This window comes from Variovorax sp. Soil_C_12, from assembly GCF_057657375.1.
Genome location: NZ_JBDGIO010000017.1, coordinates 56,068 through 113,017, shown reverse-complemented (window position 1 = coordinate 113,017; position 56,950 = coordinate 56,068). Strand labels below are relative to the sequence as shown.

General features: G+C 66.5%; 47 protein-coding genes and 1 pseudogene (2 of these 48 running past the window's edge). 26 read left to right on the top strand and 22 right to left on the bottom strand.

Annotation, left to right across the window (positions count from 1 at the left end; all coding sequences use genetic code 11):
* The 7 genes in view from AC3A6X_RS31110 to AC3A6X_RS31080 are tightly spaced (at most 30 nt apart) and all read left to right on the top strand, a layout consistent with a single transcriptional unit that may run on beyond the window.
* Positions 1-496, top strand: partial view of an ABC transporter permease gene (locus tag AC3A6X_RS31110; RefSeq protein ID WP_487845799.1) — the 3' portion only. 437 nt of this gene lie to the left of the window's left edge; only the last 496 of its 933 coding nucleotides appear in the window; the start codon falls outside the window, past its left edge; its stop codon occupies positions 494-496.
* Positions 493-1,188 (top strand): cysteine hydrolase family protein, encoded by a 696-nt coding sequence (locus tag AC3A6X_RS31105; protein WP_487845798.1) that lies wholly within the window; start codon positions 493-495, stop codon positions 1,186-1,188. The genes AC3A6X_RS31110 and AC3A6X_RS31105 overlap by 4 nt, the downstream gene beginning before the upstream one ends.
* A complete protein-coding gene (locus AC3A6X_RS31100) occupies positions 1,185-2,171 on the top strand; it encodes an isopenicillin N synthase family dioxygenase (RefSeq protein WP_487845797.1) in 987 nt (328 codons plus the stop codon). Before AC3A6X_RS31105 ends, AC3A6X_RS31100 begins: the two co-directional genes overlap by 4 nt.
* A gap of 30 nt (positions 2,172-2,201) precedes the next feature.
* The gene (locus tag AC3A6X_RS31095) at positions 2,202-3,248 is read left to right on the top strand and encodes an ABC transporter substrate-binding protein (RefSeq protein ID WP_487845796.1); all 1,047 of its coding nucleotides are present in this window, start codon (positions 2,202-2,204) and stop codon (positions 3,246-3,248) included.
* Positions 3,245-4,387 carry an ABC transporter ATP-binding protein gene (locus AC3A6X_RS31090; RefSeq protein WP_487845795.1) on the top strand — a complete coding sequence of 381 codons (1,143 nt, stop codon included), beginning with the start codon at positions 3,245-3,247 and terminating at the stop codon, positions 4,385-4,387. The genes AC3A6X_RS31095 and AC3A6X_RS31090 overlap by 4 nt, the downstream gene beginning before the upstream one ends.
* On the top strand, positions 4,384-5,283 hold the full coding sequence (locus AC3A6X_RS31085) for an ABC transporter permease (protein WP_487845794.1): 900 nt from the start codon (positions 4,384-4,386) through the stop codon (positions 5,281-5,283). Before AC3A6X_RS31090 ends, AC3A6X_RS31085 begins: the two co-directional genes overlap by 4 nt.
* Positions 5,280-6,095 (top strand): ABC transporter permease, encoded by an 816-nt coding sequence (locus tag AC3A6X_RS31080; protein WP_487845793.1) that lies wholly within the window; start codon positions 5,280-5,282, stop codon positions 6,093-6,095. The genes AC3A6X_RS31085 and AC3A6X_RS31080 overlap by 4 nt, the downstream gene beginning before the upstream one ends.
* 163 nt (positions 6,096-6,258) lie before the next feature.
* Here the strand turns inward: AC3A6X_RS31080 and AC3A6X_RS31075 are convergent, their stop codons facing one another.
* From AC3A6X_RS31075 to AC3A6X_RS31040, 8 genes are all read right to left on the bottom strand, one after another.
* Positions 6,259-6,564 (bottom strand): hypothetical protein, encoded by a 306-nt coding sequence (locus tag AC3A6X_RS31075; RefSeq protein ID WP_487845792.1) that lies wholly within the window; start codon positions 6,562-6,564, stop codon positions 6,259-6,261.
* 126 nt (positions 6,565-6,690) lie between these two features.
* Positions 6,691-8,187: an amidase gene (locus tag AC3A6X_RS31070; RefSeq protein WP_487845791.1), complete on the bottom strand. Its 1,497-nt coding sequence runs from the start codon at positions 8,185-8,187 to the stop codon at positions 6,691-6,693.
* Positions 8,188-8,224: 37 nt separating this feature from the next.
* Entirely contained in the window at positions 8,225-8,569 is a 345-nt protein-coding gene (locus AC3A6X_RS31065; RefSeq protein WP_487845790.1) for an AzlD domain-containing protein, read from the bottom strand.
* Positions 8,569-9,318, bottom strand: coding sequence for an AzlC family ABC transporter permease (locus tag AC3A6X_RS31060; RefSeq protein WP_487845789.1), 750 nt, complete (start codon positions 9,316-9,318; stop codon positions 8,569-8,571). Before AC3A6X_RS31060 ends, AC3A6X_RS31065 begins: the two co-directional genes overlap by 1 nt.
* Positions 9,306-10,952 (bottom strand): dipeptide ABC transporter ATP-binding protein, encoded by a 1,647-nt coding sequence (locus tag AC3A6X_RS31055; protein ID WP_487845788.1) that lies wholly within the window; start codon positions 10,950-10,952, stop codon positions 9,306-9,308. The genes AC3A6X_RS31060 and AC3A6X_RS31055 overlap by 13 nt, the downstream gene beginning before the upstream one ends.
* A gap of 12 nt (positions 10,953-10,964) precedes the next feature.
* On the bottom strand, positions 10,965-11,837 hold the full coding sequence (locus tag AC3A6X_RS31050; RefSeq protein WP_487845787.1) for an ABC transporter permease: 873 nt from the start codon (positions 11,835-11,837) through the stop codon (positions 10,965-10,967).
* Between the two features lie 2 nt (positions 11,838-11,839).
* Entirely contained in the window at positions 11,840-12,781 is a 942-nt protein-coding gene (locus AC3A6X_RS31045) for an ABC transporter permease (RefSeq protein WP_487845786.1), read from the bottom strand.
* A 13-nt stretch (positions 12,782-12,794) separates the two neighbouring features.
* Positions 12,795-14,417 carry an ABC transporter substrate-binding protein gene (locus AC3A6X_RS31040; RefSeq protein WP_487845785.1) on the bottom strand — a complete coding sequence of 541 codons (1,623 nt, stop codon included), beginning with the start codon at positions 14,415-14,417 and terminating at the stop codon, positions 12,795-12,797.
* A gap of 182 nt (positions 14,418-14,599) precedes the next feature.
* Here AC3A6X_RS31040 and AC3A6X_RS31035 point away from each other — a divergent pair, with 182 nt between their 5' ends.
* On the top strand, positions 14,600-16,018 hold the full coding sequence (locus tag AC3A6X_RS31035; protein WP_487845784.1) for an aminotransferase-like domain-containing protein: 1,419 nt from the start codon (positions 14,600-14,602) through the stop codon (positions 16,016-16,018).
* Between the two features lie 213 nt (positions 16,019-16,231).
* On the opposite strand, the gene AC3A6X_RS31030 is transcribed toward AC3A6X_RS31035, so the two are convergent.
* The 5 genes from AC3A6X_RS31030 to AC3A6X_RS31010 are packed head-to-tail and all read right to left on the bottom strand — an operon-like array spanning position 16,232 to position 21,343.
* Positions 16,232-17,419, bottom strand: a complete 1,188-nt coding sequence (locus tag AC3A6X_RS31030) for a 4-hydroxybenzoate 3-monooxygenase (protein ID WP_487845783.1) — start codon at positions 17,417-17,419, stop codon at positions 16,232-16,234.
* 24 nt (positions 17,420-17,443) lie between these two features.
* Positions 17,444-18,409: a Bug family tripartite tricarboxylate transporter substrate binding protein gene (locus tag AC3A6X_RS31025; protein WP_487845782.1), complete on the bottom strand. Its 966-nt coding sequence runs from the start codon at positions 18,407-18,409 to the stop codon at positions 17,444-17,446.
* A complete protein-coding gene (locus AC3A6X_RS31020) occupies positions 18,406-18,753 on the bottom strand; it encodes an NIPSNAP family protein (protein ID WP_487845781.1) in 348 nt (115 codons plus the stop codon). The genes AC3A6X_RS31025 and AC3A6X_RS31020 overlap by 4 nt, the downstream gene beginning before the upstream one ends.
* A complete protein-coding gene (locus AC3A6X_RS31015; RefSeq protein WP_487845780.1) occupies positions 18,743-20,488 on the bottom strand; it encodes an FAD-dependent oxidoreductase in 1,746 nt (581 codons plus the stop codon). Before AC3A6X_RS31015 ends, AC3A6X_RS31020 begins: the two co-directional genes overlap by 11 nt.
* Before the next feature lie 24 nt (positions 20,489-20,512).
* Positions 20,513-21,343, bottom strand: coding sequence for an SDR family NAD(P)-dependent oxidoreductase (locus AC3A6X_RS31010; RefSeq protein ID WP_487845779.1), 831 nt, complete (start codon positions 21,341-21,343; stop codon positions 20,513-20,515).
* A 101-nt stretch (positions 21,344-21,444) separates the two neighbouring features.
* Here AC3A6X_RS31010 and AC3A6X_RS31005 point away from each other — a divergent pair, with 101 nt between their 5' ends.
* Positions 21,445-22,380, top strand: coding sequence for a helix-turn-helix domain-containing protein (locus tag AC3A6X_RS31005; protein ID WP_487845778.1), 936 nt, complete (start codon positions 21,445-21,447; stop codon positions 22,378-22,380).
* A gap of 358 nt (positions 22,381-22,738) precedes the next feature.
* Positions 22,739-23,854 carry an NAD(P)H-dependent flavin oxidoreductase gene (locus AC3A6X_RS31000; RefSeq protein ID WP_487845777.1) on the top strand — a complete coding sequence of 372 codons (1,116 nt, stop codon included), beginning with the start codon at positions 22,739-22,741 and terminating at the stop codon, positions 23,852-23,854.
* Between the two features lie 1,102 nt (positions 23,855-24,956).
* Here AC3A6X_RS31000 and AC3A6X_RS30995 read toward each other — a convergent pair.
* Entirely contained in the window at positions 24,957-26,345 is a 1,389-nt protein-coding gene (locus AC3A6X_RS30995; protein ID WP_487845776.1) for an aminotransferase-like domain-containing protein, read from the bottom strand.
* Positions 26,346-26,519: 174 nt separating this feature from the next.
* On the opposite strand from AC3A6X_RS30995, the gene AC3A6X_RS30990 reads away from it, so the two are divergent.
* The 4 genes from AC3A6X_RS30990 to AC3A6X_RS30975 all read left to right on the top strand — a co-directional run bounded on the left by AC3A6X_RS30990 (position 26,520) and on the right by AC3A6X_RS30975 (position 32,933).
* The gene (locus AC3A6X_RS30990) at positions 26,520-27,794 is read left to right on the top strand and encodes a hydroxymethylglutaryl-CoA reductase, degradative (protein WP_487845775.1); all 1,275 of its coding nucleotides are present in this window, start codon (positions 26,520-26,522) and stop codon (positions 27,792-27,794) included.
* A 41-nt stretch (positions 27,795-27,835) separates the two neighbouring features.
* Entirely contained in the window at positions 27,836-28,828 is a 993-nt protein-coding gene (locus AC3A6X_RS30985; protein ID WP_487845774.1) for a Bug family tripartite tricarboxylate transporter substrate binding protein, read from the top strand.
* A gap of 292 nt (positions 28,829-29,120) precedes the next feature.
* Positions 29,121-30,923, top strand: a complete 1,803-nt coding sequence (locus AC3A6X_RS30980; protein WP_487845824.1) for an acyclic terpene utilization AtuA family protein — start codon at positions 29,121-29,123, stop codon at positions 30,921-30,923.
* Positions 30,924-31,139: 216 nt separating this feature from the next.
* Positions 31,140-32,933 carry an acyl-CoA dehydrogenase gene (locus AC3A6X_RS30975; protein ID WP_487845773.1) on the top strand — a complete coding sequence of 598 codons (1,794 nt, stop codon included), beginning with the start codon at positions 31,140-31,142 and terminating at the stop codon, positions 32,931-32,933.
* 394 nt (positions 32,934-33,327) lie between these two features.
* Here the strand turns inward: AC3A6X_RS30975 and AC3A6X_RS30970 are convergent.
* The 4 genes and pseudogenes from AC3A6X_RS30970 to AC3A6X_RS30955 form a co-directional block, all read right to left on the bottom strand.
* A pseudogene (locus AC3A6X_RS30970) lies at positions 33,328-33,555 on the bottom strand (acyclic terpene utilization AtuA family protein); the annotation flags it as partial.
* A gap of 34 nt (positions 33,556-33,589) precedes the next feature.
* Entirely contained in the window at positions 33,590-34,564 is a 975-nt protein-coding gene (locus AC3A6X_RS30965) for a Bug family tripartite tricarboxylate transporter substrate binding protein (protein ID WP_487845772.1), read from the bottom strand.
* Between the two features lie 122 nt (positions 34,565-34,686).
* Entirely contained in the window at positions 34,687-36,816 is a 2,130-nt protein-coding gene (locus AC3A6X_RS30960; RefSeq protein ID WP_487845771.1) for an alpha/beta hydrolase domain-containing protein, read from the bottom strand.
* 32 nt (positions 36,817-36,848) lie between these two features.
* The gene (locus tag AC3A6X_RS30955; protein ID WP_487845770.1) at positions 36,849-38,015 is read right to left on the bottom strand and encodes a CaiB/BaiF CoA transferase family protein; all 1,167 of its coding nucleotides are present in this window, start codon (positions 38,013-38,015) and stop codon (positions 36,849-36,851) included.
* Positions 38,016-38,118: 103 nt separating this feature from the next.
* Here AC3A6X_RS30955 and AC3A6X_RS30950 point away from each other — a divergent pair, with 103 nt between their 5' ends.
* From AC3A6X_RS30950 to AC3A6X_RS30940, 3 genes are all read left to right on the top strand, one after another.
* Complete coding sequence (locus AC3A6X_RS30950) at positions 38,119-39,012, top strand: LysR family transcriptional regulator (protein WP_487845769.1); 894 nt, start codon at positions 38,119-38,121, stop codon at positions 39,010-39,012.
* A gap of 367 nt (positions 39,013-39,379) precedes the next feature.
* The gene (locus AC3A6X_RS30945) at positions 39,380-40,375 is read left to right on the top strand and encodes an ABC transporter substrate-binding protein (protein WP_487845768.1); all 996 of its coding nucleotides are present in this window, start codon (positions 39,380-39,382) and stop codon (positions 40,373-40,375) included.
* Between the two features lie 738 nt (positions 40,376-41,113).
* Complete coding sequence (locus AC3A6X_RS30940; RefSeq protein ID WP_487845767.1) at positions 41,114-42,892, top strand: Rieske (2Fe-2S) protein; 1,779 nt, start codon at positions 41,114-41,116, stop codon at positions 42,890-42,892.
* 147 nt (positions 42,893-43,039) lie between these two features.
* Here the strand turns inward: AC3A6X_RS30940 and AC3A6X_RS30935 are convergent, their stop codons facing one another.
* On the bottom strand, positions 43,040-43,339 hold the full coding sequence (locus AC3A6X_RS30935; protein ID WP_487845766.1) for a hypothetical protein: 300 nt from the start codon (positions 43,337-43,339) through the stop codon (positions 43,040-43,042).
* 330 nt (positions 43,340-43,669) lie between these two features.
* On the opposite strand from AC3A6X_RS30935, the gene AC3A6X_RS30930 reads away from it, so the two are divergent.
* Positions 43,670-46,075, top strand: coding sequence for a PHA/PHB synthase family protein (locus AC3A6X_RS30930; protein WP_487845765.1), 2,406 nt, complete (start codon positions 43,670-43,672; stop codon positions 46,073-46,075).
* Between the two features lie 75 nt (positions 46,076-46,150).
* Here AC3A6X_RS30930 and phbB read toward each other — a convergent pair whose 3' ends face one another.
* From phbB to AC3A6X_RS30915, 3 genes are all read right to left on the bottom strand, one after another.
* Positions 46,151-46,897, bottom strand: coding sequence for an acetoacetyl-CoA reductase (gene phbB, locus AC3A6X_RS30925; RefSeq protein WP_487845764.1), 747 nt, complete (start codon positions 46,895-46,897; stop codon positions 46,151-46,153).
* 285 nt (positions 46,898-47,182) lie between these two features.
* A complete protein-coding gene (locus AC3A6X_RS30920; RefSeq protein WP_487845823.1) occupies positions 47,183-47,905 on the bottom strand; it encodes a GntR family transcriptional regulator in 723 nt (240 codons plus the stop codon).
* 80 nt (positions 47,906-47,985) lie between these two features.
* Positions 47,986-48,711 carry a maleate cis-trans isomerase family protein gene (locus AC3A6X_RS30915; RefSeq protein ID WP_487845763.1) on the bottom strand — a complete coding sequence of 242 codons (726 nt, stop codon included), beginning with the start codon at positions 48,709-48,711 and terminating at the stop codon, positions 47,986-47,988.
* A gap of 105 nt (positions 48,712-48,816) precedes the next feature.
* Between AC3A6X_RS30915 and hydA the strand changes: the two genes are divergently transcribed.
* The 8 genes from hydA to AC3A6X_RS30875 form a co-directional block, all read left to right on the top strand.
* Positions 48,817-50,235 carry a dihydropyrimidinase gene (gene hydA / locus AC3A6X_RS30910; protein WP_487845762.1) on the top strand — a complete coding sequence of 473 codons (1,419 nt, stop codon included), beginning with the start codon at positions 48,817-48,819 and terminating at the stop codon, positions 50,233-50,235.
* 21 nt (positions 50,236-50,256) lie between these two features.
* Positions 50,257-51,000: an aspartate/glutamate racemase family protein gene (locus tag AC3A6X_RS30905; protein WP_487845761.1), complete on the top strand. Its 744-nt coding sequence runs from the start codon at positions 50,257-50,259 to the stop codon at positions 50,998-51,000.
* Positions 51,001-51,038: 38 nt separating this feature from the next.
* Positions 51,039-52,019 carry a Bug family tripartite tricarboxylate transporter substrate binding protein gene (locus AC3A6X_RS30900; RefSeq protein ID WP_487845760.1) on the top strand — a complete coding sequence of 327 codons (981 nt, stop codon included), beginning with the start codon at positions 51,039-51,041 and terminating at the stop codon, positions 52,017-52,019.
* Positions 52,020-52,062: 43 nt separating this feature from the next.
* A complete protein-coding gene (locus tag AC3A6X_RS30895; RefSeq protein WP_487845759.1) occupies positions 52,063-52,893 on the top strand; it encodes an IclR family transcriptional regulator in 831 nt (276 codons plus the stop codon).
* Between the two features lie 295 nt (positions 52,894-53,188).
* The gene (locus AC3A6X_RS30890) at positions 53,189-53,833 is read left to right on the top strand and encodes a TRAP transporter small permease subunit (RefSeq protein WP_487845758.1); all 645 of its coding nucleotides are present in this window, start codon (positions 53,189-53,191) and stop codon (positions 53,831-53,833) included.
* On the top strand, positions 53,830-55,137 hold the full coding sequence (locus AC3A6X_RS30885) for a TRAP transporter large permease (RefSeq protein WP_487845757.1): 1,308 nt from the start codon (positions 53,830-53,832) through the stop codon (positions 55,135-55,137). The genes AC3A6X_RS30890 and AC3A6X_RS30885 overlap by 4 nt, the downstream gene beginning before the upstream one ends.
* 23 nt (positions 55,138-55,160) lie before the next feature.
* Positions 55,161-56,195 carry a TRAP transporter substrate-binding protein gene (locus AC3A6X_RS30880; RefSeq protein WP_487845756.1) on the top strand — a complete coding sequence of 345 codons (1,035 nt, stop codon included), beginning with the start codon at positions 55,161-55,163 and terminating at the stop codon, positions 56,193-56,195.
* A 24-nt stretch (positions 56,196-56,219) separates the two neighbouring features.
* Positions 56,220-56,950 carry the 5' portion of a TRAP transporter substrate-binding protein gene (locus tag AC3A6X_RS30875; RefSeq protein ID WP_487845755.1) on the top strand. 310 nt of this gene lie beyond the right edge of the window, so only the first 731 of its 1,041 coding nucleotides appear in the window; the start codon lies at positions 56,220-56,222; its stop codon lies beyond the right edge, outside the window.

Below are 56,950 nucleotides of genomic sequence, written 5' to 3'. Positions count from 1 at the left end.
CTGGCTCACGCTGCCGATCTTCGCGGCGGTCGCCGGGTTCCTGCTGCGTACCGATGCCGGGCTGCGGCTGCGCGCGGTGGGCGAGAACCCGCAGGCCGCCGATGCGGCCGGCATCCCGGTGGCGGCCTGGCGCTTCGCCGCGGTGCTGGCGGGCTCGGCGCTGGTCGGCCTGGCCGGCGCCTACATCTCGGTGGTCAGCACCAAGCTGTGGATCGCGGGCATGACCGGCGGGCGCGGCTGGATCGCCGTCGGCCTGGTGATCTTCGCGCGCTGGTCGCCCTGGAAGGCGCTGGCCGGCGCGCTGCTGTTCGGCTGCATCGAGGCCCTGATCCCGCAGCTGGCCGCGGCCGGCGTGCAGCTGCCGCAGTACTTCGTGCTGATGACGCCCTATGCGGTGACGCTGGGCGTGATGGTCTGGGTCGCGCTGGGGCGGCGCGGCGGGGACGGCGAACCGGGTGCCCTGGGCGTGCCCTATGTGCGGGAGGAACGGCGATGAGGGCCTATGTCTACGGCCAGGCGCGCGAGCTCGACGCGGGCTTCGAGGACTACCTCGACCCGGCCGGCACGGCCGTGATCTCGATCGACATGCACCGCGGCCACCTGGACGAGAGCCCCGACTGCCCCTGCCCGGCGCCGCGCGCCCGCGAGCTGGTCGCGCCCATCGATGCCTTCCACGACCATGCCCGCGCGCTGGGCCTGCCCATCGTGCACGTGAAGTCGGTGCTCAGGCCCGACGGCGCCGACGACCTGCGCGGCATCCCGGCCGCATGGCGGCGCACCTTCCCGCTGCATGTGGGCGAGATCCCCAATGCCGATGCGCACGCCCTCGAAGGCAGCCGCTGGACCGAGTGGGTCACGCGGGTCGAGCCCGGCGACCTGCGGGTGGAGAACAAGCGCCGGCTCTCGGCCTTCTACCCGACCGACCTCGACTTCCTGCTGCGCAACCAGGGCATCCGCACCGTGGTGCTCAACGGCGGCTTCACCGACTGCTGCGTGCTCAACACCGCCTTCGACGCCAACAACCACAACTACCGCGTGATCGTGCTGCGCGACCTGGTGCGCGGCACCGACGCCCACCTCGAAGCCGCGGCGCTCAGCATGGTGTCGCTTCACCTGGGGCTGGTGGTGGATTCGGCGGACCTGCTGTCGCACTGGCAGCAGTCCTATTCCTTCGAGGTTCATCCATGACATCCATCCCCCTCATCGATCTGCAGGGCAGCATCGACCCCCACGCGCCGCTGGCGCGCGAGTCCGCGGCGCGCCTTCACGAAGCGCTCAGCACCATCGGCTTCGCCTACATCGCGGGCCACAACGTGAGCTCCGGCTCGCGCGAGGCGGCCTTCGCGGCCTCGCGCGAGTTCCATGCCTCGCCGCTCGAACGCAAGCAGTCGATCGCGATCAACGGCTTTCACCGCGGCTACATGGGCATGGCCACGTCCACCATCGTCACCTCCTCGGTGGCCAAGGTGACGCGACCGAACATGAGCGAGTCGCTGATGCTCATGCACGAGCTGCCGCCGGACGACCCCGGCCTGCTGGCCGGCCTGCCGCTGCAGGGCCCCAACCAGTGGCCCGGCTGGGTGCCGGACTTCAAGCCGCGCGTCACGCGCTACATCGCCGAGGTGGACGCGCTCTCGCGCTACGTCGTGCAGCTGATCGCGATGAGCCTGGGCCTGCCGGCGCACGCGCTCGACCACCACTTCGAGCAGCCCACCACCTTCCTGCGCCTGCTGCACTACCCGCCCCAGGCGCCGCAGGAGGACGAGCAGATCGGCTCGGCGCCGCACACCGACTACGGCGTCATCACGCTGCTGGCGCAGGACGACGCCGGCGGCCTGCAGGTGCGGCCGCGCGGCGGCGACTGGATCGAGGCCCCGCCGATCCCGGACACCTACGTGCTCAACGTCGGCGACATGCTGGCGCGCTGGACCAACGGGCGCTTCGTCTCCACGCCGCACCGCGTGATCAACCGCTCGGGCGGCGACCGCTATTCGCTGCCCTACTTCTTCGACCCGCGCATGGATGCGCTGATCGAATGCCTGCCGACCTGCAGCGACGCGGCGAATCCGCCGAAGCATGCGCCGGTGCGCTACGGCGACTACCTGCTCGACCGCCTCAACCGCAACTACGACTACCGCCGCGCACCTTCCGGCGACGCCGTCACCGCCTGATTCCTTCATCTCCCGCTCCAAGGATCCGCCATGCACACCCGCCTCCACCGACGCGACCTCCTCCTTCGCAGCCTCGGCACCGCAGCCGGCCTCGCGCTGCCCGCCCTGCCCTCCTTGGCCGCCTCGCCGCTGGTGGTCAACACCTACGGCGGACGCTGGGAGAAGTTCTGGCGCAGCGACCTGCTGCCGATGTTCGACAAGGCCAGCGGCGTGCAGCCCACGCTGGACGTCGGCCTGGGCAAGAACTTCATCGCCAACCTGCGCGCCGCCGGCATCGAGAGGCCGCCCTACAGCGTGCTGATGGTCAACGAGAACATCGCCAGCGTGGTGCGCGGCGAGGGCTACTTCGAGCCCATTCCGGCGGCCAAGGTGCCCAACCTCGCCAAGGTCTATCCGAACCTGCGCAACCCGGGCGACAACGGGGTGCGCGGCATCGTCTCGACCATCGGCATCGGCTACCGCAAGGACCTGGTGAAGACACCGCCGAAGTCCTGGACCGACCTCTGGAGCAACCCCGAGTTCAAGGGCAAGATCGGCCTCTACCAGATCGGCAACACGGCCGCCATGCTGTTCCTGCTGATGACCGCGAAGCTCTATGGCGGCTCGCAGGACGCGATCGACCGCGCCTTCGTCGAAATCAGGAAGCTGCTGCCCTTCACCCAGGCCGACTGGAGCGGCACGCTGTCGACCATGCTCACGCGCGGCGACGTGACGGTGGCGGTGATCGACTTCCCCGAGATCGTCGCGCTCAAGAAGAAGGGCGTGCCGGTGGAGATGGTGGTGCCGAGCGAAGGCGTGGTGGCCTTCGAGCAGTCCTTCAACATCCTGAAGAACGCGCCCAACAAGGAGGACGCCTACAAGTACCTCGACTTCATCCTGCAGCCCCAGGTGCAGGAGATGATGGCCAAGGAGTTCTTCACCTCGCCAACCAACATCCAGGTACAGCTGCCGGCCGCGATGGCGGCCGACGTGCCGGTCAGCGGCAAGGCCATGGCCTCGATCGTCGGCTTCGACTGGAGCAAGGTCAATCCGCAGCTGCCGGCCATCACCGACCGTTGGAACCGGGAGATCAAGTGAGCGCGGTGCTGCGCGCCGATGCGCTGCCGGCGGAGACCGGTGCGGCGGCCGCGAGCCGGCCGCGGCGCATGACGCGGCTCACGCTGCGCGGCCTGCGCAAGAGCTTCCAGGCGATGACAGCGCTGCACGCGCTGGAGCTGGACAGCGAGCCCGGCGAGTTCATCTCCCTGCTGGGCCCGAGCGGCTGCGGCAAGACCACCACGCTGCGCTGCGTGGCCGGCTTCGAGCATCCCGACGCGGGCGCGGTGCTGCTCGACGGCGAGGACATCACCGGCCTGCCGCCGGAGCGCCGCGACATCGGCATGGTGTTCCAGAACTACGCGCTGTTTCCGCACCTCACGGTGCGCCGCAACCTGGCCTTCGGCCTCGAGATGCGCGGCATGCCCAGGGCCGAAATGGCCGGGCGCATCGACGCCGTGCTGGCGATGGTGCAGCTCGCCGACAAGGCCGAGCGCTACCCGCGCCAGCTCTCGGGCGGACAGCAGCAGCGCGTGGCGCTGGCGCGCGCGCTGGTGATCGAGCCGCGCCTGCTGCTGCTCGACGAGCCGCTGGCCAACCTGGACGCGGTGCTGCGCGAGGACATGCGCATCTTCATCCGCGAACTGCAGCAGCGCGTGGGCATCACCACGCTCTACGTCACCCACGACCAGGCCGAGGCGATGGTGATGTCGGACCGCGTGGCGGTGATGCTGGGCGGCCGGCTCCAGCAGTTCGACCGCCCCGAGGCGATCTACCTGCGCCCGCGCAGCGCGGAGGTGGCCCGCTTCATCGGGCGCTCCAACCTGATCGAGGGCCGCGTGCAGGCGATGCAGCCGGCCGCCGGCGCCTTCCTGCGCTACCGGGTCGAGACGCCGCTGGGCCCGGTCGAGGCCGACCACGACCAGCCGCTCGCGCCCGGCGCGCCGGTGCAGGTCGCGATCCGGCCCGAAGCCATCCACTTCGATGCCGCCGGGCCCTACCAGGGCGTGGTGCACACCAGCTATTTCCTCGGCAGCAGCGTGGAGCACAACGTGCAATGCGGCGCGGGCCACGCGCTGCTGGTGCAGACCGCGCCGGGCCGTCGCCTGGCCGCGGGCGCGGCGAGCGGGATGCGCTTCGAGCCGGGGCATGCGTGGATCGTCACGGAGGCTGCCCTGTGAGCAGCCTCGCATCCACCGTCGCCGCGCCGCAGGCCGGGCGGGCCGGGCCGCGCGGGCGCCGCGCCTTCTGGCTGATCGCGCCGGCCCTGCTGCTGATCGGCGTCTTCCTGGTGCTGCCCTACCTCAACATCGTGCTCATGAGCCTGCGCCCGCCGGCCGTGGGCGCGCCCTACGGCGCGGGCTTCACGCTCGCCAACTACGGCCGTGCGCTGACCGATCCCTACCTGCTCGGCGTGCTGGGCGACACCCTGCTGCTGGGCCTGACCGTGACGCCGATCTGCCTGCTGCTGGGCTACCCGGTGGCCTATCACCTGGCGCGCACGCGCTCGCGCTTCGCCGGCGTGCTCTATGTGCTGGTGCTCTCGCCGCTGCTGGTGGGCGTGGTGGTGCGCAGCTTCGGCTGGCTGATCCTGCTCTCGGGCAATGGCGTGATCAACCGCCTGCTGCTGGACCTCGGCCTGGTGGAGACCGGACTCGCGCTGATGAACAACCGCTTCGGCGTGACCCTCGCGCTGGTGCACGTGTTCCTGCCCTTCATGATCCTGCCGCTGGTGGGCGTGATCCAGAGCATCGACCCCTCGCTCGAGCAGGCCGCGCGCTCGCTCGGCGCCTCGCGCCTGAAGGTGTTCCGGCGCGTCGTGCTGCCCCTGTCCTGGCCCGGCATCCAGGCCGGCACCATCCTGGTCTTCGTGCTGGCGCTGAGCGCCTACGTGACGCCGGTGATGCTGGGCGGCGCGCAGGTCAAGACAATGTCGGTGCTGGTGGTGCAGAACCTGGTCGACAACTTCCAGTGGCCGGCCGGCGCGGCGCAGGCGCTGCTGCTCACCGCCTGCGGCGTGGCCGCGGTGGCACTCTACGCGAAGCTGACGGGGCGCTTCATGAAGGGCCTGGCATGAAGCGCGCGGCACCGCTTTCCGAACGCATGGCCAACGGCGCCGGGCTGCTCTATGTAGGCGCCGTCTACGCATTCCTCCTGCTGCCGATCGCGATCATCGTGCTGATGTCGCTCAACGCGGGCGAGTTCATGAGCTTCCCGCCGCAGGGCTTCTCGCTGCGCTGGTTCGGCGCCCTGTTCGCCAACGAGGCCTTCATGCGCGCCATCCGCAGCTCGCTGCTGCTGGCAGCGATCGCGACGGCGATCTCCTCGGCCATCGGCATCGCCGCCGCGCTCTACGTGGTGCGGCATTCCACGCGCCTGCGCGAGCCCCTGCGCATGCTGCTGATGATGCCGCTCATGCTGCCCGAGATCCTGACCGCCATCGCGCTGCTGTTCTTCCTCTATGCCACGGGCATCGGCACGCGCACCCTGTTCGGCCTGGTCGTCGGCCATGTGCTGGTGACCCTGCCCTATGTGTTCACCAACGTGGCCTCGGCGCTCTACAACCAGGACGCCTCGCTGGAGCAGGCGGCGCGCAGCCTCGGCGCCTCGCCCTGGCGCGCCTTCCTGCGCGTGACGCTGCCGCTCGCCAAGCCCGGTGTCGTCACCGGCGCGCTGTTCGCCTTCGTGATCTCCTTCGACCTCTTCAACATGTCGCTGCTGCTGAAGGGCATCGGCATGACCACGTTGCCGCTGCAGCTCTTCGACTACCTGCGCTGGGACTTCGACCCGACCGCGGCTGCGGTCTCGACGGTGAGCATCGTCCTCACGCTGGCGGTGGTGCTGTGGGTGGAACGTACGGTGGGGCTGCGCGCGCTGCGCTTCGGCTGAGCCAGCCTTCCGCCACCGCCAGCTGCTCGCCCCGCCACACCAGCTCGGGCGCCTCCATGTGGCGGCAGTTCGATCGGGGGATTGCGGGAGGGACGGAGGTTGCCCTCCGCCCCCCGCACAGATCCGTACGTGCAGAGCTACCGCACTCGGCTCCTGCCTTGAGTCATGACGTGAAGAAGCGCTGCGCCAGGTAAGGGTGCAGCACGTGAACTGACGGCACATATGGCGCCACCCGCTTGAGGAAACGCGCCCAGGACATACGGCCATACTGCCCCCGTCGTCGAAGGGCGTGCAACCCAGCCTTGCAGACTCCTGATCGGAATCGGCTCAGGCGCAGGTTGTTGCCGGGGACGGCGTGGTAGTTGAAGTAGCCCTGCATCACGCGGCGAAGCCATGTGCCGACCACTGCGATCGGTTCGTGCCGGCGTCGGTACAACGCCTGCCGCAGCGCCTTGTGGGTGGCGCGCATCCGCTTGCTCGACGTGAGCCGCTTGACGGTGAAGCGTCCATTCGACCGCTTGGTTGAGCATATGTGCGTGAACCCAAGAAAGTCGAATGTCGACGATCACAATGACGATGCGCGAGGCCGATCGCCTCAAGACTGTTCAAGCGGTGGTCGACCGGATGCGGCGACGTGCACGCCCGGCCGCCGCCCGGCATTCCACTTGCCACCGATGGCACGCTCGATCTGCGCGGCCAGCTGCAACAGCAGCCCGTCGTTCGCCTGCGCCGCCTGCGCCTGGATGCCCAGCGGCATGCCGTTTTCCTGCGTCGCCATCGGCAGCGAGATGCCCGGCATGCCGCACAAATTGGCCAGCGGCGTGTACGCGAAGTTCTGCCAGAGGTTGGCAAACCAGTCGTAGACGGACGGGTTCGTGCTGGTGGTCAGGTACTCGCTGGTGCCGACCCTGGGTGTGGGCAGCGCGGTGATCGGCGTCAGGATGATGTCCCAGCGCTGGAAGAAGTGGCCGAAGGCGCGCGAGGTGCTGTTGAACACCGCCTGCATCTTCGAGCGTTCGGTGTACGAGGTGTGCAGCCCGGCTTCCCAGATTTTGATGTTGATCGGCTCCAGCAGCTCGGCCGGCGGGCGCTCCAGCCCCAGCCTGTGCAGGTGGCCGTCGATGACCTGTGCGAAGTTGCTGATGTAGCAGGTGGTCTGCGCGGCAAAGGCGGCCCGGAAGTCGACCTCGGGCAGCACCCATTCCACGTGATGCCCCAGCCCTTCGAGGAACTTGCCCACGCGCTCCAGTTCGGCCACGAAATGCGGCGTCGCGCGGAAGTCGCCCCATTCGTGCGACAGCGCGATGCGCAGGCGGGCGGGGTCGCGCCGGATGAGCTCGCTGTACGGCTCGGAAGGCGACCAGAAAGGCATGAACTCGCCCGGCGCGCCGCCGCGGCAATGGTCGACGAAGGCCGCCGTGTCTCGCACGGTGCGGCTGTGGCAGCCCTGGATCGACACCAGCCCCGAGAGGTCCGACAGGCCGGGCGCCAGCGAGAACACGCCGCGCGACACCTTCAGGCCGATGTTGCCGTTCACGCCCGCAGGAATGCGGATGGAGCCGCCGCCGTCGGTGGCGTGCGACAGCGGCAGCACGCCGGCGGCAACGGCGGCGGCCGTGCCGGCCGACGAGCCGCAGGTGGTGTATTCGAGATCCCAGGGATTGCGCGTGACATAGAGCGCGTTCTCCGCCGAGCTGCACACGCCGAACTCCGGCGTCGTGCTGCGCCCCACGATGTTGAGACCCGACTTGCGCAGTTGCTGCGTGAGGAAGCTGTCGGCCGCCGGGCGATAGCCCTGCATCATCATCGAGCCGAACTCCTGCAGCCGGCCCTTCAGCGTGGGGCCGAGGTCCTTCATCAGATAGGGCAGGCCCGCGAACACGCCGTCGGGATTCATGCCGTCCTTCAGCGGATCGGCCACCACGTCGTCGAACACCTCAACGACCGCGTCCAACTGCGGATTGAGCTTCGCGATGCCGGCCGCCGCCTGGGCCGCCAGCTCCGCGGCCGTCACGTCACCCTTGCGGACCCTTTCGGCCAATCCGATGCCGTCGTGATCGGCCCATTCGTTCCAGCTCATTGCCAGCGTCATCCCATGTTCTCCATTTCGCTTCAAGAAAGTATTCGGTTCATGCCCAGCCGAAGCCGAGCCTCAACAGCATCAGCGTACCCGTGCCGGCCAGGATCGTCCCGGTCGCATCGTTTCGCCGAACAAGGCAGTACGCCAATGCGGCGCCCACTGCAAAGAGCCGCGCATCGCGCCAGTCGGCGAGCATGCGGCCGTTGCTGAGGAAGATATCGGGCACCACCATCGCCAGCAGCGCCGCCACCGGCGCATGGCGCAGCCCGCGCCACAGCCAGCCCGGCAGCTTCGGCTCGCTGTCGGGCAGCAGGAAGAAGCAGCGCGTGAGCACCGTCACCACCACCAGCGCGCCCACCGCAAGCCAGACATACACATCGTGCCCCAGGTGCATCAGCGCACACCCCAGCGGCGGTCGGCCCAGGTGCCGGCGACGAAGGCGGTGGCAATGGCCGCGACCACGTTGAGCCCCATCGGCAACGAGGCCGTCGCCAGTGCCACCGTGCCCGCGGCCAATGCGGAGCAGCGCACCGCGCGGTCGGTGAGCATGGGCAGCGCGAGCGCCAGCAAGGCCAGCACGCCGATGAAGCGCAGGCCCCAGGCCGCGGGAATCGCGTCGGCCAGGAAGATGCCCGCGAGCGACGCGATGTGCCATGCCGCCCAGTTGGTCAGCGCCAGCCCGAGGAAGTAGCCCTGCTGCTGCGCGGTCGCACGGCCCGAAGGCGACGGTTGCGGATGTCGAAGGACGAACTGCGCATACACCGGGTCGCCCGCCAGGTAAGACAGCAGCACACGCGGCAGCCGGCGGTGCCCGCCGAAGTAGCGTCGCCAGTTCGCACTGAACACCACGAAGCGCAGGTTGAGCACGCACGCGGTCGCCACGATCACCCACAACGGTGCTCCGGCCGCAATCAGCGGCAGGCAGGCCAGCTGCGATGCGCTGGCGAACACCAGCAGCGACATCGCGAGGATCACGCCCAGGCCGACACCGCTCTTGGCCATCGCCACGCCGGCCACGAGGCCCATGGCCATGGTGCCGAGCGCGGCGCCCGCGATGTCGCGCCGCCCTTTGGCAAACGCGCGGCGCCACGCCGGGTCGTCGATCGATGCGCGCCAGGCGCGCCACACGCTCACTGGACCCACGACGCGCTCGCGAGTTCCGCGCGCGGCGCGGCCGCCAGCAGCCTGCGCGTGTAGTCGTTGGCGGGCGCGCTGAACACCTGCCCCGTGGGCCCTTGCTCGACGATGCGGCCCTGGCTCATCACGATGACGCGGTCGCACAGCTGCGCCGCCACGCGCAGGTCGTGCGTGATGAAGAGAATGCCCAGCCCGAGGTCGCGCTGGATCTCGCGCAGCAGGTCGAGGATCTGCGCCTGCACCGACACGTCGAGCGCGGACACCGCCTCGTCGGCCACCAGCACCTGCGGCTGGCAGGCAATCGCGCGCGCAATGGCCAGCCGCTGGCGCTGGCCGCCCGAGAACTGGTGCGGATAACGGTCGAGCGCGGTGCGCGGCAGCTGGATGCGGTCCATCAGCTCCTCGGCGGTCTGCCGCGCGTGCAGCTTGCTCAGGCCGAAGTTCATCGCCCCCTCGACCATCGACGAGCCCACGGTGCGCCGCGGGTTGAGCGACCGGTTCGGGTCCTGGAACACCACCTGCACGCGTGAGCGCAGCGGCCGCAGGCGGCCTTCGGGCAGGTCGCGTACCTCGGCGTCGCCCCACCGGATGCTGCCCGCGCTGGCCGCGATCAGCCGGATCATGCAGCGCGCAAAGGTCGACTTGCCCGAGCCCGATTCGCCCACCACGCCGACTGTTTCACCGCGGTGCACCGCCACGCTGGCATCCTGCAGCGCGGTGTTGTGCTTGGCGCGGCCGATCCAGTCGCGCCGCGTGTAGATCTTGCCGACACCCGTGCCGGCCAGCAGCGGTTTGCCGTCGGGCAACTCGCGCGCGGGCGGCGGCGTCATGCCGGGCACGGCGTCCAGCAGCATGCGCGTGTAGGCCTCCCGCGGACGCCGCAGCACCTGCTCGCACGGGCCCTGCTCCACCAGCTCGCCGCGGTGCATGACCATCACGTCGTCGGCAATCTCGGCGACCACGCCCATGTCGTGCGTGATGAAGAGCACGGCGCTGCCCTGCTCGGCCCGCAGCTCGGCAATGAGCTTGAGGATCTCGGCCTGAGTGGTCACGTCCAGCGCGGTGGTCGGCTCGTCGCAGATCAGCAGGCGCGGCTTGAGGATGATGGCCATCGCGATCACGATGCGCTGGCGCTGCCCGCCCGAGAGCTGGTGCGGGTAGCTCGCATGGATGCGCGCCGGGTCGGGCAGCCGCACGCGCTCGAAGATGGAAATGATGTGAGCCTTGCGCTCCGCGGCGCTCCACGTGGTGTGCGTGCGCAGCAGCTCGTCGACCTGCTCGCCGCAGGTGAGCACCGGGTTCAGCGCGGTCATGGGCTCTTGGAACACCATGCCCATGCCGGTTCCGCGCAACTGGCGCAGCCGCTTGCCGGAGGTGAAGCGGCCGTTGTCGACCAGCTTTTCGCCCGACAGGATCACGTCGCCGCCCTGGAGCGTGAGTCCCTTGGCCAGCAGCCCCATCACCGTGGTGGCCAGCACCGACTTGCCCGAGCCGGACTCGCCTACGATGCACAGCGTGCGGCCTGCCTCGATGCACAGGTCGAGGTGCGCGATGGCGTGTGGGCGGTCGGCGTCCGGGGGCAGCGCGACCTGCAGGCCGCGCACTTCGAGAATGGCGGCGCTGCGATTTGAATCAGTCATGGAATCAGCGCCTCAGACACGTTTGGAGAACTTGGGGTCGAGCACGTCGCGCAGGCCGTCGCCCAGCATGTTGATGGCGAGCACCGTCGGCACCAGGAACAGCGCGGGGAACAGCACGTTGCCCGGGCTCTGCGAGAACTGCACCCGCCCTTCGGCCATGATGTTTCCCCAGGTCGGCACGTCCGACGGCAGGCCCAGGCCGAGGAAGCTCAGGATGGCTTCGGTCAGCACGGCAGAGGCGGCGATGAAGGTGCCCTGCACGATCAGCGGCGCCAACGCGTTCGGCAAGATGTCGCGCCATAGGATGGTGGCGTCGGCCGTGGCCAGCGCTCGCGCGGCCTCCACGAAGGGTTCGTCGCGCAGGCTCATCACCAGCGCGCGCACCAGCCGCGTCACGCGCGGCACTTCGGGCACCGCGATGGCCAGGATCACTGTCGGCAGGCTCGCGCCGAGCACCGCCACCAGCGTGATGGCGAGCAGCACGGCGGGAATGGCCATCACACCGTCAATCACGCGCATCAGCACCGCGTCGACCGCGCGGAAGTAGCCGGCCAGCATGCCAAGCAGGCAGCCGGAGGCGATGGCGACGAAGGCGGTGAACAGGCCCACGGTCATCGAGATCCGGGTGCCGAAGAGGACGCGGCTCCACACGTCGCGCCCCACGCTGTCGCTGCCCATCCAGAAGGTGTGGGCGAACTGCGCACCGTCGGGCATCGTCACCTGCCCGGAGGTCCCCGCGCCGACCGAGATGAAGCTAGGGTCCATCGCCGAAGGATCGAAGGTGCCGAGCCAGGGCGCGAAAACGCCCAGCAGCGCCAGCACGACCAGCACGACGACGCCGCCGCGCACGGCGGTGTTGCGCCAGAGTCTTTTGAGAGTGCCCATGATCAATAGCGGATGCGCGGATCGATGAAGAGATAGCTCACGTCGACCAGCAGGTTGACGGCGACGTACACCACGGCAAAGAACAGCACCACGCCCTGCAACACGGGGAAGTCGCGGTTCAGCACCGCATCGACCGTGAGCTGGCCCAGGCCCGGGATGGCGAACACCGTCTCGGTGACCACCACGCCGCCCAGCAGCAGCGCTGCGCTCACGCCGATCACCGTGACCACCGGCACCGCCGCGTTGCGCAGCGCGTGGTGCTTGAGCACCTCTAGCTCGGTGATTCCCTTGGCGCGCGCGGTGCGGATGAAGTCCTCGGTCAGCGCCTCGCTCACCGCGGCCCGCGTCACGCGCGACAGCAGCGCTACGTAGGTGATGGCGAGCGTGAGACACGGCAGCACCAGCTGGTTGAGCCAGGGCCCCACGCCTTCGCTGATGCGCCGGTAGCCCTGCACCGGAAACCACTGCAGCTTCATCGCCAGTAGGTAGATCAGCACATAGCCCACCACGAACACCGGCACCGAGAAGCCGGCCACCGAGAAGGCCATGACGGCCTTGTCGAGCCAGCCGCCCATGCGCCACGCGGCCAGCGTGCCCAGCGGCAGCGCGATGACCACCGCCAGCAGCAGCGTGCCGCCGGCCAACGAGAGCGTGGGCTCCATGCGCTGGCCGATGAGCTCTAGCACCGGCTTGTTCAAAAAGAACGAGAAGCCCAGGTCGCCGCGCAGCACGCCGTTGCCCCAGATCGCGAACTGCTCCCACAGCGGCCTGGTCAGGCCGAGCTGCACGCGGATACGGTCCAGGTCTTCGTTGGTGGCGCTGTTGCCGCCGATGACAGCCGCCGGGTCGCCGGGCGTGAGGCGCACGATCATGAAGATCGCCACCGCCACGACCAGCAGAACGGGAATAGTGGCCAGCAGGCGCTTGCCGAGGAAGGTCAGCATGGCAGGAGCGGCCTTATTGCTTCTTGATGTTCCAGTACACCTGCGCGCCGGCCGGCACTAGGCCGCTCACGTTCTTGCGCATCGCGGCGGGCTGGTTGTACTGGCCCACGGGAACGTGCGTGGCCGTCTCGAAGGCGCGCAGCTGGGCGGCTTGCGCGAGCTTCTTCTTTTCGGCGTCGGTCTTGGCCTGCGCGAACTGGACCTTGATTTCTTCCAGCCTGGCGTCGGTCTGCCAGCCGAACCAGCCCTTGTCGCCGGTGGCGTTCATCATGGCCATGGTGATCGGGTTCAGGATGTCCGAGGCGGTCCACGAGGTCATGAACGCGCTCCAGCCGCCGGCCGAGGGCGCGTCCTTCTTGGCGCGGCGCGCCACCAGCGTGGACCAGTCCATCGACTGCATGTCGACCTTGAAGCCGGCCTGCTCCAGCTGCTGCTTGGCCACCAGAGGCAGCTTGCCGATGGTCGGGTTGTCGGTCGGGCGCATCAGCACCACGGGCTCGCCCTTGTAGCCGGCCTCCTCGAGCAGCGCCTTGGCCTTCTGCGGGTTGGCGATGCCGGTGTAGTCGCCCGTCTGCTCCGACTCGAACAGCGTGCCGCAGGGGAACATGCTCTTGCAGTAGCGCGTGAGCCCGGGCGTGCCGACCTGCGTGCGCAGGAAGGCTTCCTGGCCCAGCGCCATCAGCGCGGCGCGGCGCAGTTTCTCGTTGTTGAACGGCGGCTGCAGGAAGTTGAAGCGCAGGATGAACTGGTTGCCCGCGGGCTGCGCGTCGACCAGCTTGATGTCGGGGTTGGTGCGCAGCGTGGCGTACTGCTCGAATGCGGGTTGCTCCAGGATGTCGGCCTCGCCGGTGAGCAGCGCATTCATCTGCGTCTGCGCGTCGCGGATGATGAGCCACTCCACCCGGTCCACGTACACGTTCTTGCCGCCGGCCGTGCCCGAGGGCGCCTCGGCGCGCGGCTTGTAGCGCGTGTTCCTGGTGAACACCACGCGCTCGCCGGGGCGGAATTCGTCGGCCTTGAACACGTAGGGGCCGGAGCCGATCGATTCCTTGATCTGAGTGTCGGCCGAGGTGTCGGCGATGCGCTTGGGCATGATGAACGGCACGTTCGACGATGGCTTGCCCAGCGCCTCGAGCACCAGGCCGAAGGGCTCCTTCAGCACGATGGAGAAGGTCCTGGCGTCAGGCGTGTCGTAGCGCTCGGTTACCTTGGCGAGCTGCGCGCCGAAGGTGTCGCGGCTGGCCCAGCGCTTGATGGAGGCCGTCACGTCCTCGCTGGTGACGGGCTTGCCGTCATGGAACTCGAGGCCGTCGCGCAGCGTGAAGGTCCAGGTCTTGTTGTCGGGCGACACCTTCCACTTGTCGATCATCTGTGGCTTGATGTGGCCTTCGAGGTCGGTGGCGAACAGCGTGTCGTACACCATGTAGCCGAAGTTGCGCGTCACGTAGGCCGTGGTCCAGATTGGGTCGAGCACGGTGATGTTGCTGCTCGGAATGATCTTGAGCGTGGTGGTCTGCGCCATCGCGGGCGCGACGACGGCGCCGGCCAGCAGCGCGGCTGCGCCCCATCGGGCGAGGCGGCGCGACAAGGAGCCGGCCGCGCCGGCTGGCGAATGCGAGAAGAGCTGCGGTTGCATGTGGCTTCCTGAAGAGATGGAACGCTGTGCCGGCATCCCGGATGGCATGCGGCGGCGAGGGCTCCATTGAGTCAGGTGGCAGGGAAAATGCATATATACAGTTCAATTCTTCTGTACAGAACAGTCGCTATCCGTCCCCTCTGTTGGGGCTTTCTGTGCACACGAACCGTGCATGCCTTGCCATGATCACCCTGAATCCTTCGCTACCCACGCCCTTGGTTCGCCAGCTCTACGACGCCCTTCTGGCTCAGATTGAGTCGAGTGCGATGAAGCCTGGCGACAAGCTGCCTTCGGTGCGCGCACTCACCAAGAATTGCGACGTGAGCACCATGACCGTGACCAACGCCTACCAGCGCCTGGTCGCCGAGGGCCATGTGGAGGCTCGGCGCGCCAGCGGCTACTACGTGGCTGAGGTGGAGCGCGCCGCCACGCGGCGCAAGCCCTTCCTGGGGCGCACCTCGGTCGACTCGCTTTGGCTGCTCAAGCACGTGTATGAAGACGACCGCACGCTGCTGAACGCGGGCTGCGGCTGGATCCCGCCTGAAATGCTGCATATAGACGGTGTGCGGCGCGCACTGGCCGGGCTGTCGCGCAAGTCTGCCGCCGGGCTCGCGAACTACGGCACGCCCTATGGCTACCTGCCGCTGCGCCAGCAGATCCAGATGCTGCTCGCGCAGAAGGGCATCGAGACTGGGCCGCACCAGATCGTGCTGACGCACGGCGCCTCGCAGGCACTGAACCTGGTGGCGCGCTGCCTGCTGCTGCCGCGCGACGTGGTGCTGGTCGACGAGCCGGGCTCGACCAATCTGTTCGCAATGCTGCGCTCGATGGACCTGAAGCTGGTCGGCGTGGAGCGCACGGTGAACGGCCCCGACCTCGTGGCGCTGCAGGCGCTGGCGCAGCGCCATGGCGCCAAGGCCTTCTTCACCACCACCAACCTGCACAATCCGACTGGCGGCCAGTGCACGCCGGCGGTGGTCTACCAGATGCTGCGGTTGGCCGAACAGCTCGACTTCCACATCGTAGACAACGACGCGATGGCCGGCCTCGAACCGCCCGGCGCCACCTCGCTTGCAAGCCTCGACCGGTTGCAGCGCGTGATCCACGTCGGCAGCTTTTCCAAGACGGTGTCGCCCAGCCTGCGGGTAGGTTTCGTGGCCTGCAACGAAGAGTTCGCCGAGAGGATCATCCTGCAGAAGATGGTCAACAGCCTGACCACCTCGGAGCTCACCGAGCGGCTGCTGCACGGCGTCCTGGTGGAAGGCCGCTACCGGGCGCATCTGGCGCGTCTAGCCGAGCGGCTGAAGGCCGCGCAGAACACCGTGTGCGACCGACTGGAAGCCGCCGGCATGCAGCTCTTCACGCGGCCTGCGGGCGGGCCCTTTCTGTGGGTACGCTTCGAGAGCGACGATGTCGACATGCGCGCGCTGGCGCAGCGCGCCATCGCCGAGAGCTTCCTGCTCGCGCCAGGCGACCTGTTCCGCACCGACCTGCGGCCCACGCCCTGGCTGCGGTTCAACGCGGGCTATGCCGACGATCCGAAGCTCTACCGCTTCCTGGCGCAGGAAGCAAGAATGCAACGCAAAGCCCCCCGCAGTTAATGCTGATCGGTGTCGGCGCAGCAATCGCTATATCGGTTCGCCTGCCCCGGGCGATGCCGCCGTTTGGCACTGCGCCGCGAACTCATCATTCCGGCCTGAGCGGTCTTTGTCCTCAGCGCAACGCTAAGCAATCATTTGGAGCGTGCGGCGCCTTCGCTTGGATAGGCGCGACCTGCCAGCGGTGTTGGCGCTTCGGTTTCGCTGACTAGAGGTTTATCCAATCGGTAGGCCAACGTAGTTCTCAGCCAAGGCGGTCGAAGCGGCGCGCGACCGCGTCAGGTAGTCCAATTCGGCGATCTGCAGCCGGTGCTGGAATTCGTCCGCACCGGGGAACGTGTGCAGCATCGATGTCATCCACCAGGAGAAGCGTGTAGCTTTCCAAATCCGCGCGAGCGCCGTGGCCGAGTAAGTGTCGAGTAACGCATCGGTATGGTCCTTGTAGTGCGCCGTCAGTGCGCGGGCCAGAATTTGCGCGTCGCTCGCCGCCAAGTTCAAGCCTTTTGCGCCGGTGGGCGGCACCACGTGTGCGGCGTCACCAGCGAGGAACATTCGGCCGTAGCGCATCGGCTCGGTGACCATGCTGCGCATGCCGATCACGGTCTTGCTAAAGATAGGGCCTTCCTTCGGCGACCAACCGTCGTGGCGCGCAAGACGCGCGCTGAACTCGGCCCAGATCCGGTCGTCGGACCACTCGTCGATCTTCTCCCTCGGTGCGCACTGAAAGTACATGCGCTGCACCTCGGGCGACCGGGTCGACACGAGCACGAACCCGCGTTCGTGCATCGCGTAAACCAACTCGTCTGACGATGGTTGCGCCTTGCACAGGATACCGAACCAGCCGAACGGATAGAGGCGTTCGTACACCTTCAGCTTGTCCGCCGGGATGGACGGTCGGCAGAGCCCTTGCGTTCCGTCGCAGCCCGCAATGAAGTCGCAGGTGATCTCTTCGATGCTGCCATCCTGGTAACGGGTCCGGATCTTAGGCGCGTCGGTCTCGAGGTCGTGGATGCTTTCGACCTTCGACTCGAAGCGGACGTCTCCGCCGCTGGCGAGTCGCGTCGCAATCAGGTCCTTGTTGACGTCATGCTGCGCATAGATCATCACGGACTTGCCTCCCGTGAGCGAAGGAAAGTCGATGCGTTCATCACGTCCGTCGAATCGCAGGACGATACCTTCGTGGCGAAAGCCTTCCTTCATCATGCGCTCGCCTGCGCCAATCTGATTCATTAGATCGACGGTGCCTTGCTCAAGTACGCCTGCCTTGATGATCGCTTCGACGTCGTCCCGGCTATGCCGCTCCAGCACCACCGACTCGATACCGTTGAGGTGCAGAATGTGCGACAAAAGCAGCCCGGCGGGGCCGGCACCAACGATGCCGACTTGTGTTCGCGTCTTTTTCATGGAGGTCTCCTATCACCCTGCGAACTACTCGACCACGATCTTGCGATCGCGGATCAGGGCAGAGAGGAGCTTTGTCTCGCCGCTGATCGTGGCTTTGAAAGCGGTGGCGTCCTGCACCACGGCTTCTGTTCCGAGGTCGGCGAATCGCTGTTTCACCTCGGGCAGCGCCAGCGCCTTTGCAATCTCGCTGCTCAGGCGCGCTACGACGTCGCTCGGCGTGCCTGCGGGTGCCCAGACGCCGAACCAGTTGCCTAGTTCGACCCCCTTGATCCCGAGTTCGGTGAGCGTCGGGGTTTCGGGAAAAAAGGGCGAACGCTTGGTGCCGGTCACCGCAAGCAGCTTGGCGCGGCCTTCCTTGAGATGCGAGAAGCCGGTCGCAGGGTCGAAGTAGTAGTCGATCTGGCCCGCCAGCAGATCCTGCAGCGCCGGCGCGGCGCCCTTGTACGGCACGTGCACGACGTCAATGCCGGCCTGCTGCTTGAACAACTCGCCCACAAGATACATCTGCGTTCCGGCGCCACCGGAGCCGTAGTTCATCTTGCCCGGGGACACCTTCGCACGCTGCACCAGCTCGGTCGCGCTCTTGACGGGAAGGTCCTTCTTGGCCACGAGGTACAGTTGGGCGTAGCCCAGGCTCGCGACCGGCGTCAGGTCCTTCTCTGGATTCAGCGCAGGCTTGAACAGCGAAGGGTTGGCGGTCTGCACCGAGATCGGCGCCACCATCAGCGTGTAGCCGTCGGCAGGAGCCTTGCTCACATCGGAGATGCCGAGGTTGCCGCTAGCGCCGGGCTTGTTATCGACGATGACGGGCTGGCCCAGTGACTTCTGCAACGGCAAAGCGACGACTCGGGCAAGAACATCGGTAGTGCCCCCGGCAGGGAAGCCCACGACCATCCGAATGGGCTTGGTCGGCCACGACTGGCCGAATGACGGAGTGCAAGCCAGCGCGGAGGCCAGGGCGGCGAACGAAACGAGGGAACGACGGTTCATGATTCAAGGTCTCCTAGGTTTGAGAGGTGGACTCGACGGATCAGACGCGTTTCCTGCGCGACGATCAGGTGTTCGGAAGCAGCCAGGTAAGACGGAAAATCCGGGTGCGTGTCGCGTGCTTGGCAGCGGCGCTCGTAGTCAGCGAGGTCTTGGTACGCCCAAAGGTGGACGAACTGGTTGAGGGGGCCGACCTGGCTCGTATAGAAGCCCAGGGGATAGCCAAGCGTCTTCAGCAGGATTGGCATGGCGAGGCGGTCGAAGACCTCGATGAACTCGTTCATCCTGCGCAGGCGGATCGTGTAGATGCGATGGTCGACCAGCGGGTGACTAGGTTCAAGCAGCATGGCGCTGCACCTCCTGCTCTTGCACGGCCGGACCTTCGTAGGCCCCCGCGATGAAGCGGCCCGTGATAAAGCCGAACGTCATGTTCGGACCAAGCGTGATGCCGGCGCCAGGATAGTTGCCACCCATGATGCTGGCGCGGTCGTTGCCTACCGCGTACAGCCCCTCCACGATGCTGCCGTCGTCCCGCAGCACCTGGCCCACCGTCGTGGTCTTCAGGCCGTCGAAGGTGCCGAGATCGCCCATGACGACCTTGACTGCGTAGTACGGGCCCTTCCCGATTGGCGCAACGCAGGGATTGGGCCGATTCGCAGGGTCGGCGAGGTAGCGGTTGAACGAAGTGGCGCCGCGGCCGAACTGGGCGTCGATGCCGTTCACGGCGCCGGCGTTGTACTCGCGCACCGTGGCCTCGAGGCCGGCCGCGTCGAGGCCGCAGGCCTTGGCCAGGTCGGCGAGCGACTGGCCCTTGAACAGGTAGCCCTTCCTGATCAGGCCGCCGAGCGGCATGGGCGATGGCTTGGCGTAGCCGAGGCCGTACTTGCCGATCGTCCTCGCATCGCAGACGAGCCACATCGCGGTTTCCTGCTCCCCGTGGCAGGCCCGGATCATCGCCGCGCCGACGTCGTGGTACGAGTTCGATTCGTTGGTGAAGCGCTTGCCGTTGCGCAGCACGCCGATGATCCCTGGCTTGTAGCGGTCGAGCAGGTGCGGAAAGACACCGAACTTGCCGCCCGAGAGGGGCACGCGCGAGACCGGCATCCATGCGGCGGCGCCCGTGCCGTCGAACTTGAGGTCAACCTTCCCGCCTACGCTTTCGGCGAGCTTGAGCCCGTCGCCGGTGTTGCCCGTGGGCACCGGCGACAGATGCTCGCCGCCGCTGCGCAGGTGCGGATAGGTCTTGCGGATGCGATCGACATCGTGCGGATAGCCGCCGCAGGCGAGCACGACCCCGCGCCGCGCGAGGACACGGACATCGTCGTGCTTGCCGCGCACCAGCGCGCCGGAGACCTTGCCCTCGGTGCCGATCAGCTCGCGCGCCTCGGCCGAGGTATGGATCGGAATGCCCAGGTCGAAGCAGGTCTTCGCCAGGCGTGCCGCGAGCGCGTTGCCGCTAGTGACCTGCACGCCGCGGCGGTACAGCGCGAGATCCTTGAAGTGCCCGGCGAGCCGCTTGCCGACGTAGGCCGCGGACACCAGCGACTTCGTTGCGTTGAAGAAGTGTTTCAGGTCGGCGTTGCTCGAGTTGAACATCATGCCGATGAAGGTGATCGTCGTCAGCGGAGGGCGCAGCCTGCCGAGCTCGCCACCGAGTTCGCGTGCGTTGTACGGCGCCGCCAGGATGGAGCGGCCGATGTCCGCGCCGCCGGGAGCGTCGGGGTGGTAGTCGGGGTACAGCGTCGGCACGAACTGGACGGCGGTCTCGCGCTCGAACCAGTCGATCATCTGCGGCGCGCTGTCGAGGAAGGCAGTGACCGCGGTTTCGTCGAAGAACGGGCCGGTCTGGTCTTTCAGGTAGGCGAGCTGCCGCGCCCGGGTGTCGCCGGTGCTCGCCGGCTTGCCGTGCGGGTTGCCCGGTATCCACAGCACCCCGCCCGAGTAGGCCGTGGTGCCGCCGAAGTACGGCTCCTTCTCGATCACGACCACGTCGAGCCCGTGCTTCCTGGCGGTGATGGCGGTGGCGAGGCCGCCGGCGCCGGAGCCGACGACGAGCAGGTCGCAGGTGATGTCAGTCTTCATGTCTTGTCTCCTGGGGTTGTCGTGTCAGTGCGCGGGTGTCGTCCGGTTGAAGCCGGGGCGGGGCACCATGTCCATCAACATGCAGTTCAGGCCGCCGTCTACCAGGAGTTCGGTTCCGTTGACGTAGGCGGCGCGCTCCGACAGCAGGAACACGCAGGGCTCGGCGATGTCGCTAGGTTCACCGATCCGGCGGCTAGCGGTGACGGCGGCACGTGCGGCCTCGAAGCCGGGCTCCTCGTAAAACCTCGCCGACAGTGCTGTACGGATCATTCCGGGGCAGACTGCGTTGCTGCGAACTCCGCGGGGTCCCCATTCGGCGGCAAGCTGCTTGCTGAGCAGCAGCACCGCGGCCTTGCTCGCGCTATAGGCTCCGCTGCTCGACTGCGGGTGTAGCGCCGAGATTGAGGCCACGTGGACGATCGCGCCATAGCCGGCGGCGAGCATGTCGCGCCCGAATTCGCGGGAGCATAGGAGTTGGCCGGTGAGGTTGACCGCGAGTACCGTGTTCCAGTCGGCGACGCTGACGTCTTCCAGCGTGCCTGCGCGCAGGAATCCGGCGTTGTTGACCAGGCCGTGAACAGGACCAAGGTCGCGACGCACACGCACGGCCGCTTCGCGCACTGCCGCCTCGTCGGCAATGTCGCATCCGATGCCGATGGCGCTCGCGTTGCCGTGGCATAGCGCCCGGGCGACTGCGACTGCGGCGGTCTCGTCACGATCGACGATCGCGATTTGCGCACCGACATTTGCCAAGGCGCGCGCGGTGGCAGCGCCGATGCCACTGCCGCCGCCGGTGACTACACACACGCGGCCCTGAAGGCCCGTCCAGTTGGGGTGGGAAGAGGATGTGTCCATGGGTCTGTATGGTCGTCGCCGCTGGCCACGCGCTCAATCGACAGAGGCGGCCAACTCCAGGACAATTCGTGCATCGCCAATCGCCCTCCGGATAAACCCGAATGCCTGCGATCCCCCGTGTGGCCCTCTATGGGGACGAGACCTTGCCGGTCGAAGTGAACCTCGTGCATTGCGAGCGGATACCGGAGCGATCGAGCATCTACGGCTGGGAGATCGACCCGCACGTACACGAAGCGATGCTGCAGATCCTCTACATAGAGGCGGGTGGAGGGGGCGAGGCGCTACTCGATGGCCGACGCTGGGTGCTGGAGTCACCGTGCCTCATCGTCGTGCCCGCGCAATGCGTGCACGCGTTTCACTACGCGAACGATACCGACGGTCCGGTGCTCACCGCCGCGCAGCGCCCGATCGAGGTACTTCTCGACGCGCTGGCGCCCGACCTGAGACGCCAAGTGCTACAGCCGATGGTGCTGCCGGTTGACCCCGAGGGCCGACACGCCGAGGCTCTTCGCCCGCTGTTCGATGCGATCGCGCGCGAGACGCGCACGACCGGACTTGCCACGGGCGCGGCCGGCATGTCACTCCTGACCGCGCTCATGGTGCACATCGCGCGCGTCGGGCATGGCGTTCCGGTCGACGGGACCGACCCGCGCTCGCGCAAGGCGCGCACTGTCGAGCGCTTTCGCGGCCTGCTCGACGCACAATTCCGGCAGCGCTGGCCGGTCGAGCGTTACGCTGAGGCGCTTGGCATCAGCGCCGGCCAACTCGGGCGCCTGTGTCGCGATGTGATGGGAATTTCGACCCTGGATGCAATCAACGCGCGCGTGCTGCAAGAAGCGCAGCGCACGCTTGTTTATTCCTCGTTGAGTGTCAAGCAGATCGCGGCCGAACTTGGCTTCGACGACGAAGCCTACTTCGGGCGCTTCTTCAAGAAGCACTCGGGCAGCAAGCCGACTGACTTCCGCGAGGCCGGACGCCGGCACATTGCAAACGGCAGAGATGCGCCGGGCCCGCACATGCTCGGGCGAAGGAAGTAGAGGCAGAAATGCCGGGAGGAGGTCTGACCGCAAATTCGCGGCGCTATGGTAAGCGTCGGCGCGCACACGTTCCAAGTCCGCATAAGCGTTGAAGCCGCCAGTTCGGTTCGCGCCATTGGAGGACCGTAGTCGGTCTCGACCCGCCGCACGATGGGTGCGGCCGAAGGACCGCTCCTGGCCGTTATGGATAGCTGTGCATAACGGCCATGAGCCGCCTTGCATGACAGTCCGCAATCGGGCAATCTCACCCCACCAGGCTGCGCCAAGCGTGAGCGGCCGGGATTCGCTTCGATATTTCGCTGGCTCAGAACCGCGGCTGCGACCGATACTCCAAATCCATCGGCTCCGGAGGGACACCATGTCAGCCATCGACTTGCGCGACTCCTTTCTGAGGACTGCGTTGTGCACGCGCCTGGGCGTCGACTTGCCCATCGTGCAGGCACCCATGGCGGGCGGCTGGACCACGCCTGCGCTCGTCGCCGCCGTGTCCAACGCCGGCGGGCTGGGTATGCTCGCCGCGGCGCGCCTTTCGCTGGACCAGCTGCGCGAGCAGATCGACGCGGTGCGGCGACTGAGCGCGAGGCCTTTCGGGGTGAACTTCCTGCTTGCGCCGCCGGACGCCATGCCGTCGGACGTTGCCGGCATGCAGCGCGCGCTCGATGCCGGACGGTCAAGGCTCGGGCTGGCGCCCGGCGCCACGTCGCTGGAGTTGCCGCCTTCGCCGATGAATGCACAGTTCGACCTCGTGTGCCAAGCGGCGGTTCCGGTGGTGAGCTTCGCGATGGGTGACCCAGGACGCTGGGTCGACCGGGCGAAAGCGTCGGGCGCCTTCGTAATGGCTATGGCTACGTCGGTGGCCGACGCATTGCGACTGCAGGCCGCCGGTGTCGATGCGATCGTTGCGCAGGGCAGCGAGGCGGGTGGCCATCGCTCCACGCTCGACCTCCCTTCGGGAGTCGAGGCGCCGCTCGTCGGCTCGCTGGCCCTGGTACCCCAGATGGTGGACGCCCTGCAGGTTCCGGTCGTTGCCGCTGGCGGCATCATGGACGGCCGCGGCGTCCTTGCCGCCCTGGTGCTCGGAGCCCAGGCGGCACAGCTGGGCAGCAGATTCCTGCTGGCCACCGAAAGCGGCAGCTTCGCGGCCTACCGCCGTCGCCTGATCGAGGCCACCGAAACCGACACCGTAATCACTCGCGCCCTGACAGGCCGGCCAGCGCGAGCCTTCCACAACGAAGCGATCCGGGCGGTGGATGCCACGGCCGCGCCGGTCCTGGGGTGGCCCTACCAGGCACTGGCTGCAGATGACATCTATGCCGAGTCAGTCCGGCAGAACGACATCGAATGGGCGCCATTGTTTGCGGGCCAAGGACTTCGAATGGCGCGCGAATGCTCGTCTGCGGCTGAGATAATGGCCTCATTGGAGGCCGGGTTGAGAGAGCAGCTCAAGCGCCTTGTCGGCTCCGCAAACTGCTGAGGCCAGTGGCCCTACGGCGACGCGCTCTTGCATCATGCCGCCGCCTGGTTCGTCGCTCAGCCCAGCGGCTCGGGGCGTGACTACTGGGCACCGCGAAGAGCGGTCGTCCAGCTCTTCGTGTCAAGCACAGGCCGCGACGTTCAGCATCCCCGAGAAGGAACCCTCGCGGCGTCCGCCGAGGAACAGCGCGATGCCGTTCTTCAGTGACAGGCTTCAATCGGCCCGGGACCGCCTGTTCCCGAGGCGCGCTGACAGCTGCCATCGGACAACCAAGCCATCATCCTCAAGGGCCGCTGCCGGGTTCGGCTGCGAACTCACAGTCGCGGCCATCACCAGCCTTTCGCGCTTCCGATCGCCACGACCGGTATGAGGCCGACACCGGCCATCTGGGAGCGGCCTTCAAAGTCGATCGCTGGCGGAGTCGAGCATCACGACCAGCGCGAACAAGCGAAAAGGAAGGTTTGATGTTGATGTTGATGTTTGATGAGGCAATCCTGAAGCCTGAAGGACCTTTTCGAGCGATGGAGCGTGTGTGGCATGACGGTCAGTTTTGACTTCGTCGCATGGGGTGTCGGACCGTCACGCCGAGGATAAGCAAAGGAGTTCGCTGCCGTCCACGAGGCGCGACCGAATACCCGCTTCGCGGCCTACGAGCATACGCAATGCGAACGCGCATGGCTTCGCTTCACGTTGAGGTGGAACTACGCAAGTAGCGGCGAGCCGCAAACCCACGCTGGCTCTCAGAATCATGGTTCACGTCATTTGCCGCTCGGCTTGGCCAAGTCTGGCTTGCGGGTCCGCCGCCCGTGGCAGCGAGCGCGATCGCCGGCTAACTCGTTTTCCTTTGAAAACCTGAAGGAGCGCCAAGCCTGGCCGGCCGCGAGGCCATGAGTTCTTGATCCGCTACTAGCGTCGGCGCAGGGGTGTGGCGGGATGCGGGCCGCAGGCGGCCGCTCGCATAAATGGCTTCAGTGTCGGTTACGGCCACAGCGGTCATCGGAAAACGAAATCCCTACTCCAATACGCCCATTGCCGAAGTTCGGACAACGATTCCCAGGAAGGCGCAGCAGGCAATGAACCCGTCCGGGCTCGCGGCGGCAATCTAACGCAGCGCGGCTTTGATTGCTTTGGCGAACCTCGGATCCGAGACCACACCGACGTTGAACCTCGACCACGGGGAGACCGCGGCCGAGTCCAAGCAAAAGATCCTGCCCGGAGCAAGCACCACCTTATGGGGTAAGAGTTCCTGTGTGAGCTGCAACGAATCGTCGACACCGGGAAGGGAGGTCCAGAGGTAAAGTGACTGCGGCGTTCTTGCGAACACCTTTGCGCCCATCGACTCAAAGAGCTGCACAGCATTGTCCGTGGCCGCCCCAAGGCGTTGCCGCAAACGGCCAACATGTCGCTGATAGTGGCCTTCGCTGAGGATCACGTCGACCGTGCGCTCGCAGTACTCGGAACTGCTGCCATGAACCAGCGCCTTCAAGTCTGCTAGGTCGCTGGCCAGGTCGGCGTCGCAGGCAATGAATCCGACGCGCAGCGCGGCGGAAAACGACTTTGAGAACGTGCCGATGTAAATCGTTCGTTCCAGCTGGTCGAGCGAGGCCAGACGCGGCATTGAGGCTGGCTTGAAGTCAGCCAACGGATCGTTCTCGACGATCAGCAGATCGTGCTTCTGCGCCAGTTGAAGGACGCGGTACGCCTTGCCCGCTGAAAGGTCGGAGCCAGTCGGGTTGTGTGCAACCGAGTGGGTGAAGAACAACCGTGGCTTGTGGGCGAGCAGCAGCGCCTCCAGCGCCTCGAGGTCCGGGCCATCCGCAAGCCGCGGCACACCGAAGATCCGCGCGTCGGCCAGTTTCAGCTTGCCGAACAGCGGGTAGTAGCCGGGTTCGTCGACCAGGACGGCCGCGCCCGGTGGCACGAAGTATCGAACCACCATGTCTAGGGCGTCGTTCGCACCGTGCGTCAGCACGATCTGTCGCGGTTCTGCGCCGATGCCGAGGTCGGCAAGCTTGCGCACCAGATGCTCGCGAAGCGGCTGGTAGCCAAAGCGGTCGCTGTAGCGGAACAGTGCGCCGAGCCCGGTGCGCACCACCTTGTGGTGATACTTGTCCAGACGCGCCTCGGACAGCCACTCCACTGGCGGGAAGCCATCGCCGACGAACAGCGTACCCGGCCGCGTTCTTAGCTGCTCGCGCATCAACCAGACAATATCCATCGCGCGCCCCAGGGAGCCCGCACCCTCTCGAGCAAACTTCGGATTGGCCACCGCGCGCACGAAGTATCCGGCGCCGCGCCTGGGTTCCACCAACCCCCGCGAGACCAGCAACTCAAACGCCGCCACAACGGTGTTTTTCGCATAGCGGTGGTGCTGCGCGACTTCGCGCAGCGATGGCAGCTTGTCCCCAGGCTTGAAGGCGCTCTCGCGGATCTGGCGTTCGAACGAGTCGGCCAGCGTGACAGGAATCGAAGCGGGATTTATTGAGGCCATGGTGATCGTCCGGTTTACCGACCACCGGACTATGACAGGGCGTCGCGCGCCTTCGGAACCGTTGCACTACTGTCCCGCAAAACTGTACCTCGCATCACTGGTACAGGGCTCATACAGTTCCGTCACGCACTACAGCTCCCATCCATCCACCTGGCATTACCAAGGGTCAGTACCATGAATGCACCCAGCAGCCGACTATCCGGCTTCCACAAGCAAACCGTGGCCGAGCGCGTGGCGCGCGTGGCCGAATTCACCGGGTTGGATCAGGCCGACCGCGACCTCCTGGCCGGCAGCGGCCATCTGGACCTCGAGCTCGCGAACCGCTTGGTCGAAAACGTCGTCGGCACGATGAACATACCCTTGGGGGTGGCCACCAACTTGCGCATCGACGGGCGCGACTATCTCGTGCCGCTGGCCACCGAGGAAAGCTCGGTGATCGCCGCGGTATGCAATGCGGCGCGGCAGTGCTACGACAACGGCGGCTTCACCACAAGCATGTCGGGCACGCAAATGATCGCCCAGATACAGCTGGTGGAAGTACCGGACCCCGAGCATGCACGCATCCGCATCCTCGAGCGGCGCGACGAAATCCGTGCTATCTGCGACGGCTGTGACCCCGTGCTGCTAAAGCTGGGCGGAGGATTCCGCGACCTCGAAGTTCGCGTGATTCCAAGCCGTAGCGGTCCGATGGTCATCACGCACATCGTCGTCGACACGCGAGACGCGATGGGGGCGAACGCAGTGAACACCATGGCTGAAAAGCTGGGGCCGAGCATCACGGAATGGACCGGCGGGCGCACCTATCTGCGCATCCTCACCAACCTTGCCGACCGCCGCATCGCGCGCGCACGCTGCGAGTGGCGCACTGAGGATATCGGCGGCGCCGAGGTGCGTGACGGAATGGTGATCGCATACCACTTTGCCGAAGCTGACCCTTACCGGGCGGCTACGCACAACAAGGGCATCATGAACGGCGTCAGTGCTGTCGTGCTCGCCACTGGCAACGACAGCCGAGCGGTGGAGGCTGGCGCCCACGCCTTCGCCAGCCGCAATGGCCGGTACACCAGCCTGACGCGCTGGGAAGTCACGCGAGAGGGCAACCTGGCCGGCGTGTTGGAGATCCCCATGGCAGTTGGACTGGTGGGAGGTGCCACGAAAGTCCACCCAATGGCGCAGGTGGCGCTGAAGATGCTGGGCGTGAAGTCGGCCGAGGAGTTGGCCCGCATCATCGCTGCCGTCGGCCTCGCTCAGAACTTCGCTGCGCTGCGAGCACTCGCCACAGAAGGGGCGCAGCGGGGCCACATGGCGCTGCACGCGCAGAACATCGCAATGATGGCCGGTTCCCTCGGCGACGAGATCGATGCCGTAGCCAAGCGCCTGGTCGCGCTGGGCAAGGTGCGGGTTGACGTGGCAGAAACCGAACTGGCTGCGCTGAGGGCCAAACGTTGATGCCTTCTTTCTAGAGACCTGAACCACTTCAAGGACACGAAATGAGACAAACACATCCAACGCGACGCACGGTGGTGAGTTGCCTCGGTGCCGCGATGATCCCGACGGTTGCGACGAGCGCGCTTGCCCAGCAAGGTCCCTTTCCCCAAAAGCCGATCACAATCATCGTGCCTTGGACGGCCGGCGGCGGAGGAGACGTGGTCGTACGGATGATGGGCGCTAGCCTTTCCAAGCGGCTCGGCCAGCCGATCGTCGTTGACAACCGAGCCGGCGCGATGGGGACGATCGGCAGCAGCCTCGCGGCGCGCAGCCCTGCCGATGGCTACACGCTTCTGTACGCGACTGTTGACTCTCATGCGATTTCACCTGCTGCGCTGAAGAAGTCACCCTACGACGCCAAGAAGGCGTTCCTTGCCATCGCACCGATCGGTTCGACCCCGTTGGCCTTGGTCGTGAGCCCCTCGCACCCGGCCAAGAATCTGAATCAGTTCCTTCAGATGGCCAAGGACGCCAAGGAGCCGCTGACCTATGGCTCGTGGAGCGTAGGAACGATCTCGCACCTCACCATGGAAGTTCTCAAGCAATCGAAGAATGTCGACCTCGTGCACGTACCTTACAACGGCACTGCACCGCTGTTGCAGGCCCAGCTGGCGAAGCAGATCGACTGTTCCGTGAACGCCCTGTCTGTTGTCGAACCCCACATCCGCAGTGGCGCTCTGCGCTTGCTAGCTTTGGCGGCGCCGCAGCGTTTGCAGGAGTTTCCAGACATTCCCACCATGAAAGAAGTTGGCATCGCTATCGACAACGGGCCCTGGTTGGGCATCGTCGGGCCGGCGGGCATGCCGGCCGCCGTCGTCGCGCAACTGCACGATGCAATCGAGGCGAGCCTGCGAGAGCCGGCCATCGTCGAGCAGACCAAGAAGATGTTCATGATCCTCGACTACAAGCCTCAGCGCTCGTATCAGGATTTCTACTTGAGCGAGATCGACCGGTGGCGCCAGTATGTGCAGACTGCCAAGGTTTCGCTCGACTGATTGCGCCAAAACCTGAAGCACGGCAACTACTTGCTGGCAGCCGATCGCATCGCCTACGTGGCCGAAGTCAGGAACCTGGTGATGGGTGATCCAAGGCACGGGTGTCCTTCTTCGCATACCCGGGCAAGCCGTGCTATCTGGTGCCCGAGGCCTGCACCCTTCAAACGCGGACCGCGCGCGCAGGACGCTTTGGCCAGCCTGGACAAGCTCGCCGCTGCGGCCAGCTTGCGTCCGCGAGAAAACGCACTGTCCCTGCTCTGAGGGCAAAGCATTCAAGCAAAGAGGAAGCGAAATGAACACCACGGCTAACCAAAAGACCATCCGCATCGGCGGCGCTTCGGGTTTCTGGGGCGACAGCAGCGTCGGCGCGCCGCAGCTTGTGCGGCGCGGCGAGATCGACTATCTGGTGTTCGACTATCTCGCGGAACTCACGATGTCCCTGCTCGCGGCGGCACGTCTGAAGGATCCTCAGGCCGGTTATGCGACCGACTTCGTTGGCGTGACGATGAAGAGCCTGCTGAAGGAAGTGGTCGAGCGCGGCATCAAGATCATCAGCAATGCCGGCGGCATGAACCCGCGCGGCTGCGCCGAGGCCGTTGCAGCGATCGCCGCCGAACAGGGCGTCGACGTCAAGATCGCCTACGTCGAAGGCGACGACGCGATGCCGCTGTTCGAGGCGTTGCGCGCATCCGGCGTCGACGGCCTGGACGGCACGCGCAAGCTGCCCGACAAGCTGGTCAGCGCCAATGCCTACCTAGGCGCGCTGCCGATCAAGCAGGCGCTCGACCACGGCGCGCAGATCGTCATCACCGGCCGCTGCGTCGACAGCGCGGTTACGCTCGGCGCGCTGATGCACGAGTTCGGTTGGGCCAGCGACGACTTCGATCGCCTGGCGCAGGGCAGTCTGGCCGGGCACATCCTCGAATGCGGCGCGCAGGGCAGTGGCGGACTGTTCACCGACTGGGAGTCGGTGCCAGGCTGGGACGACATCGGCTATCCGATCGTCCAGTGCCGGAGCGACGGCAGCTTCGTCGTCTGCAAGTCGCCGGGCACCGGCGGCTTGGTATCCACCGCCACTGTCGCCGAGCAGGTGCTCTACGAAATCGGCGACCCGGCGCGCTACCTGCTGCCCGACGTGAGCTGCGACTTCACGCACCTGACATGGACCCTGCAAGGCGAGAACCAAGTCGAGGTACGCGGCGCGCGCGGTCGTGCGCCGAGCGCGAGCTACAAGGTGTCGGGCACCTACGCCGACGGCTATCGCTGCACGGGCCTGCTGATCATCGTCGGCGCTGATGCCGATGCCAAGGCGCGGCGCTCTGCGCAAGCGATCCTCGATCGTACGCGCCGGCTGCTGCTCGAAGCCGGGCTTGGCGACTACGACGCGACACACATCGACATCATCGGGTCAGAAGCCTGCTTCGGCAGCAACCACCGGCGCGACGCGGCGCGCGAGGCGGTGATGTGGCTTGCAGTGCGGCACCAGAACCGCAAGGCGCTGGAGCTTTTCGCTCGCGAGATCGCACCCGCCGGCACTAGCTGGGCGCCCGGCACTGCCGGGGGTGTTGGCGGCCGGCCGTCACCGTCGTTGTCTATCAAGCAGTACGCGTTCCTGTTGCCGAAGCAGCGTCTCGCACCTGCGGTGTTGATGAACGGCGTGCGCAGCGAGGTCCCTATCCCGGTTTTCACGCAAGGCGCCGGCGAAGCCGACGCAGTGCCAACCCCGACGCCGTCCGCTGCGCACCGGACGGTGCCCGCGGGGCCGACGGTTCAAGTGCCGCTGATCCGCATCGCGCATGGGCGCAGTGGCGATAAGGGCGACATCTCGAACATCGGGCTGGTGGCGAGGCGCAAAGAGTGGCTTGCCGTGCTGCGCCAGCAGGTCACGGAGGAGCGCGTCAAGGACTACCTGTCGCACTTCGTCAAGGGCCGTGTCACGCGTTACGACCTGCCCGGCATTGACGCGCTGAATTTCGTGTGCGAGCAGGCGCTGGACGGCGGCGGCATGGCTTCGCTGCGCTACGACCCGCTGGGCAAGAGCATGGCGCAGATCCTTCTGACCATGCCGGTGCAAGTGCCTGAGGGTTTGCTGTGAAGCGCGTACCGGCCCTGCAGCTCGTCCAGTCGTATGGGCCCTAGCGCGCCTATAGCGTCGATCGCCCTAAGGGACACCTACCGATGTGAATGCGGGCCGTCTCCGGGTGGTTGAAAAGCAATTGCGCGACCAGGTTTCGCCTGCCCACTCCCGGTGCCACACCCCGGACCGCAGGCGGCCGCTTCACAGTATCCAGGAAGCATCGAAGTAGTCAACATGACCGAATACATCGCACCACTGCGGGACATGGCGTTTGTCCTGCAAGAGTTGGTACCGTTGCAGCAGCTCACAAAAGTTCGCGGCTGCGAGGAGTTGAACATTGAGCTCGCGACGGCGATCCTGGAGGCGGCAGGCGAGTTCGCCAGCGGCGTGCTGTCACCTCTGAACGCCATCGGCGACCGCGAAGGCGCGCGCTGGCATGACGGCGAGGTTGCGACGGTGCCCGGATGGCGCGATGCCTACGCCCAGTTTCTCGAGGGCGGCTGGAACGCCCTTGCGTGCAATCCCGAGTTCGGTGGCCAGGGCTTGCCGCGCCTCGTTTCCGCTATGGTGGAGGAGATGTGGAACGGGGCCAGCGTCGCATTCACGCTGTGTCCCATGCTCACCCACGGCGCTATCGAGGCCATCCAGCTGCGCGGATCGGACATGCTAAAGAACACGTATCTGCCGAAGCTGGTGAGCGGCGAGTGGACGGGCACGATGAACCTGACCGAGCCGCAAGCCGGCTCGGATCTGGCCGCCGTGCGCACGAAGGCGGTGCCGCACGGCGATGGTACGTATCGCGTGCACGGCCAAAAGATCTTCATCACCTACGGTGAACATGACCTCACGCCAAACATCATTCACCTGGTGCTCGCGAGAACGCCGAACGCACCCGAGGGCGTCAGAGGACTGTCGCTGTTCGTGGTGCCGAAGTTTTTGGTCGGCAAGGACGGACTCCTCCGATCGCGCAACGACGTGCGCTGCGTTTCGATCGAACACAAGCTCGGCATCCACGGCAGCCCGACGGCGGTGCTTGCATTCGGCGACAAGGGCGGGGCGGTCGGCTGGATCGTCGGCGAAGAGGGCCGGGGCCTCGAGTACATGTTCATCATGATGAACTCCGCTCGCTTTGGGGTCGGCCTGGAGGGAATCGGCCTGGCAGAGCGCGCCTATCAGCGTGCAGTGGACTACGCCCGCACACGGACGCAAGGCACCGAGGCCGGCACCGCGAGCCGCGACAAGGTGGCGATCCTGCGTCATCCCGACGTGCGGCGAATTCTGATGTCGATGCGGTCGCGCACGGAAGCCATGCGAGCCCTTGCGTGTGTAGTGGCTGTGTCTATGGACTTCGCTCACGGGCTGCCCGACGCCGCAGAGCGCGAAATGCACCAGTCCTTCGTGGACCTGATGATTCCGGTGGTTAAGGGCTGGAGCACCGAGAACGCCATAGACATCGCTTCGCTTGGCATCCAGGTCCACGGCGGCATGGGTTTCGTGGAAGAGACCGGCGCGGCGCAGCACCTGCGCGACGCGCGCATCACGACGATCTACGAAGGCACCACTGGCATCCAGGCGGCCGACCTCGTCGGGCGCAAGATCGCTCGCGACGGCGGCCGAGCCGTCGCAGCAGTGATCGCCCAAGTGAAAGCGATCGAAGCCGAACTGGCCCAGAGGAACGATTCAACCTTGGCGGCCATCGCTATAGCGCTTGATGACGGAATCGCGGCCCTGGAGCGGGCCGTGAAGTTCATTGTCTCGACCTACTCAGAGAGCCCCGCGAAGGTTCTGGCGGGATCGGTGCCCTTCCTGGAGTTGCTCGGTGTCGTAGCCGGCGGCTGGCAAATGGGGCGCGCCGCACTGATTTCGCACGACCGACTGCGCGACGGCGCCACGGACGACTTCCTGGCTGCGAAGCTGCATACCGCCCGGTTCTACGCAGACCATGTGATCAGCCGTGCCGCGGCGCTGTCGCACAGCGTAATACATGGCTCCGAAGCCACGTTGGCTATCGAGGATCGCATGTTTTGAGAAATAGGAATCGAGACGACGCAACATCGAAAATCTTCATCAAGGACGTACCGCTGGTGTCGCTGCGGGAACGTCATTCCACCGAGCCGCGCGACGCTTATGTCGCCCGGGCCGCGGCGGTCGAGGTTGGCATTCCGCACGGCACACGGAGCCTCCCATGACGATTCAGAGAACTACGTTCTGGGGCACAGCGCGCCCATCACCCGCACATGCTCCGGGTCTGTCTGAACGATCCACACCTGCGCGAAGTCGCACACCACATCAGGCTCGGCCACGCATTGCCGCGCAATCAGTCCACCGATGCCCTTCGGCTTGGTGATGTGCGAATAGCTGTTGTCACCGGCGATGACGCCATGCCCCTGCTCCCCGATCTGCACAACTCGAAAACTTTGGCCACCACATCGTTGAGAACGCTTTTCATGGCAACGCAGACGAAGTCCGTAGCATAGCCGAGCTCTGGCTTCTTGATGCGCGCGGCGGCCAGAATGGACATGGTGAGTTCGGCCAGGTAGTCGAACACCAAGTAGTCGATCTGGCCGCTTTGCACGAGCTGCGTGGCGCCCACGCTGCTGTCACCCCAGAAGCCGGAGGCGCCCCCGATGCGTATGGTCTTATTCACGATCTGACTCTCCAAGGGTCGGCGGGTGCGAGTCGGTTCATTCAGGCTGAATGCCCGCAGCCTTGATGACGCGACCCCACTTGCTGGACTCGGTCGCCTGGAACTGCGCCAACTGCTCGGGCGTGCTCAAGGCCTCCTCCTGGCTTGTCTTGGCCAGAAAATCTTTTGCGAGCGGCGTGGTCGACGCCTTCGCCAGCCAACCATTGAGTTTTTGCACGACGGCCTGCGGGGTCCGAGCCGGCAGGTAGGCCGCCGTCCAATACGACATGTCGTAGCCCTTCACCCCGGCCTCGTCCACCGTCTGGATGTTTGGGGCCGCAGCAATCCGCTTGGGGCCGCTCACGGCCAACGCACGCAGCTTGCCGCCTTCCACCTGGGGCAGTGCCGTTGGGGCATCGGCGAACATGAAGTCCACCTGTCCGCCCATAAGGTCGGTGATGGCCATGGGATTGCTCTTGTACGGCACGTTGACCATGTCCACGCCCGCCATTTGCTTGAGCAGCTCGCCGGCTACGCGACTGGACGACGAGCCGCTGCCAAAGTTCAGCTTGCCCGGCGACTTCTTGGCAGCGGCAATGAGGTCTCCCACCGACTTGTAGGGCGAGTCGGGGCGCACCAGCAGCAGCATGTAGCCCTTGGACAACAGGCTCACCGGCGCGAAGTCCTTCACCGGATCGTAGGGGAGTTTCTTGAAGAGGTGTTCGTTCGCCGACTGGGTGGTATTGGTGGTTAGCAGCACCGTGTAGCCGTCCGCAGGCGCCTTGGCCACGTACTGCGCGGCAAGGAAGCCGCTGGCACCGGCGCGGTTGTCCACCACGATAGGCACCTTGACTTCGTCACCCATCACCTGGGCTAACACGCGGGCCATCTGGTCGGTGCCGCTGCCGGCCGCGAATGGAACGACGAAGGTGATCGGCTTGCTCGGATAGTCCTGGGCCCTGGCTAGGGTGCTGGTCAGGACCGCGAAGGTCACTGCGACGACGATCAGAGAAGGCTTGATTCGAAAGGTCATGATGTCTCCTTGGTTGTTGAATGACGCTGGTGAAGGATCGCGATGGAATCGCATGCTTGGGCTTCGAAAAGCACGAAGCCGGGACCACTCGAAGGGAGGCCGAGGTGACCCGGCTATCGGTGTCAAGGCAGCACCGGCTGGTCGATCGCGTTCTGGATCAGGCGGTCGGCGTCGCGCTGCAGCAGGAAGCGCTGGGCCACGAGGCGCCCCGCCGCAGCGCGCACTGCTCTCACGTAGCCCGCCTGAGTGCTGTACAGGCTTTCCAATGAGGGCCGCGAGTCGCCGGCGGCCAGACGCGCGGCCTCAGTCTTGTGGAAGGGGATGAACGCGCCGCTGGTGAGAGCGAGGTCCACGATCCCAGGCATGGACACATAGTTGAACTCGAGGTTGCTGCCCAGGGGTGCCTGCACCTCAACGCTGCGGATGCCGGCGATTGTGTTGCCGCCGGCGTCGAGCTGCGGGACCAGGATGGCATAGCTCTTGCCCAGGAGCACCGGGGGCAGCAGCGTGGCGATGCCGGATTCGTCCTCGGGCCGGTACTGCGGACCGAAGTCAAGCAGTGCGTACTCGTTGAAGAGGCCGCGGTACTGGAAGTCGGGGATCGGCGTAGCCACGCCGTTGACCGGCCAGCTCACGCCGCGCATCGTTGGGACGGCGAGTTCGCTGGGCCGCACCAGCGTGCGGTCGGCGATGCGCGGCACCTGGCTGTCGGGTGGCGTCACGTCGCGCACCACCCAGTCTTCCAGCGCGATGAACAGCGCGCGGAAGGTGTCGTTGTGGTGCGCGACGGTGCCACGCGGGTAGGTCGTCTGCGTCGGCGTCCACGAGATGCTGTTCACGCCGCCCGGGCCGAGGTGCTGGGTGCTCGAGTAGTGATAGATGCGCGCGTTGGCTGGCTGCACGAGGTCAGTGGTGCCCAGTACATCGGTCAGCCCGGGCGAGCCCTGCAGCAGCCAGAATTCGGTGCCCGAGAGACCGAGGAAGAAGCGCGGGCAGGTGTTAGTGGCACTGCAGCGCGTCATCACGCCGCCGCGGCGGTTGGCGACTGCGTCGAAGTAGTCGGCATCCAGGCCGCGCGGCGCGGTCTGGCCGAACGCGTAGTGCTCAGTGCGGACCCCGGCGCCGCCGCCGGGCACGGAAAATCGCGTGTTGACGTGGGTCTGGCGCGCTGCGACGTGCGCATAGAGGCCCTCGAACACGCGGGAGCCGTCGGCCGCGACGTTGAAGCCCAGGTGCAGGAAGGTCTTCATCGCATTGCCGGATTGCGAGGTGCCTTGGCCGATCGCGTGCGTGATGCGGCCGGCAACAGGGTTCGGCGTGCCCCCGCTGTCAGCTGCCTTGGTCTTGAAGAACGACACCGTGTCGCGCAGCGCCGCCAGCCCGAGGCCCATGACGATCGGGTCCTTGGCTTGGTAGATCAGCTCGTACAGTTTGTTGGCCTGGAACCCGCCCTTCACGCAGATCGTGGCCGGATCGGCCCGGCCGGGGAACGGGTTGGCGGCGTTGTCGCAGGTGGCAAACTTCCAGTCGGATGCCGGAACGGGCACGCGCGGGTCGGTCTCGTTGGTGCGCACTGTGAGCGTGAAGCCGGGCTGTGTGTTGTCCAGTGTGGCGGGCAGGTAGGGCATCATGGTGCCGTTGAACGCGCCCCCTGGAAGCGTCATCTGAGGCGTCGCCGCCGTAGGCGCCACCTCGACGCGGTACGGGCCGGTGATGCTGCTGCCGTCCGGGTTCTTCGCGACCGGCAGTTGCAAGGTCAGGCGTGCCAGGCTGCTCTTGGGAACGTCGCCCTGCCAGGCGGAGTACAGCACCACGTACCCGCGCTCCAGGAACACCGCGTCACCCGGGTTCGCGCTCGGGTTCGGCATAGTCAAGATGTTGCCGCGGTTGGGCGCGTCGTAGCGCAGCACGCCGTTGGCCTTGCTCATGTCGCGCGGCTTGAGCATCACGAAATCGGCGGTGTATTCCACCATGCCACGCGCATTGACTGGCGCGAACTCGAGGTCCTGGATGATCGCGTTGCGCGGGTCCTTCGGGTCCACTTCGCCTTGGATCGTGCCGGTGAGCTGTTCGTAGGCGCCGACGGCGCCGAAGGCAGCGCCGTTGGCAAAGCCCTGCGTGGCTTTGATTGTGAGCGTCTGCTGGGGAGCGGGCCGCTCGCCGCCGACGACGACGATGCTGCCGCAGGCGCCGACGCCTAGGCAGAGCAAAGCTGCGGCAACGACCCGAAAGGTCTTGCTTCGAAAGGTCATGATGTCGTCCGACTTGGTCTTTGGGATTGCTATCAAACCAACGCAAGCGGATCGCCGGGATTGGGGACTCCGTACTCGGCGTTGTGTTGCCCCAGGTGGGGAGCGATGCAGCGAGGGCTTGGCCGCTCGCCATCGATCGAGAACGGCAGAGCCGTCAACTTGAAGTCCTCCCCTGGCACGGTTCGCAGGATTTCCAGCGCCTGCACCTGCGGATGCGCCATCGCCTCGGGCACCGTGTGAACCGCCGCGCACGGGACGCCGACCGCCGTGAATCGGTCCAGCCAATGCGCGCGGTCCTGGCTGCGCAGCACCGGTTCAAGCTGTTCCAGCAGCAACGCCTTGTTGGTCAGCCTGGCGCGATTCGTCGCGAACCGCTCATCCTCGATCCAGCCGGGGCGGCCCACTTCGTGTGCGAGTTTTGCGAACAAGCGGTCGTTTCCGCAGCAGATGAGCAATGGCCCGTCGGCTGTGTCGAATGCCTCGTAGGGTACGAAGCCGGGATGGCCCGACCGGTGGCGCTCAGGCAGGCGTCCTTCGTTCAGGAAGGCATCGCTCTTCTGGCCGTTCCAGACCAGGGCCGTTTCGAGCAGCGACGTCTGCAGCATGCCGCCGTGTCCGGTCTGCGCGCGCCGATGCAGCATGGCCAACACGCCAATCACCAGCCACATGCCGCTGCCCTGGTCGCACACCGAGGCGCCGGAGCGAAGCGGCGGGTCATCCGGCCCGCCATTGGTGCTCGAGAGACCGCTGAAGGCCTGGATCAAGGGTTCGTAGCCAGGTTGCATTGCCATCGGCCCCAGGTGGCCGAATGCAGAAATCTCGCCGTAGATCAAACGCGGATGGCGCGCGCACAGCGACGGACCGTCGATGCCCAGAGCCTTGGGCACATCCGGCCGCAGATTGTGGATGCAGACATCAGCCTGTGCGAGCAGTTGTTCGAGGGTGGCGCGACCGGCGTTCGACCGCAGGTCCAGTGCAACGGAGTGCTTGCCGCGGTTGAAGATGTGGAAGTTCAGTGCGTCGCCGTGGCGATAGGCCGGACCCATGCGGCGTGCGTCGTCGCCACCTTCGACGCGCTCGACCTTCACAATTTCCGCACCCAGGTCCGCCAAGATGGCGCCGGCGAAGGGGCCCGCCAGCACTTGTCCGAGTTCGACCACACGCACGCCCGCAAGGGGGGTCGCTGCCGCAGTGTTCATGTTCTGTCTCCTTGTTGGGGTCCACTCTAGGCATTTAGCAGTGATGTGGGAATGCTCGGATCAGGTTTTCTGTGATAACTTAAGTGGATCACCGAGACCCTGCATGCGACTGAACCTGAGTCTTCGCCAACTGGAAGTCATCGTCGAAGTCGCCGAGGCGGGGAGCTTTCGAGCGGCCGCGCGCAAGCTGGGCATTTCCCAGCCTGCGCTCAGCCGCACGCTGCGGATGGCAGAAGAGGCGCTTGGCACACGGCTGTTCGACCGTGACACCAGGCGCGTGACGATCACCCCGGCCGGGCAGGAGTTGTTGCACATTGCCCGCCGCGTGCTGGGCGACTTCGACAGCGCACTGAGTGAGCTGGGGCACTTCATGAAGGGGTACCGCGGGCAAGTGAGCGTGGCTGCGCTGCCATCCATGAACGTTGCGCTCTTGCCCTCGGCCATCGCCAAATTCAGGCGACACCATCCGGATGTGGAATTCAAGCTGCAGGAACTGACAGCCGAGCCGCTCCTCGCCGCGGTGGAAGAGGGCCGGGCCGATTTCGGACTGTGCGCGAAGCCGCCTCCGCATCAGCGGCTGCGCTACCAGCCGCTGCAGGACGACCCGATGATGCTGGTGTGCCGTGAAGACGATCCGCTCGCAGCCCGCGCGAATGCGCCGTGGTCCATCCTGGCCGAAAGGCCTTACATAGGTATTCAATCTGGAAGCAGCATTCGCCAGATCATCGATAGTGTCCTACTCCGGAAAAGGCTCGCGGTGCGCTCGGCACTGGACGCGCCAAGTGTCGCCGTGTCCTGCGCGTTGGTGAAGGAAGGTCTCGGCATCGCTGCGCTGCCCCGGCTTTCGCTCGGATTGGCCGATATGCGCGATTTGGTGGCAATCCCGCTTGTGCAGCCAGCGACCTATCGGTCGGTGGGCGTCGTCACCTATATCGGTCGCACCCTGGCGCCGGCCAGCCTTGCGTTCATGAGAACCTTGATCCAGCAGAGGCCGTAGACAAGGGGAGCCCGACCTGTTGGCCCGGATTAGGTTCGCCATCGGACTGAGCCTGCAACAGGCGCGGGTGCCGCAGAAGGAGGCCGTCTCGCAAGTCGGCGGCGCAGCGAGTGCGGTCATCCATGCCTCACGAGCCGAACGACCGGTTGTCTCTGAAGCGGTCATTCGCGTCGCGTAGCCCAACGACCGTAACGGCCCGGTGCGGTCCTTCAGCGTCAGAAGAAGCTGACCTCCGTCAAAGTTACTGAGCGGCCAGAAGCGGCTGTCCTCGGGTGTTTGCTTCCCCGTCCCGAAACTATTCAAGTGGCATAGAATCCAAGGTTCCAGCATCGGGAGGTGATCCGATGATCTCGCTATCGAGAGCGTCATGCGGCACGTCACGATAGATTGCTACCTGTGGCGACTCCTGATCGTCATTGCCGGCATCGCACTGTCGTCGCTCGATGCACCGGCTCAGACGACCGCGAAGGTGTATCGGATCGGCGTGCTTTCTATGACGTCCCCAGACCTTCGTTCACAAACGGCCTTCTTCGAGGAGCTTCGCCTGCGCGGCTACGTCGAGGGCCAAAACCTCGTCGTCGAGCGCCGCAATGCAGCCGGTCGGGTGGACGTGTTGCCAGCACTCGCCAGAGAGTTGGTTGCGCTTCGCCCTGACTTGATCGTCGCTGCGACGCCGCCACCCAGCCGCGCCGCCAAGGAGGCCACGTCGACGATTCCAATCGTGATCATCGGCGTCGCCGATCCGGTGGGCTTGGGGCTCGTGGCGAGTCTTGCTCATCCGGGCGGCAACGTGACCGGGTTGACCACCCTGGTGTCAGGGCATCTCGCCGCCAAGGGCGTGCAACTTCTGCACGAGATGGTGCCGAGTGCCAAACGCATCGCGGTGCTCGTCAATCCGACCAACGAGATGCATCGACTCGTCCGGCAGGAGGCTTCGCAGGCGGCGCTGCAAATCGGCGTTGAGCTGCAATTCCACCAGGCGCGAACGACGGACGAGATCGAGCCGGCCCTCCAGGCTGCGGTTGCCGATCGAGCCGAGGCGCTGATGGTCATTGGGGATCCCTTGTTCAACAGCCCCCCGGCGACGCTGCCTCAGCTCGTCGCGCGGATCAGACTTCCTGCCATCTACTTACTGCGCACGCAAGTGGAGGCCGGCGGCCTGATGTCGTACGGACCGGACTTCGTCGATCAGTCGCGTCGCCTCGCCGGCTATGTCGACCGCATTCTGAAAGGCGCCGACCCCGGCGATCTCCCGATCGAGCAGCCGACGAAGTTCCAGATGGTCATCAATCTCAAGACGGCGAAGTCGCTCGGCCTTGCGATTCCACGGTCATTGCTGCTGAGTGCGGAGGTCATCGAGTGATGACTTTCTGACCGGGCGTCTACTCTCGGTCCAGCGAGGCCCCTGCGGCATGCCGCGTCCCCCCGAACAATAGTGAGTGTCTAGTTTCCGACGCGCAAGCTGTGGCAACGATCTGCCGCTCTCGGTCGAGAGCGGCGTCGAGCGGCTGCTTCCTGGCATTCACATTGAATGGCTGGTAATGGCCGAACGGTGCCTTACCAGCTTACCGCGCTCTGTCGTTCAGTTCTCGCCAAGCAGCACCATGCCACTGGAGAGCGCCTGCATTGCTGCGTCAAGCAAGTGGTAGCAAGCCACGGCAAGGATGGCCCAACCAACGACGGCAAGGACGGTTCGAACAGGATTTCTCCTTGGAAGAACTCATCAATCTGTTGGACGACGCAGCCGTCGCGCCGTTGCAATGCAGCGAACTCCGGTCGCAGGTTCTCGGACAGAGGCGCGCCGATTCAACGCGTTGGAAGGGCGCCGCTGAGCAATGCTCTGGGGCGGTGTTGCGACCGTTGATGGCCCGGAAAACTGGGAGGTCGTGATGAACTTCCGGTCTTGGCTGATAGTGTGATTTCGCAGGCGGATTTGGCATAAAGTCAGCGCTGTTCACACGGCCGCTGTGTGAATACCCGCCTTTTCCCTTCGACTGCGGAAGAGGCGATCCGGATTCGACTTCGAGCTTCCACTGCCGGCCCGGCTGCCGGCATGAGGCAAGATGATCGGTCGAGCGGCTTGACAGCCGGAGGACGAGCGATGGACGGAGCCGAGACCAAAGAGGGTGACAGGTTCGTATGCGTCGGCACGCTCAAGGATCTCGCCGCGCGGCGCATGACTGTCGTGGGCGGCCGTCATCCTCCGATCCTCGTCATCGCGGACGGTGCGCGGTGTTACGCCGTGGACAACCGCTGCCCGCATCTCGGCTTTCCGCTCCAGCGTGGAACGCTCGAAGACGGCATTCTCACTTGCCATTGGCATCATGCGCGCTTCGATGTCGCGAGCGGGGGCGGCTTCGACTTATGGGCGGACGACCTGCCGACCGCCGCAGTCGAAGTGCGTGGCGATGAAGTATGGGTGTCGACCGCGTTGCGCTATGCCGACGGGCAGACGCACTGGCGCAATCGACTGCGCGACGGGATGGCGCACGATCTCGGGCTGGTGATCGCGAAGGCGATCCTGGGCTTGCGCGCGCAAGGCGTGCCGCCGCTCGACCTGATCCGCGAAGCGGCGCTCTTCGGAGCGCGCGGACGTGAGGATTGGGGAGCCGGGCTCACGGTGCTCACTGCGCTCGGCAACCTGGTGCCTGTCCTGCCGGAAGAATCGAGCTATCTCGCGCTCTACAAGGGCATCGCGAAAGTCGCCAAGGACTGCGCGGGACAGCCGGCAAGGCGCACGGGCCAGCCGCTCGATCCGCCGCCGCCAGCCGGGACGCTGGCGCGGTGGCTGCGCCATTGGACTGCGGTGCGTCACCGCGATGCGATCGAGCGAACCGTGCTCGCGGGCATCTCGGCTCGACTGGCCCCCGCCACGCTCGCCGAGATGCTGCTCGCTGCCGCCACCGATCGAGTGTTTGCAGACGGCGGCCACACGCTGGACTTCATCAACAAGGCATTCGAGCTCCTGGATCTGATTGGCTGGGCGCACGCCGGCGCTGTACTCCCCACGACGGTCGAACATCTCGCGAGCGCCCGCGGCGCCGAGGAGTCCACTGCCTGGCGCCATCCGATCGATCTCATCGCCCTTTCGGCCGACGCGGCGGCAGAATTCCCGTCGGCGATTGCGATCGGCGGACGCAGCGCGCGCCCGTGGGGTGGCACGATCGCACTTGCCGAGGCGTTCCTCGGCGACAGCCCCTCCGCCATCGCGCAGGCGATGATCCAGGCGATCGCTGAAGGTGCCGCGCCACCCGACCTCGGCCGCGCCCTCGCCTACGCTGCGGCATTGCGCGTGGCCCGGTTTGGAACCTCGAACGAGCATTCGGACTGGGAAGCGGCCCATCACGCCTTCACTTACGCCCATGCGACCCACCGCATGCTGGCGCGCCTAGCGGCCGGCGGCCGCCCACCGACCGCCGACAGCCTGCGCGCGGTGTTGCACGGTGCAATGCACGTTTATCTGCTGCGCTTTCTCAATGTGCCGCCCGCGCGCTTGCCTGGCGAAGGCGACGACCAGCTCGACGATCTGCCAGCGGACACCGAAGCGCTCGAGCGCGGATTCCTCGATGCGCTCGACCGGCACGGCGGCATGGAGATGGCCGCGCGTTACGTCGCCCGCCATTTCAGCCTCGATCACGATGCCGGCGCGCTCATTGCCACGCTGATACAAGCGGTGCTGCGGGAGGATGCGGGCTTCCACAGCTATCAGATGCTCGAGGCCTGCATTGTGCAGTTCCGTGAATGGGGTCCCACGCCTGAAGGGCAACGCATTCTTTACGCCGCGGCGCGCTATCTCGCCGCTCACTCTCCGACCGAGCGGGCCGATTTGCAGACAGCCGTGGTCGCGCGCAAGCTGGCGCGCGACGAGGTGCTGTACTAGTGGGCGGCCTTGTCGTATCACGGCACGACGCTGAGGGGCGTTCCTGCTGCCAGTTCGCTGCATTCCACGGGCATCGCCATAGTTGATGACTCATCGAACGGCGGGCGTGGCTATCTTGCAGGGAGGACGGCGCGGAACCGCCGACGCTCAGCGACGGTACGGATTGTTTGGGCGGCGGTCGTAGCGGTCAGGCACGCCGTCGCGGTCACTGTCCATGCGCGCATGGCGGTAGTAGGCCCGGTGGTCATGCCGGTAGTAGTCGGCGCGATGGTCCCGACGCGGATAGTAGCCATGCCGCTCGATGTGGCGCGGCGGGGGCGGCGGAACAACGACAACGTGGGGGCGATAGCCGCGGTCGCCGTGGTACGGCTGCGCCTGTGCAGGAGCACTCAATGCGGCCAATGCGAACGCGGCGGCGGCGCCGAATGCGAAAAACATCTTCTTCATGGCAGCTCCTTCGAGGAATTGTGTTCAGAAGCCCCAATACTGCAGGCCCAAAGTGAAGCACGCGTAAGGCTGTAGCGAAGTTCGATGAATCTTGGCAAGCCGCCGCGACGTCAGGCCTGACCTGAAGCCGCGAAACGCGAGGCATCGGCCGCGCCTTGGGCGGGAGGATCTTTGAGAGCAAGCTGAGGGTGAGTTGGGTGCTGCGCCAGGTGGCGGAGTGCATGATGGACCTGGTCTCCAAGTCGCTGATCTCCAGCTTCACCGATCGAGAAGCCAAAGGGCCTGAGCGAGCCTTGCCATGGTCTTGGCGACGACGACACGCGTCTCCTTGTGGTCAAGCCCGCCATTCATCTTGCGAACTTCGTCAGAGAGCAAACCGAGGATACGGGCGCGGCGATGACCAGATGGCGCGTCAAGGGCTGCCTCTTGCCCGACGCAACGCAGCGCTCGAGCGGCACGCCGCTGCTGAACTGCGAGACAGCGCAGTTCATCCTGGCCAGCTGGGATGAGGCAAAGGCTGGCTGCCAGACCTTCCCTCAGCACGGAACCGCGACCATGACGGTCAACTCATCTCCTGCGCTCCTCAGCGCCTATCGCGAACTGGGGCGTCGGTACCTGGTCGAGGCTAAGGACATGCTCTCAGGCTTGATGCGGGAGGAGCCCCGGGCCATCCGCCTGTTCGAAAAGACGGCCGAGGCGCAGGGCTCGGAACAGCAGGCGATGAACGAACTTCGCCGGATAGCTCCGATTCGACGCAGCCCCGCACTCAAAAAGCGGGGGCTGTTCTTCATCCCAAGTCAGCTCGCCTTGCCCGCTGCCGTTTGGCAAGGAGCACATTCGTGGTTAAAGGTACGACGTGCCCGCAACGTCCGCGGGTCACTGCGAGGTGACCGTTCCGAAAGATGGCGCGCGCATGCTGCATGTGGTGCACGGTGTTCACCCTCGCCTGGGTTTTCATTGAGGCGAAACGCCTCCGACGCATCGACAATGGGTCGCATGACTCCGGAAACGCCCACCCAGCGGCTTGACCGACTGGTCCACGCCGCCGGCGCACAAATGCTGACGCGCAGCCTGTCGCCGGTCTCGCTCTCGCTGGCCTGGGCCGACTGGGCCTGGCACCTGATGCAGTCGCCCGGCCGGCAGATGGAGCTCGCGGCGCTGGCGACGCGGCTGGGGTTGGACAGCGTGCGCGTCGCCGCGGGTGGTACGCCGGGCGACGAACATCTCGGCGCGGCCGACGACGACCCGCGCTTTCGCGACGATGCGTGGACGCAATGGCCCTTCGGCGCACTGCGCCACGCGTTCCGCAACCAAGAGGCCTTCTGGCGTGAAGCGGCGAGCACGCCCGGGATGAAGGCGCAGCATGCTGCCGAGACGCAGTTCTTCGCGCGGCAGTGGCTCGGAATGCTGACACCGGCGAACTGGCTGCCGACGAACCCTGTTGTGCTCGCTGACGCGGTTGAATCCGGCGGCACGCACCTGGTCCAGGGCGCAATGAACTTGCTACGCGACATCACCGGCCAGCCCGACCCGCAGGCGCTGGCGCAAGACTCGCGCTTCGTTGTCGGCCGCGACGTCGCGGTGACGCCGGGCAAGGTCGTCTACCGCAACCGCCTCGTCGAGCTGATCCGCTACGCGCCGCAGACGAAGACCGTCTGCCCCGAGCCGGTGTTCATCGTGCCCTCGTGGATCATGAAGTACTACGTGCTCGACCTGTCGCCGCACAACTCGCTCGTGCGCTACCTCGTCGGCGAGGGCCACACCGTCTACATGGTGTCGTGGCTGAACCCGGACGCGCGCGACCAGGACCTGTCGATGGACGACTATCTCGGCCTCGGCGTGTTCGATGCGCTGCGCGCCATCAGCCATTTCCACGGCGCAGACCGGGCGGTGCACGCGACCGGCTACTGTCTCGGCGGCACGCTGATGGCGATCGCCGCCGCGGCGCTCGGCCGCCATGGCGGCAGCGCGTCGACCAAGGGGCTGCCGCCGCTTCGGTCGTTGACGCTGATCGCGGCGCAGACCGATTTCTCCGAGCCAGGCGAGCTCGGGCTCTTCATCGACGAAAGCCAGGTCCGCCTGCTCGACGAGATCATGCGCGGCCAGGGCTATTTGACCGGCAAGCAGATGGCCGGCACCTTCCAGTTCCTGCATTCGCGCGAGCTGGTGTGGACGCGGCGGATGCGGGAATACCTGCTCGGCGAACGCGAAGAGCGCTCCGACCTGAGCGCCTGGAATGCCGACACGACCCGCATGCCGGCGCTCATGCATCACCAGTACTTGACGGGCCTGTACCTGCACAACGCGCTCGCCGGGGGGCGCTGGCGCGTGGACGGCCACGCGGTCTCGCTCGCCGACATCCGCGTGCCCGTCTTCCTCATCGGCACCGAGAACGACCACGTGTCACCGTGGCATTCGGTCTATCAGCTGCATCGGCTCTGCGACGCCGAAGTGACCTTCGTGCTCGTTGCGGGTGGCCACAACGCCGGCATCATCTCCGAGCCGGGCCATCCGCGGCGCCACTACCGAATCGCGTTGCGGCGGGCGCGCGGGCCCTGGCTGCACGCCGAGCGGTGGCAGCAGCAGGCCGAGTTGCGCGACGGAAGTTGGTGGCCGGCATGGCAAACGTGGCTCGCCGCCCGGTCGGGCACGCCGGTGCGCGCGAAGCCGATTCCTGCCGACGTCGCGATCGCCGACGCGCCGGGCACCTTCGTTCTGAAGCGCTATGCCGACTGAGGCTCGTGCCAAGGCGGACGCCGGCGGCGTGGGCGCAATTGGACACTGCCTTGTTGCAACGTACGAGCGCCTGCCTCACTGCATGTGCTGCCCGCCGTTGATCGCGATGTTCGCTCCCGTCACGAAGGCCGCTTCCTCCGAAGCGAGATAGATCACCAGCGCGGCCACTTCCTCCGGCTTGCCCAGACGTCCGAGCGGAATCTGCGGCAGGATCTTCGTGTTCAGCACTTCTTCGGGGACCGCAGTGACCATCTTGGTCCCGATATAGCCCGGCGAGATGGTGTTGACGGTGACATTCTTGCGTGCCACCTCGAGCGCAAGTGCCTTGGTGAAGCCATGCACCCCCGCCTTTGCCGCCGAATAGTTGGTCTGGCCGAATGCACCCTTGCTGCCGTTGACGGAGCTGACATTGATGATGCGGCCCCAGCCGCGCTCAACCATGCCGTCGACGACCTGCTTGGTCACGTTGAACAGGCTGTCGAGGTTGGTGCGCAGAACGGCATCCCAGTTGACCTTGTCCATCTTCTTGAAGGTCGTGTCGCGGGTGATGCCGGCGTTGTTGATGAGCACGTCGACCGCGCCGATCTTTTCATGGACCTCGGCGACGGCTTGCGAGCACGAGTCGTAGTCGGCGACATCGCAGGCCACGGCGTACATGTCGTACCCGTTCTCTTTCATCGCTGCAGTCCATTCGCCATGCTTGGCATTGCCGGGCGAATAGGTCACGACTACCTTGTAGCCGGCATCGGCCATCCTGGTGGAAATCGCTTCCCCGAGGCCACCCATGCCGCCCGTGATCAGAACCACGCGTTGCTTGCCCATTTCAGTCTCCTTGTGAGTGGAACCAGTTTCAGGACAGCCGGCGCCCAAATGCTCACGACAAGGAGCCGCGCGCTGACGGCAATCGGTCAGTATGCCGCAGGCGGACGCTTCTCAGGGGCGTTTTCAAGTCTGAAGCGCAACAGCCGTGAGTCAGTGGACTGAAGTTGACGGTTGATGGGCCGAGGCGAGCGTTCTTGCGAACACTTCCAGGGTGCCGACTTCGAGTGGTGTGATCGCCGGTCCCAGACCGCGCCTCCTTGTCCAGACAACAAAGCTGAATCGCAGTCAGTCTTCGCCTCTGAAGATTGCTTCCAGGTCGACCTCCGCTGTGGCCTGCGCCAGGTTCATGCTGCTCTCGATATGGTCGAGGTGCTCGCGCATCAGCCGCTCGGCACGCACCGGATCTCGCTTGGCGATGGCATCAATGATCTGCGAATGCTCGTCGGCGCGGCAACTTGAATTCGTCGGCGCGTCGTAGAGAAAGATCATCAGACAGGTCAGCACCGACAGCTCGCGCATGCTGCGCGCCAGCGCGGTATTGCCGGCCAGTTCGGCCGCGAGCGAGTGGAACTCGCCGGACAGGCGGATCACCGCGCGCTTGTCGTCGCGCCGCCGCGCATCGAGCTCGCGCTCCTGGTGCTCGCGCAGGCGCGCCAGCTTCTCGGGCGTGAGCGTCTCGATCAGCCGGCGCAGCACGGCCGGCTCGATCAGCCGGCGTGCCTCGAAGACGTCGCGAGCCTGCTCGATCGTGGGCTTGGCAACGTAGGCGCCCCGCTGCGGGAAGAGCTCCACAATCTGCTCGTGCGCGAGTCGCGCCAGCACCTCGCGGATGCGCGCGCGGCTCGCGCCGAAGATCTCGGCCAGCCGCTCCTCCCCCAGCTTGGTGCCGGGGTGCAGACGATGCTCGAGGATGGCGACGTAGATCTTTTCGTAGATCTCGTCCTGCGTGTTCTCGCGTTCGAGTCGGGCTGGCGTGGCGACGGGCTGGCGTGCGCGTGAGGTCGGCATCGGTGGATCGGGCGTGGCGAGCAGATCCGGCGCGCGCTGCACGCGTGCGTGGGAACAGGCGCCGGTGGAAGGGTCGCGCATTATCGCCAGCCGAACAGGCCGCCCCAGCCGCGCACCTGCGCCGGATCGGCGCCGGCCGCGCGCAGCTGGCCCCAGACCGTGGTGCTCACGGTGTCAAGCAGCGGGATGCCGAGTTCGGCCTCCACCGCCTCGGCCAGGGGGGCCGCGCGCAGGTTGGTGCAGAAGGTGGTAACGGCTTCGGGCTTCGCCGTCGCCACCTCGCGCATTAGCTCCAGCAGCCGCTCGGGCGCCACCTGCGCGAAGTCGTGGTTCACGCGGATGCCGAGATGGCGCTCGGCCACCACCTCGATGCCGATGCGGCGGTAGTTGTCGACAATTTTCTGCTGAACATCGCCGGTGTAGGGCGTGACCAGCGCCAGCCGCTTCACGCCGCGCAGCGCGAGCAACTCGTTGAGCGCCAGCACCGCGGTAGTGGCGGCGATGCCGGTGCGCTCGCGGATGCGCTCGACTAGGCGCCGGTCGGCGTCGAAGCCCAGCCAGCCCGAGGAGGTGCCGCTCCAGCCGATCACGTCGACCTTCGCATCGGCCAACAGCTCGGCCGCGGCCAGGATCTTGCTGTCGTCGAACTGCCCGAGGGCTTGCGTTGACAGCGCGATCTCGGTCACCTTGAAGCGCGAGAAGTGCGCGCTGCAGCCCGGGATGCAGGCCGCCAGCGCGCTGGTCAGCGGCTCCAGGGCGGTGTTGGATGAGGGCGTCAAGACGCCGAGGCGCAGGGTGTGGGACATGGGCTTCCTTCGGTCCTGAATTGTCGACATCAGTGTAAGCACTATGTTCGACAGAATGATTGTCGACGAATATGTCGACAACTGCAAAGCATTTAGTTGACAAAAATGAACACCACCCCCTTCGACCTCGTGCTGCGCAACGCCCGCGTGGCGACGGCCAGCGACACCTTCGACGCGGACATCGGCATTGCCGGCGGCCGCATCGTGCAGCTCGGCAGCCACCTGGCCGGCGGGGCGCGCGAGATCGATGCCGCCGGCCGCGTCGTCACCCCCGGCGGCGTCGATGCGCACTGCCACCTCGACCAGCCGATGGCCCCGCCGGTGCGCATGGCGGACGACTTCACGAGCGGCACGCGCAGCGCGGCCTGCGGCGGCACGACCACCGTGATCCCCTTCGCGGCGCAGGAGAAGGGCCGCTCGCTGCGTGCCGCGGTCGCCGACTACCACCAGCGCGCCGAAGGCAAGGCGCACGTGGACTACGCCTTCCATCTGATCGTGAGCGACCCCGCGCCGCAGGTGCTCGACGAGGAGCTGCCGGCGCTGATCGGCGAGGGCTACACCTCGTTCAAGATCTACATGACCTACGACGATCTCAAGCTCGACGACGGCCAGATCCTCGACGTGCTCGCGGTCGCGCGCGAGCACGGCGCGATGGCGATGATCCATGCGGAAAACGCCGACTGCATCGAGTGGCTGACGAAGCGGCTGGAGGCCGCCGGCCGCACCGCGCCGCGCTTCCACGCGCATGCGCGGCCGATGCTGGTGGAGCGCGAGGCCACGCACCGCGCGATCGCGCTGTCCCAGCTGGTGGACGTGCCGATCCTGATCGTGCATGTCTCGGGACGCGAGGCGGTCGAGCAGATCCGTTGGGCGCGCGCGCACGGCCTGCAGGTGTTCGCCGAGACCTGCCCGCAGTACCTGTTCCTCACGGCCGAGGACCTCGGCATCGACGACAGCTACCACGGCGCACGCTGCGTCTGCAGCCCGCCGCCGCGCGACCGCTCCAACCAGGAGGTGATCTGGAATGGCCTGAACGACGGCCTGTTCACCGTCTTCTCCTCCGACCACGCGCCCTTCCGCTACGACGCGCCCGAAGGCAAGAAGCCGGGCGGCGAGGAGGTTGCGTTCCGCCATATCCCGAACGGCATCCCGGGCCTGGAGACGCGGCTGCCGCTCCTGTATTCCGAAGGCGTTCTGGCCGGGCGCATGAGCCTGAGCCGCTTCGTCGAGGTGACCTCCACCAACCCGGCCAAGGCCTACGGCCTGCATCCGCGCAAGGGCACGATCGCGGTCGGCAGCGATGCCGACCTGGTGGTGTGGGACGAGCGCGAGCGGGTGCTGCGCAATGCCGACCTGCACCACGACGTCGACTACACGCCCTACGAGGGCCGCACCCTGCGGGCCTGGCCGGGCCTGACGCTTTCGCGCGGCGAGGTGGTGTGGGACGGGCAGTTCCGCGGCCGCGCCGGCCACGGCCGCTTCCTGCGCTGCGGCGCGCCCTCGCTGCTGCCGCGGCGCGCCTGAGGCACACACGGGCCACACGCCATGAAGCTGCTGCTCATCAATCCCAACATCTCCGAGAGCGTCTCCGCGCTGATCCGCAGCGAGGCCGAGCGCAGCGCCTCGCCGGGCACCGAGCTCGAGGTGCTGACTGCGCCCTTCGGCGTCGCCTACATCGAGACGCGCTTCGAGTCGCTGCTCGGCGCCTACGCGGCGGCGCAGCTGGCCGCCGAGCACCATCGCCGCTTCGACGCGGTGGTGGTCGCCGCCTTCGGCGATCCGGGCCTCGGCGGGCTGCGCGAGGCGCTGCCGATCCCGGTGACGGGGCTGACCGAGGCGGCGCTCGCCAGCGCCCACCTGCTGGGCCATCGCATCTCGATCATCGCGATCTCGCAGCGCATCCAGGCCTGGTACCGCGAGGTGGTGGCGTCCTATGGCTTCGGCGCGCGCCTGGCCAGCATCCGCGCGCTGGACCGGCCGCTCGCCGCCATCGGCGCGGTGCAGGACGAGCATGCGCAGGCGCTTCAGGCGCTGGCCGAGCGCGCGGTCGACGAGGACGGCGCCGATGTCATCGTACTGGCCGGGGCGCCGCTTGCTGGCCTTGCGCGCAGCCTGCAGGACTGGCTGCCGGTGCCGGTGGTCGACGGCGTGTCGAGCGCGGTGCGCCATGCCGAGACGCTGGTGGCACTGCAGTCGGGCCGGGCGCAGCGCGGCAGCTTCGCACCGCCGCCGATCAAGCCCAACGGCGGCCTGCCGGCCGCCATCGAGGCGCTGCTGCGCCGCGAGTAAACCGGCTTCCTTTCACACGACCACGGAGACTTCGAATCATGCAAAGACGCCAGTTCCTTCAGGCCGCCGGCGCGGCCACCGTCGCCTCGCTGGGCGCGCCAGGCGCGTTCGCGCAGGCCTTGCCGAACACGCCGATCCGCCTCATCGTCGGCTTTCCGCCCGGCGGCGGCGCCGACGCGCTGGCGCGCGTGGTGGCGCAAAAACTCACCGGCCTGTGGAACCAGCAAGTGGTGGTGGAGAACAAGGCCGGCGTATCCGGCACGCTGGCCGCCGAGTACATGCTGCAGCAGCCGGCCGACGGCAGCTCGCTCCTGCTGTCCAACATCAACAGCCACGCGCTCGCACCGGCCGTGCGCAACAACCTGCGCTACCAGGCCGATCGGGATTTCGCGCCCATCGCGCTGCTGGGCGTCACGCCCAACCTGCTGATCACGAGCGCGGGCAATCCGGTGAAGTCGGTGAAGGAGGTCGTCGCGCAGTGCAAGGCCCAGCCCGGCAAGATCAGCTTCGGCTCGGCCGGGCCGGGCACGATCCAGCACTTCGCGATCGAGAAGTTCAAGCTGCAGGCCGGCGTCGACGCGCTGCACGTGCCCTACAAGGGCAGCGGCCCGCTGCTGACCGACCTGATCGGCGGCCAGATCCTCTACACCTTCGAGACCATGACCGCGGCCACCCCGCACGTGAAGAACGGCCGCGTGGTCGCGCTGGCGCAGACGCGCGCCAAGCGCTCGAAGGCCTACCCCGGCGTGCCCACCATGCAGGAGCAGGGCTTCCCCGAATTCGAGACCATGAACTGGTACGGCATCTCCGGCCCGGCGAAGCTGCCGCCGGCGCTGGTGCGCCGGATCAACCAGGACGTCAACGCCGTGCTCGCAATGCCCGACGTGCAGGAGAAGTTCGAGGGCTTCGGCGTCGAGGACGGCGGCGGCACGGTCGAGCGCTACGCCGAGTTCACCCGCACGGAGCTCGCCAAATGGGCGAAGGTGGCCAAGGACGCCAAGGTGTCGATCGACGGCTGAGAAGCCGCATACTCCCTGGCGTGCAATTTGCAAGGCGCACGCCATGACCGCCTCTCCCCGCCGCAGCCCCCGCACCGCCGCCGGCCCGATCACGCGCATCGACCGCGATGGCGACAGCACGGTGCAGTCGCTCACGCGGGCGCTGCAGCTGCTGGAGGTGCTGGCCGAGGACGACGAGGGTTACCGCCTGGTCGACATCGCGGCGCGCAGCGGGCTGTCCTCCTCCACCGCGCACCGCCTGCTCACCACGCTGGAGCAGCGCCAGTTCGTCCAGTTCGACCGCGAGACCAACCTCTGGTATGTGGGCGTGCGCTGCTTCTCGGTCGGCGCCGCCTTCGCGCGCCGGCGCCGCATCGCCCAGCTCGCACTGCCGGTGATGCGCCGCCTGCGCGACAGCAACGGCGAGACCGTCAACCTCGGCATCGCCGACCTCGGCGACATCGTGTTCGTGACCCAGGTGGAAAGCCGCGAGGTGATGCGTGCCATCGGCAAGCCGGGCTTTCGCGCCCCGCTGCACGGCACCGCGATGGGCCAGGCGATCCTGGCCGCGATGGCCGAGGACGACGTGCTGCAATACCTGCGCACCTACGGGCTGCCGAAGCTCACCGCCAACACGATCGCGCGCGCCTCGCGGCTGCACGAGACCCTGGGCGAGGTCCGCCGCGCCGGCTTCGCGATCGACGACGAGCAGAACGCGGTGGGGCTGCGCTGCATCGCCGCGGCGATCCGCGACGAGCATGGGCAGCCGTTCGGCGCGATCTCGCTGGTGGGGCCGACGCAGCGCATCAAGAGCGCCGACTTCGCGCAACTGGGCGCGGCGGTACGTGCTGCGGCGGATGAAATCACGGCCGCTTACGGGGGCCGCCTCAAGTAGCGCGTATTTGCGCTGTATTGCCGCCGAGAACGGATCGGGTCCTTCGGGCGCGCGCCCGGCATGCGGCGCGGACGGGCGTGAGGAACGTGCAGGCGCTGCCCCGGCTTGAAGGTCCGCCCCCAAGGCATCGAGGACCCGGGTGGAACACGCTTCTTCCACCCACGCACAGCGCCAAGCCCTTGATCCACAACGAGTTTTGCGCGCCCTCCCGCTCCGCGGAAAAGTCTGCAACCGTGCCTTCCCCCGCGCTTCAATGCGATTCCCCTTCCCCTCCACAGCATCAGCACCAAAACCCATGAAAACACTGCTCCCCCCGGACTCCGTGAGCCGCGGGCTGACGCGCGTCTGTGACTGGACCGTCATCGCCTGCGGCTGGTGGCTTATCGCCCTCTCCGTCATGACCTGCGTCGAGATGCTCGGCCGCAAGCTCTTCTCCTTCAGCATGCAGGGCATCGACGAGATCGGCTCCTACACCTACGGCATCGTCGGCGCCTTCGGCTTCGCCTACACGCTGATCACGCGCAGCCACACGCGGGTAGACTTCCTGCTCTCGCGCTTTCCGCCGAAGGCGCGCGCGCTGCTCAACCTGCTGGCGATGCTGAGCCTCGCCGCGCTGTCGCTGCTGTGCCTCTGGCGCGGCTGGCACGTGGTGGCCGAGAGCATCGAGCTGCGCAGCACCGCGGCCACGCCACTCGCCACCCCGATGTGGATCCCGCAATCGATCTGGCTGGGCGGCTACCTCATGTTCGCGCTGGTCGCGGGCTGGGCCGCACTCGATGCGCTGCGCCTCTTCCTGAAGGGCCGCACGCAGGAGCTCAACATGCGCTTCGGACCGCAGACCCTCGAGGAAGAGATCGAGGCCGAGACCGACATCCACCTGAAGACCCCGCTGGATTCGAACCCCGGGTGCGCCGCCGTCACCGCAGGAGCCGCATCATGATCGGACCGCTCGAGATCCTGGCCGGCCTCGCCATCATGCTGGGCCTGATGTTCCTGGGCTTCCATGTCGCCACGACCATGCTCGTGGTCGGCCTGCTTGGCGCGCTGATGCACTTCGGCATGCCGGCCATCAACGCCGTCGGCGAGCAGCTCTGGGCTGCCGGCGAGGACTACCTGCTGCTGTCGATCCCGCTGTACATCCTGCTCGGCGAGATCCTGATGCGCGGCGGCGCCACCGACAAGATGTACCAGTCGCTCGGCCAGTGGCTCAACCGCATGCCCGGCGGCCTGCTGCACACCAACATCGGCGCCTCGGCACTGTTCTCCGCCGTGTCGGGCTCGTCGGTCGCGACCGCGGCCACGATTTCCACCGTCGCGCTGCCGGCCTTCAAGAACCGAAAGTACGACCAGCGCATGGTGCTCGGCACCATCGCGGCCGGCGCCAGCTTGGGCAACCTCATCCCGCCGGGCGTGGCCTTCATCATCTACGGCTCGATGACCAACACCTCGGCGGCGCGGCTGTACATGGCCGGCATCCTGCCCGGCGCGATCATGACGGTGCTGTTCCTGCTCACCATTCTCGCGATTTGCGTCTGGCGGCCCTCGACCGCCGGTGCCCGCGAGGCCGGGACCGTGCTGCGCGAAAAGCTGCGCAACTCGGTGCACCTGCTGGGCCCGCTGGCCGTGTTCTCGGTGGTGATGGGCGGCATCTACACCGGCTGGGCCACGGTCACCGAAAGTGCCGCGCTCGGCGTGATCGTCTGCCTGCCGATCGCCGCTGCCTACGGCAAGCTCAACGTCGCGATGCTGCACGAGTGCTTCCGCTCCACCATGCGGCTCACCGCGATGACTGCGCTGATCCTCGTCGCGGCGCTCTACCTGAACTTCGTGCTGTCGATGCTCGGCGTGCCGCAGGCGCTCGCGAGCCTCATCAAGTCCGCCGACGTCTCGCCGATCATGCTGTTGTGGATGCTGGCCGTGATGTACCTCGTGCTCGGCATCGCGCTGGAGACCATGCCGATGCTGGTCGGCACGTTGCCGGTGGTGTTCCCCATCATCCAGGCGGCCGGTATCGACCCGGTGTTCTTCGGCGTCTTTATGGTGCTGATGTGCGAGATCTCGCTGATCAGCCCGCCGATCGGTATGACGCTCTACGTGATCCAGGGCGTGCGCGGCGAAGGCTCGATCAACGACGTGTTCCAGGGCACCCTGCCCTTCTTCGCCGCCATGATCGTGATGACCGCGATCCTGATCCACACCCCCTCGATCGCCACCTACCTGCCGAACCTGATGTTCGGCAAATGACAGTCCCTCTCCCGAAAGATCCCATGAAGCTCCGACTCGCCCTCGTGGCGGCCGCGCTCGTCTGCGCGCTGCCGGTCCATGCCCAGAACACGAAGCTGCGCGTCGCCGGCAGCTTGGTCTCCGGAGGCCTGATCCAGCAGAACAAGGAACGGCCCTTTTTCGAGAACTTCGCGAAGAACACCGGCCTGCCCGTCGACATGGACTACAAGCCGATGGACGTGCTCGGCGTGAAGGATGCCGACGGCCTGCGCATCGTCAAGTCGGGCCTGTTCGACATCGTGACGCTGCGCCTGGCGCAGGTGTCGCGCGACGACCCTGTCCTGCTCGGCCCCGACATCGTAGGCCTGTCGACCGACTACGACACCGCACGCAAGGTGGTTGACGCTTATCGCGGCAATTTCGACAGGCGCCTGCAGGAACGCCACAACGCCAAGCTGCTCGGCACCTACCCCTTCGGGCCGCAGATCCTGTTCTGCAAGACGCCGATCGCGGGCCTGGCCGAGCTCAAGGGCAAGAAGGTGCGCGTGAGCGACCAGTCGCTCGCGAAGTTCATCGAGAAGCTCGACGGCATCCCGGTCGCGCTGGCCTTCAACGAGACGCAGCAGGCGCTCGAGCGCGGCGTCACCGACTGCGCCATCACCGGCCCGAGTTCGGCCAACTCGGCCGGCTGGCCGGAGGTGGCGACGCACGTGATGCCGATCGGCTTCCAGATCCACCTGGTTGCCTACGCGATCAACCTGAAGAAGTGGAACGCGCTGCCGCCCGCCCAGCAGCAAAAGATGAGCGAAGCCTTCGCCGGCTTCGAGACCGAGGCCTGGGCCTACTCGCGGGCACTGTGGGATGACGCCTCGCGCTGCAACGTCGGCCAGGAGCCCTGCAAGTTCGGCAAGAAGTACGCGATGAAGGAAGTGCCGGTGAAGCCAGCCGACCAGAAGCTCGTGCGCGACGCGGTCGGCGCGGTCTCGCTGCCGCTGTGGGCCGAGGTCTGCGACAAGTCCTACGACAAGTGCTCCGCGACCTGGAAGCAGGCGATCGGTCCGCTGGTCGGAATCCACTGAAACCATTCTTGAAGGAGTGATGCCATGAAACTGAAGTTCGTCCTGCCCCTGCTGGCCGCCACCCTCGCACTGGCCCTGCCGGCCCGCGCCGAGAATCCCAAGCTGCGCGTCGCCGGCAACCTGGTCGCCACCGGGCTGATCCAGCAAACCAAGGAACAGCCCTTCTTCGAGAACTTCGCGAAGAACACCGGGGTGCCCATCGACGCCGACTACAAGCCGATGGACGTGCTGGGCGTGAAGGACGCCGACGGCCTGCGCGTGCTGAAGTCGGGCCTCTTCGACATCGTCACGCTGCGCCTGGCGCAGGTCTCGCGCGACGAGCCCTTCTTCCTCGGCCCCGACATCGTCGGCCTGTCGACCGACTACGAGGTCGCGCGCAAGGTGGTCGACGCCTACCGCGACGCCTTCGACAAGCGCCTGCAGGAGCGCCATGGCGGCAAGCTGCTGGGCATCTATCCCTTCGGCCCGCAGGTGGTGTTCTGCAAGGTGGCAATCGGCGGGCTCGCGGACCTGAAGGGCAAGAAGGTGCGCGTGTACGACCAGTCGCTCGCGAAGTTCATCGAGAAGCTCGGCGGCATCCCGGTGACGATCCCCTTCGGCGAGACGCAGCAGGCGCTGGAACGCGGCGTGACCGACTGCGCCATCACCGGCCCGAGCTCGGCCAACTCGGCCGGCTGGCCCGAGGTCACGACGCACTTCATGCCGATCGGCTTCCAGATCGCACTCAACGCCTATGCGATCAACCTCCAGAAGTG

Bases quoted from the DNA above. Each gene is read 5' to 3' on its own strand.
- AC3A6X_RS31025 (WP_487845782.1), bottom strand. From the start codon at position 18,409: ATGAACCGTCGTTCCCTCGTTTCGTTCGCCGCCCTGGCCTCCGCGCTG.
- AC3A6X_RS30890 (WP_487845758.1), top strand. From the start codon at position 53,189: ATGAAAACACTGCTCCCCCCGGACTCCGTGAGCCGCGGGCTGACGCGC.
- AC3A6X_RS30905 (WP_487845761.1), top strand. From the start codon at position 50,257: ATGAAGCTGCTGCTCATCAATCCCAACATCTCCGAGAGCGTCTCCGCG.
- AC3A6X_RS30960 (WP_487845771.1), bottom strand. From the start codon at position 36,816: ATGACCTTTCGAAGCAAGACCTTTCGGGTCGTTGCCGCAGCTTTGCTC.
- AC3A6X_RS31010 (WP_487845779.1), bottom strand. From the start codon at position 21,343: ATGGACACATCCTCTTCCCACCCCAACTGGACGGGCCTTCAGGGCCGC.
- AC3A6X_RS31035 (WP_487845784.1), top strand. From the start codon at position 14,600: ATGATCACCCTGAATCCTTCGCTACCCACGCCCTTGGTTCGCCAGCTC.
- AC3A6X_RS31055 (WP_487845788.1), bottom strand. From the start codon at position 10,952: ATGACTGATTCAAATCGCAGCGCCGCCATTCTCGAAGTGCGCGGCCTG.
- AC3A6X_RS30980 (WP_487845824.1), top strand. From the start codon at position 29,121: ATGAACACCACGGCTAACCAAAAGACCATCCGCATCGGCGGCGCTTCG.
- AC3A6X_RS30940 (WP_487845767.1), top strand. From the start codon at position 41,114: ATGGACGGAGCCGAGACCAAAGAGGGTGACAGGTTCGTATGCGTCGGC.
- AC3A6X_RS30975 (WP_487845773.1), top strand. From the start codon at position 31,140: ATGACCGAATACATCGCACCACTGCGGGACATGGCGTTTGTCCTGCAA.
- AC3A6X_RS31045 (WP_487845786.1), bottom strand. From the start codon at position 12,781: ATGCTGACCTTCCTCGGCAAGCGCCTGCTGGCCACTATTCCCGTTCTG.
- AC3A6X_RS31050 (WP_487845787.1), bottom strand. From the start codon at position 11,837: ATGGGCACTCTCAAAAGACTCTGGCGCAACACCGCCGTGCGCGGCGGC.
- AC3A6X_RS30915 (WP_487845763.1), bottom strand. From the start codon at position 48,711: ATGTCCCACACCCTGCGCCTCGGCGTCTTGACGCCCTCATCCAACACC.
- AC3A6X_RS30945 (WP_487845768.1), top strand. From the start codon at position 39,380: ATGCGGCACGTCACGATAGATTGCTACCTGTGGCGACTCCTGATCGTC.
- AC3A6X_RS30985 (WP_487845774.1), top strand. From the start codon at position 27,836: ATGAGACAAACACATCCAACGCGACGCACGGTGGTGAGTTGCCTCGGT.
- AC3A6X_RS30935 (WP_487845766.1), bottom strand. From the start codon at position 43,339: ATGAAGAAGATGTTTTTCGCATTCGGCGCCGCCGCCGCGTTCGCATTG.
- AC3A6X_RS31065 (WP_487845790.1), bottom strand. From the start codon at position 8,569: ATGCACCTGGGGCACGATGTGTATGTCTGGCTTGCGGTGGGCGCGCTG.
- AC3A6X_RS30995 (WP_487845776.1), bottom strand. From the start codon at position 26,345: ATGGCCTCAATAAATCCCGCTTCGATTCCTGTCACGCTGGCCGACTCG.
- AC3A6X_RS30895 (WP_487845759.1), top strand. From the start codon at position 52,063: ATGACCGCCTCTCCCCGCCGCAGCCCCCGCACCGCCGCCGGCCCGATC.
- AC3A6X_RS30900 (WP_487845760.1), top strand. From the start codon at position 51,039: ATGCAAAGACGCCAGTTCCTTCAGGCCGCCGGCGCGGCCACCGTCGCC.
- AC3A6X_RS30965 (WP_487845772.1), bottom strand. From the start codon at position 34,564: ATGACCTTTCGAATCAAGCCTTCTCTGATCGTCGTCGCAGTGACCTTC.
- AC3A6X_RS31015 (WP_487845780.1), bottom strand. From the start codon at position 20,488: ATGAAGACTGACATCACCTGCGACCTGCTCGTCGTCGGCTCCGGCGCC.
- AC3A6X_RS30920 (WP_487845823.1), bottom strand. From the start codon at position 47,905: ATGCCGACCTCACGCGCACGCCAGCCCGTCGCCACGCCAGCCCGACTC.
- AC3A6X_RS30955 (WP_487845770.1), bottom strand. From the start codon at position 38,015: ATGAACACTGCGGCAGCGACCCCCCTTGCGGGCGTGCGTGTGGTCGAA.
- AC3A6X_RS31095 (WP_487845796.1), top strand. From the start codon at position 2,202: ATGCACACCCGCCTCCACCGACGCGACCTCCTCCTTCGCAGCCTCGGC.
- AC3A6X_RS31000 (WP_487845777.1), top strand. From the start codon at position 22,739: ATGTCAGCCATCGACTTGCGCGACTCCTTTCTGAGGACTGCGTTGTGC.
- AC3A6X_RS30950 (WP_487845769.1), top strand. From the start codon at position 38,119: ATGCGACTGAACCTGAGTCTTCGCCAACTGGAAGTCATCGTCGAAGTC.
- AC3A6X_RS31080 (WP_487845793.1), top strand. From the start codon at position 5,280: ATGAAGCGCGCGGCACCGCTTTCCGAACGCATGGCCAACGGCGCCGGG.
- AC3A6X_RS31040 (WP_487845785.1), bottom strand. From the start codon at position 14,417: ATGCAACCGCAGCTCTTCTCGCATTCGCCAGCCGGCGCGGCCGGCTCC.
- AC3A6X_RS31105 (WP_487845798.1), top strand. From the start codon at position 493: ATGAGGGCCTATGTCTACGGCCAGGCGCGCGAGCTCGACGCGGGCTTC.
- AC3A6X_RS30880 (WP_487845756.1), top strand. From the start codon at position 55,161: ATGAAGCTCCGACTCGCCCTCGTGGCGGCCGCGCTCGTCTGCGCGCTG.
- AC3A6X_RS31075 (WP_487845792.1), bottom strand. From the start codon at position 6,564: ATGCGCGCCACCCACAAGGCGCTGCGGCAGGCGTTGTACCGACGCCGG.
- phbB (WP_487845764.1), bottom strand. From the start codon at position 46,897: ATGGGCAAGCAACGCGTGGTTCTGATCACGGGCGGCATGGGTGGCCTC.
- AC3A6X_RS31100 (WP_487845797.1), top strand. From the start codon at position 1,185: ATGACATCCATCCCCCTCATCGATCTGCAGGGCAGCATCGACCCCCAC.
- AC3A6X_RS31005 (WP_487845778.1), top strand. From the start codon at position 21,445: ATGCCTGCGATCCCCCGTGTGGCCCTCTATGGGGACGAGACCTTGCCG.
- AC3A6X_RS31030 (WP_487845783.1), bottom strand. From the start codon at position 17,419: ATGAAAAAGACGCGAACACAAGTCGGCATCGTTGGTGCCGGCCCCGCC.
- AC3A6X_RS30990 (WP_487845775.1), top strand. From the start codon at position 26,520: ATGAATGCACCCAGCAGCCGACTATCCGGCTTCCACAAGCAAACCGTG.
- hydA (WP_487845762.1), top strand. From the start codon at position 48,817: ATGAACACCACCCCCTTCGACCTCGTGCTGCGCAACGCCCGCGTGGCG.
- AC3A6X_RS31020 (WP_487845781.1), bottom strand. From the start codon at position 18,753: ATGCTGCTTGAACCTAGTCACCCGCTGGTCGACCATCGCATCTACACG.
- AC3A6X_RS30885 (WP_487845757.1), top strand. From the start codon at position 53,830: ATGATCGGACCGCTCGAGATCCTGGCCGGCCTCGCCATCATGCTGGGC.
- AC3A6X_RS31070 (WP_487845791.1), bottom strand. From the start codon at position 8,187: ATGACGCTGGCAATGAGCTGGAACGAATGGGCCGATCACGACGGCATC.